This window comes from Streptomyces sp. NPDC006487 (genome assembly GCF_042870555.1).
Lineage (GTDB): Bacteria > Actinomycetota > Actinomycetes > Streptomycetales > Streptomycetaceae > Streptomyces.
Window position 1 is genome coordinate 1 of the sequence record NZ_JBIAHN010000003.1, and the last position, 57,671, is coordinate 57,671.

A 57,671-nucleotide genomic window follows, 5' to 3' on the forward strand; every position below is an offset into this window, starting at 1 on the left:
GACCGCACCCCACACACACGCACCAAATACCGAACAAGCACCCCACCCAACACACCCGTCGCACCCGTCACCAACACCGTCCCCCCACCAAAGGAGGGGCGTTCGCCGGCAGTCGGGGTCAAGGGCGCAAGTCGCGGTACCAGCAGTCGTTCCCCGCGCACGGCCACCTGCGGTTCCCCGGAAGCAGCCACCTGAGCCAGGAACTTGCCGGGTGCATCGGCGGAGCCTTCGACATCGATCAGGGTGAACCGGCCGGGGTTCTCCGTCTGCGCCGAGCGCACCAGACCCCACACCGCCGCCAGAGCCGGATCGGGAACCTCCCCCGCTCCCACCGCGACCGCACCCCGCGTCACCACCACCAACCGCGAACCGGCAAACCGCCCCTCCCCCAACCACCCCTGCACCAGACCCAACACCTCACCGAGAACGACATGCGCCCTCGCGGCCACATCGCGGTCCCCCTCCGGCGGAGCGGGCAGTCGGAGCAGCACCGTGCCGGGAACTCCGTCCGGCAGCTCCGCCAAGTCCGAAAGCGCTGCTCCGTCGCCCAGTTCCGTCCACGAGGGCGCCTCCGGGGCACCGGACTCCGGGAGTTCGGACCACTCGACCCGCAGCAGGCCGTCCCGCCCGCCCCGTGCTGCGGCGGCCGCATCGCGAACGGCGCTCTCCGACAGCGGGCGCAGGACGAGCTTGTCGACGGACGCGACCGGCGCGCCCGCCCCGTCCACAGCGGTGAGGGCCACCGTGTCACCGCCGGTCGCGGTGAGCCGGACCCGCAGGACCGCGGCGCCCACGGCGTGCACGCGGGCCCCCTCCCATGAGAACGGCACGCCCCCCGGTCCGTGCCCGCCCGCCACCGCGGGCAGCAGGGCCTGGAGCGCGGCGTCCAGCAGGGCGGGGTGCACGGCATAGCCGGCCGCGCCGGCGCGCTGCTCGTCGGCCAGCCCCACCTCCGCGTACAGGTCCCCGTCGGTCCGCCAGAGGCGGCGCAGCCCCTGGAACACCGGTCCGTAGCCGTAGCCCGCCGCATCGAGCCTCTCGTACACGCCGCTCAGGTCGATCTCCTGCGCGCCCGTGGGCGGCCACACCGCGAGGGGGCCGGAAGCGGGCGTGCGGGCGGTCTCCGGCGCGAGCAGACCGGTGGCGCAGGTGGTCCAGATGCGACCGGCCTCGTCCTTTCCGTCGTCCTGTCGTGCGTAGATCGCCAGGGGCCGGCGGCCGTCCGCATCCGGTTCGGCCACGACGATCTGCACCTGTACGCCGCCGCGCTCCGGTATCACCAGCGGCGCCGACAACGTCAGCTCCGCCACGTCGGGGCAGCCGGCCTCCTCGCCCGCCCGGACGGCCAGTTCCAGCAGACCGGTGCCGGGGAACACGGCCACGCCGTGCAGGGCGTGGTCCGCGAGCCACGGATGGGTGGCCAGGGACAGCCGGCCGGTCAGCAGGTACGTGTCGCGGTCGGCGACGGCGACGGTGGCGCCCACCAGCGGATGGCCGGCGTCACTCAGTCCGAGGCCGGAGGCGTCGGCCGGCTCGGCCGCCGCCGTCAGCCAGTAGCGGTCGCGGCGGAAGGCGTAGGTGGGCAGGTCCACTCGGCGCCCGCCGGGGAAGACGGTGGTCAGGTCGAGCCGCCCGCCGTCGAGGTGGATGCGGGCCAGTGCGGCGGTGACGGTGAGCTTCTCCGGCCGCGCCGAGCGCAGGACGGGGATCAGGCCGGCTCCGTCCTGGGTGAGGCACTCCTGCGCCATGGCGGTGAGCACTCCGTCGGGGCCGAGTTCCACGTACGTGGTGACGCCGGCCTCTTCCAGGAACCGCATGCCGTCGAGGAAGCGGACGGCCTCGCGGATGTGACGGGTCCAGTAGTCGGGCGAGCGCAGTTCGCCGGCCGTGGCGAGCACCCCCGTGACGTCGGAGACCACGGGGATGCTCGGTTCGTGGAAGGTGACCCCGGCGAGGGCCGCCCGGAATTCGTCCAGGACGTCGTCCATGTGCGGGGAATGGAAGGCGTGGCTGACCGGCAGGCGTTTGGCCTTCCTGTCGCGCGAGTGCCACAGTGCGACGACGGCTTCCACGCTCTCGGCGTCGCCCGAGACCACGGTCGAGCGGGGTCCGTTGACCGCGGCGACGGCGATCGTGTCGCCGTACGCGGTCAGCGTCTCGCGCACCTCGTCCTCGGCGGCCTCCAGGGCGGCCATCGTCCCGCCCTTGCGTGCGGCCTGCATGAGGCGGCCGCGTGCGGCGACTACGGCGCAGGCGTCGGCCAGGTCCCACACCCCGGCCAGGTGTGCCGCGACGACTTCGCCGATCGAGTGACCGAGGAAGTAGTCGGGGGCCACGCCGTGGTGTTCGAGGAGCCGGTACAGGGCCGTCTCGACGGCGAACAGTGCGGCCTGGGTGAAGACCGTCCGGTCCAGCAGCGCCGCGTCCGCGGAGCCCTCCGGGGCGAACAGGACGTCCTTCAGCGGTCGGGACAGGGCGGAGTCGAGGTGGTCGCACACGGCGTCCAGCGCGGCGGCGAACACCGGGGACGTCTCGTACAGCTCCCGGCCCATGCCGAGGCGCTGGCTGCCCTGCCCTGTCAGGAGGAACGCGGTGCGTCCTCGCCCCGGCACGGCGGTGTCCGCGCCGCCGCGCGGTCCGACCGCCCGCTGCACGGCCGGCGTCTCGGCGCCGTCGGCGAGGGCCTTCAGGCCGGTCAGCAGTTCGTCGCGGGTGGCGCCGACGACCGCGGCACGGTGGCCGAGTGCGGCTCGGGTGGTGGCCAGGGAGTATCCGACGTGCACCGGGTCGGCGTCGGGCCGTGTCTCCAGGTGGGCATGGAGCCGTCCCGCCTGCGCCCGCAGCGCCGTCTCGTCCCGGCCCGAGACGAACCAGGGAACGGGGTGCGTGACCGTGACCTCGTCAGCCGTGGGCTCCGGCCCGTTGTCTCCGTGCTCGTTGTCTCCGTGCTCGTTGCCTCCGTGCTCGTTGCCTCCGTGCTCGATGTCTCCCTGTTCGATGATCACGTGGGCGTTGGTCCCGCTGATGCCGAAGGACGACACGCCGGCCCGGCGCGGACGGTCCGACCGCGGCCACTCCCTGGCCTCCGCCAGCAACCGCACCGCACCCGCATCCCAGTCGACGTGCGACGACGGCTCCTCCGCATGCAACGTCCGCGGCATCACACCACGCCGCATCGCCTCCACCATCTTGATCACACCACCGACACCCGCAGCCGCCTGCGCATGCCCGATGTTCGACTTCAGCGAACCCAGCCACAACGGCCCACCCTCCGGCCGGTCCTGGCCGTAGGTCGCCAGCAGCGCCTGCGCCTCGATCGGGTCGCCCAGGGTCGTCCCGGTACCGTGCGCCTCCACCACATCCACGTCGGCCGGATTCAGCCCGCCGTTCACCAGCGCCTGCCGGATCACCCGCTCCTGCGCCGGACCATTGGGAGCCGTCAAACCGTTCGACGCCCCGTCCTGATTCACCGCCGAACCACGCAACACCGCCAACACCCGGTGCCCGTGCCGACGCGCATCCGACAACCGCTCCACCAACAACAGCCCCGCACCCTCCGACCAACCCGTACCGTCCGCCGAAGCCGAGAACGACTTGCAGCGACCGTCCGGGGAGAGGCCACGCTGCCGGGAGAACTCGATGAACACGTTCGGTCCGGACATGACCGTGACGCCGCCGGCGAGGGCCAGGTCGCACTCGCCCTGCCGCAGCGCGCTCGCCGCCAGGTGCAGGGCCACCAGCGAAGACGAGCAGGCCGTGTCCACCGTCACCGCCGGGCCTTCCAGCCCGTACGTGTAGGCCAGGCGTCCCGAGACGACGCTGGAGAGGTTGCCCGCGAGCAGGAAGCCCTCGAACTCGCCGGGTGTCCTGGGCAGCCGGGACGCGTAGTCGTCGTACATGGCACCGGTGAAGACACCGGTGCTGGAGCCACGCAGGACGGCGGGGTCGATGCCTGCGTTCTCGAAGGTCTCCCATGCGGTCTGCAACAGCAGGCGCTGTTGCGGGTCCGTCGCCACGGCCTCCCGCGGAGACATCCCGAAGAACTCCGGATCGAACTCATCCGCGTCGTACAGAAACCCCCCACGCCGCGTATACGACGTACCCACACGATCCGGATCCGGATCGTAAAGCGACTCCACATCCCAACCCCGGTTCCCCGGAAACTCACCCACCGCATCCACACCATCAGCCACCAGCCGCCACAACTCCTCCGGCGACCCCACACCCCCCGGATACCGACACGCCATCCCCACGATCGCGATCGGCTCATCCACCGCGACACCGGCCGGCGCCCGCACCTCGGCGGGGGCCGGACCCGCGAGCTGTCCGAGCAGGTGGCCGGCCAGGGCGAGCGGCGACGGGTGGTCGAACACGGTCGTGGCGGGCAGCCGCAGCCCGGTGCGGGCGCTCAGGCGGTTGCGCAGTTCGACTCCCCCGAGGGAATCGAGGCCGATGTCCTTGAACGCCCGGTCGGGGGCGACTTCGGTCCCGCCGGTGTACCCGAGCACCTCGGCGGCCGCGGTGCGGACCAGGTCGAGAACCGCGGCCTGCCTCTCATCGGCGGGAAGTTGGGCCATGCGCAGCGCCCACGAGGGGTCCGGGCCGGCCGAGCCGTCCCGCGCCGTGACGGTGCGGCGCGCGGGAGGCGCGGACGCGGGGCCGGCGAGGTCCCGCAGAACCGCGGGCACCGGATCCGGACCGGTGTCCGGCGCGACCGGGTTCAGCAGCGCCGGTACGAGCAGCGCGTCGCGCCCCTCGGCGAGCGCGCGGTCGAACAGCGCGAGGCCGTGGGCGGGCGTGAGCGGCGCGAAGCCGGCACGGGCCCAGCGGGCGAGGTCGGCCGGGCGGAGCGAGCCGCCCATTCCGTGGGTGGCGTCCCACAGGCCCCAGGCGAGGGAGACCGCCGGCAGGCCCCGGGCGCGGCGGTGGGCGGCCAGGGCGTCGAGTCCGGAGTTGGCCGCGGCGTAGTTGGCCTGGCCGGGAGTGCCGATGAGCCCGGAGACGGAGGAGAACAGGACGAGGACGGCTTTCGGATGAGCCTTGGTCAGCTCGTGGAGATGCCAGGCCGCGTCCGTCTTCGGCCGCATCACCGCGCGCAGCCGCTCCTCGGTGAGGGTTTCGGCGGGTGCGTCGTCGAGCACGCCCGCGGTGTGGACGACGGCGGTCAGCGGGTGCTCCGCGGGGACGTGCGCCAGCAGGGAGACGACGGCCTCGCGGTCGGCGGCGTCGGCGGCGACGACGGTCACCTCGGCGCCGAGCCCGGTCAGTTCCTCGACGAGGTCGCGGGCGCCCGGCGCGCTCGGGCCGCGCCGGCTGCTCAGCAGCAGCCGGCGTACCCCGTGACCGGTCACCAGATGCCGGGCCAGCAGGGCACCGAGTCCGCCGGTGCCGCCCGTGATGAGGACGGTCCCCTCGGGGTCGATGCGGGTCGGTGTCGCCGCGCGGGCGTCGGGACGGCTTCCGTCCGCAGTCGGCCCGGGCGGGCCGGCGTGGGCCAGGCGCGGCACGTGGAGCCGGCCGTCGCGGACGGCTGCCTGTGGTTCGCCGAGGGCCAGCGCTGCCATGAGGGACTTGTCGTCGGCCGGGTCGTCGAGGTCGACCAGGGTGACCCGTCCGGGGTGCTCGGACTGCACGGAGCGGATCAGTCCCCACACGGGTGCGGCCGACAGGCCGAGCACGTCCTCGCCGGGCAGGACCGCGACGGCGCGTGTGGTGACCACGGCGAGGCGGACGTCGGCGAGCGGATGATCGGCCAGCCAGCGCTGCACGAGCCCGAGGGTCCGTACGGTGGTGTCCGCCGTCGGGACGGTTCCGGTGTCCTGGCCGGGTGCGGCGAGGCGTACGACGACCACGTCGGCGCCGTCGTCCGCGGCAGCCGCCGGTGTGCTGCCGGACGCCTCGGACCAGGTGACGCCCGCCTGCGGGGCGGCGACGGTGGGCCAGAGCAGGGTGTACAGCGGCTCTCGGTCTCCGGCCGGCCCGGCGAACACGTCCCGGGCGACCGGGCGCAGGGCCAGCGACGCGACGTCGGCGACGGGTTCGCCGGCCGTGTCGGCGAGGGTCAGCGCGGCGGTGCCGGTCTGCGTGTCCACGGCGATGCGCACCCGCAGTTCGGTTGCCCCGACGGCGTGCACGGTCAGGCCGGTCCATGCGAAGGGCAGCCGGATCCCCGTCGGGTCGGTGCCGTCCGCCATGTCCAGCACGAGGGGGTGGAGGACGGCGTCGAAGAGGGCCGGATGGATCGCGAACGCGGCCGCGTCGGGGAGCTGGTCGTCGGGGAGCCGTACCTCCGCGTACAGGTCGCCGTCGGCGCCGCGCCACAGCGCGCGCAGGCACTGGAAGGCCGGTCCGTACGCGTACCCGGCGGCGGCGAGCCGGCCGTAGACGTCCGTGAGCGGCTCGGGGCGGGCTCCGGCGGGCGGCCAGGCGCGCAGGGCCCCCGGCGGATCGGCGGGCGGGGGTGTCGTCCCGAAGGAGCCCGAGGCGTGGCGGGTCCACTCGTGCGGCGCGTCGTCGCCGGTGTCGGGCCGGGCGTGGACGGTGAAGTGGCGGGTGCCGGAGGCGTCCGGCGCCCCGACCGTGATCTGCAGCTGGGCGGCCCGGCGGTCGGTCAGGGGAAGTGGTGCCTCCAGGGTGAGCTCCTCCACGTACGGAGCTCTCGTGCGGTCCGCGGCCGCGACGGCCAGCTCCAGGAAGACGGTGGCGGGGGCGACGACGGTGCCGCCGATCGCGTGGCCGCGCAGCCAGGGGCGGTCGTTCAGCGACAGCCTGCCGGTGAGCACGGACTCGTCGCGCCCGGCCATGTCGACCGCGGCGCCGAGCAGCGGATGCCCGACGGCGTCCAGGCCGAGGCGGCGGGGGTCGCCGGCCGGCTGCGGGGACAGCCAGTAGTGCGCGCGCTGGAAGGCGTACGTCGGCAGGTCGACGGCGGTGGCGCCGGGGAAGAAGGCGGCGGTGTCCAGTCGGCTGCCGGCCGCGTAGGCCGTGCCGAGCCCGCGGACGAGGGTGTCCTGCTCGGGCCGGCCCCGGCGCAGCAGCGGGACGACGGTGGCCTGACCGCCCGGGAGGCAACGGGCGGTCAGGGCGGTCAGGACGGCGTCGGGGCCGCACTCGACGAACACGGTGGCGCCCTCGTCGTGGAGGGTGTCCACGGCATCGGCGAAGCGCACCGCCTCGCGGATCTGTCGCGTCCAGTAGTCCGGCGAGCGCAGTTCGTCCTCACGGGCGAGCCTGCCGGTCAGCGTCGACACCAGGGGGATGCCGGGCGTGTGGTAGGTGAGGGCGGCGGCCGCCTCACGGAATTCCGCCAGTACCTCGTCCATGTGCGGCGAGTGGAAGGCGTGGCTCACGGAGAGCCTGCGGTGCCGGCGGCCGCGGGCCGCCCAGTGGGCCGCGACCGCTTCCACGGCGTCCGCGTCGCCGGAGATCACCACGGCGTCCGGGGCGTTGACCGCGGCGATGGTGACCTCTCCCGCGCGGCCCGCCAGCGCGGCCGTCATCTCCTCCTCGCCGGCCTGGACGGCCACCATGGCACCGCCCGCCCGGGCGGCCTGCATCAGCCGGCCGCGGGCGGCTACCAGCCGTGCCGCGTCCGCCATCGACCACAGGCCCGCGACATGTGCGGCGGCGAGCTCGCCGATCGAGTGGCCGGCGACCGCGTCCGCCGTCAGGCCGTGGTGTTCGAGCAGCCGGTACAGGGCGACCTCGAAGGCGAACAGGGCGGGCTGTGCGTAGCCGGTCCGGTGCAGCAGCGCGGCGTCCTGATCCGCCTCGGCGGCGAACATCACCGTGCGCAGCGGCCGTTCGAGGTACGGGTCCAGTTCGGCGCAGACGGCGTCGAGTGCCCGCGCGAAGACGGGGAACGCCGCATACAGCTCGCGTCCCATGCCGAGGCGCTGTGCGCCCTGCCCGGTGAACAGCACGGCCGTGGTCGCGGGTCCGGTTGCACTGCCGCGCACCAGGCCGGGGTGGTCCTCGCCGGCCGCGAGGGCGTCGAGCCCGGCCAGCAGGTCGTCGGTGCGGGCGCCGGTGATGACGGCCCGCTCCTCGAAGGCGGTGCGGGTCGTCGCGAGCGAGACGCCGATGTCGGCCGGGGCCGTCCCGGGGTGGTCGCGCAGGTGGTCGCGGAGCCTCTGCCCCTGGGCGCGCAGCGCGCCGGGGTCACGGCCGGACAGCACCCACGGTCCGTGCGGCCCCGTCGCGCCGGACGCCGGGGGAACCTGCCCGGAGTCGTGGACGGGGTGGTGGACGGGGTCCGCGCCGAGGTCGGGATCTCCCTGCTCGATGATGACGTGCGCGTTGGTGCCGCTGATTCCGAACGAGGACACGGCCGCACGGCGGGGGTGGCCGGTGGCCGGCCACGGGCGGGCCTCGGTGAGCAGTTCCGCGGCGCCGGACGTCCAGTCGACATGGGGGGTGGGCGCGTCCACGTGCAGGGTGCGCGGCAGGACTCCGTACCGCATCGCCTGCACCATCTTCATCAGCCCGGCCACGCCGGCGGCGGCCTGCGTGTGCCCGATGTTCGACTTCAGCGAGCCGAGGAACACCGGCTCGCCGCCTTCCCGGCCCTGCCCGTACGTGGCCAGGACGGCCTCGGCCTCGATCGGGTCGCCGAGGGTCGTGCCGGTCCCGTGGGCCTCGACGGCGTCGACGTCCCCGGCACCGAGGCGGGCGTCGGCGAGCGCCTGACGGATCACCCGCTCCTGCGCCGGGCCGTTCGGGGCGGTCAGACCGTTCGACGCGCCGTCCTGGTTGACGGCGGTACCGCGGACGATGCCGAGGACACGGTGCCCGTGGCGCCGGGCGTCCGACAGCCTCTCCACCACGAGCAGCCCGACGCCTTCGGCCCAGGACGTGCCGTCGGCGCCCGCCGCGAACGACTTGCTCCGGCCGTCGGCGGCCAGTCCGCGCTGGCGGGAGAACTCGACGAACATTCCCGGAGCGGACATCACCGCCACGCCGCCCGCGAGGGCCAGCGTGGACTCTCCCGTGCGCAGCGAGCGCACCGCCATGTGCAGCGCCACCAGGGAGGACGAGCAGGCGGTGTCCACGGTGACCGCAGGGCCGGTCAGCCCGAGCTGGTACGCGATGCGGCCGGACATCACGCTGGCGGTGCTGCCGGTCAGGACGTGGCCCTCCACGCCGTGGCCGGTGTCGTCCATGCGGGGGCCGTAGTCGAGCGCGGTGCCGCCGACGAACACGCCGGTGCGGCTGCCCCGCAGGGAGCGGGGTTCCAGGCCGGCGCGCTCGACGGCCTCCCACGCGGTCTCCAGCAGCAGCCGCTGCTGCGGGTCCATGCCCAGGGCCTCCCGCGGCGAGATGCCGAAGAACGCCGCGTCGAACTCGCCGGCGTCGTGCAGGAATCCGCCGTGGTCCACGTAGCTGCCGCCCGGGCGGTCGGGGTCGGGGTGGTACAGGTCCGGGTCCCAGCCGCGGTCGGTGGGGAAGGCCGAGATGGCGTCCACTCCGTCGGCGACCAGCTTCCAGAGGTCCTCCGGAGAGCCGACGCCCCCCGGGTAACGGCAGGCCATGCCGACGATCGCGATCGGTTCACCGTCGTCGCACGCGGCCGTGACGGCGGTCTCCGTGTCATCGTCGGCGGGCGCGCCCAGCAGCCGGTCGAGGAGGTGGTCGACGACGGCTCCGGGGGTGGGCCGGTCGAACAGCAGCCCGGTGGGCAGCCCCAGCCCGGTGGCGGCGGACAGGGCGTTGCGCAGCTCCACCGCCATCAGCGAGTCGAAGCCCAGGTCCTTGAAGGTGGCGTCGAAGTCGCGCCACTGATCCGGCTCGTGGCCCAGGACCGCGGCGACGTGCGCGCGCACGGTGTCGGTCAGCGTCCGCCGACGCTCGGTCCCGGACAGCGCGGCCAGGCGCTCTCCCAGCCCGCCCGCCGAGACCGTGCCGTGCGCGGCCGTGCCGGCGTGCCCGGCCGGGGCATCGCCGGGCAGTGGGGCCGGGCGCGGGGACGCGCCGTCGAGCCAGTGGCGGGTGCGCTGGAACGCGTAGGCGGGCAGGTCGACGCGGTGTGCTCCGGTGCCCTCGTAGGCCGTCGTGAAGTCGATCCGCCCGCCGCGGACGAACACGGTGGAGAGCGCGGCCGCCAGGGTCTTCGCCTCGGGGCGGTCCGCCCTGAGGACCGGCACGGCGACCGCCGCCTCCTGGTTGCGCACCGACGCGTCCACCATCGCCGCGCACACGCCGTCGGGACCGAGTTCGAGGTAGGTGGTGACGCCCTCGGCTTCCAGGGTGCGTACCGCGTCCAGGAACCGCACCGGACGGCGCACCTGCTCCACCCAGTAGTCAGGGGAAGCCAGTTCACCGATCGAGGTGACACGGCCGGTGACCGTGGAGACGAACGGCACCCCCGGCTCACGGAAGTCCAGCGCCCCGACCACCTCACGGAACCGCGCCAGCATCGGGTCCATCAGCGGGGAATGGAACGCGTGGGAGACCTGGAGCCGCTTGGTCCTGCGACCCCGCGACGCCAGCTCCGCCGCGACCTCCGCCACAGCCTCCTCGACACCTGAAACAACCACGGCAGAAGGCCCGTTGACAGCAGCGATACCCACCTCATGGCCACGGCCCGCCAGCAGCACGGCGACCTCGTCCTCCGTCGCCTCCACCGCCACCATCGCACCACCGGCCGGCAGCTCCTGCATCAACCGGCCCCGGGCCACGACCAACCGTGCGGCGTCGGCGGCCGAGAGCGCGCCCGTGACGTGGGCGGCGGCGATCTCGCCGATGGAGTGGCCCGCGACGAAGTCCGGGCGCATCCCCCACGACTCGGCGAGCCGGTACAGGGCCACCTCGACGGCGAACAGGGCGGGCTGCGTGAAACCCGTCTCGTCCAGCCCCTCACCCGAGACGATCACCTCGCGCAGCGGCCGGGGAAGCAGAGGATCCAGCTCGGCGCACACCTCATCGAACGCCGCCGCGAACCTCGGGTACGCCGCGTACAGCTCCTGACCCATGGCGACGCGCTGACTGCCCTGACCCGTGAACACGACGCCGAGGCGGCCCGGCGCCGCGCGGCCGGTCACGACGCGCGGCGACGGCTGCCCGTCGGCCAGGGCGCGCAGGCCCTGCAGCAGCCCGTCCCGGTCCTCGGCGAGGACCACCGCACGATCGGCGAACGCCGTCCGGGTCGCTGCCAGGGACCATCCGAGGGAGTGGGGTTCCGGTGCGTCCGGGCTGCTCGCGGCGTCGTGCAGGCGCGCGGCCTGGGCGCGCAGGGCTTCCTCGCCGCGCCCGGAGACCACCCATGCCAGGACGGGGGCGGATGCCGCCGGTGCCGCCGCCGGGGCGGCGGGGGCGCTTGGGTCGCTCTGGGGTGTTTCGGCGACCACGACGTGGCAGTTGGTGCCTCCCATGCCGAAGGAGCTGACTCCCGCGATCAGTTGTCGGTCGGGGTGCGGCCAGGGGGTGGGCTCGCACAGGACCGACAGGCCCAGCTCGGCGAGCGGGATCGCGGGGTTGGGGCGGGTGAAGTTGCGGCTGGGCGGCAACAGCCGCCGTTCCAGACCGAGGAGCACCTTCAGCAGTCCGACCATGCCGGCTGCTCCTTCCAGGTGCCCGACGTTGGTCTTGGCCGAGCCGATCAGCAGCGGATCCGCGCTGTCGCGCCCGGTGCCGAGCACCGCACCCAGAGCGGCGGCCTCGATGGGGTCGCCGACCGGGGTGCCGGTGCCGTGTGCCTCCACGTACTGCACGGTGCGCGGGTCCACCCCGGCGCGCTCGTACGCCTCGCGGATCACCTGCTCCTGCGCGGTGCCGCTGGGCACGGTCAGGCCCGGGGTGGCCCCGTCGTTGTTGACCGCGCTGGCGAGGATGACCCCGTGGATCCGGTCGCCATCGGCCAGCGCCCGCCGCAGCGGCTTGAGGACGACCACGCCGGCGCCCTCACCGGGCACGAAGCCATTGGCGCGGGCGTCGAAGGCGTAGCTCTCGCCGTCCGGGGACAGCGCCCCGAACCGTTCCTCGGTGAGGGCGGTCTCGGTGAGGATGTTCAGGTTCACGCCGGCGGCGATCGCGGTGTCCGTTTCGCCGGTGCGCAGGCTTTCGCAGGCCAGGTGTACGGCGACCAGCGACGAGGACTGGGCGGTGTCCACGGTCAAACTCGGCCCGCGCAGATCCAGGAAGTACGAGACCCGGTTGGCGATGATTCCGCGGTTCAGGCCGGTCATCGCGTGCGGGGTGATCGCCTCGGCACCTTGCTGGTAGAGCAGGTTGGCGTAGTCGTCGCGGAGCGCGCCCACGAACACTCCGGTACGGCTGCCGCGCAGGGTGTCCGGCACGATGCCCGCGTCTTCGAGTGCCTCCCAGGCGAGTTCCAGGACGAGGCGCTGCTGAGGGTCCATCACGGCCGCCTCGCGCGGCGATATACCGAAGAAGGCCGCATCGAATTCACCGACTCCGTCGAGGAATCCACCGCGTCGCCCGTGCATTCCCTCACTGAGGGCGCTCTCGCCGTTGCGGAGCAGCTTCCAGAAGTCCTCCGGGCCGGAAGCCATCGGAAGTCGGCACGACCATCCGACGACAGCGATTTCGTTCATTCCGACTCCCTGGAGAGGATGTGCAGACCGGCCCTGCGAAAAGGTGATCTCCAGTCTGCCGAAGATCGTTCCGCATCCGGTAACACGCCGGTAATCCTCGGATACGCATGGGAAAGGTGAGCAGGGCATTGCCCATGAATGAGAAGACGGTGATGGGCGGCCGTTATGTTCGATCGGCGCTCGCATACCGGCTTCGAGACCAGAGAAAGTGAGAGCGATCACCCTATGTCCAGCACCATCGAGGAACTCGCCCGCACAGCGGAGGAGCACGGCAACCTCTACGTCCAGAGGTTCAACGCCGGCGATGTGGAAGCCCTCAGGGGCATGTACACCGAGGATGCCGTCTCCGTCTGGGAGCCAGGCAACCCGCTCACCGGAAAGGCGCGCGAGGACGCGCTGGTCGAGTTCCTCACGCAGAAGCCGCGGATGACCGCGACGCTCCGGGAGAAGCACGTCACCGGAAACACGGCCCTGCTGGTGGTCGATTGGGCCATCGACATCCCGGCGCCCGAGGGCGACGAACACCTTGAGGGAACGGGCCTCGATGTTCTGCGGCTCGGCCCGGACGGCACGTGGCGCTTCGCCATCGACAATCCGCACGGCTCCGGAAACTGACCCTTCCACGACTGAATGGCCATGCCACGGACGTACTCCGCTGCATGGCCATTCAGCTGTACCCATCCGGTGGCGCGACCGCCGATACGGACAGGCCGGGGATGCCGGCCACGAGGAACGCCCCCGGCAGCCGCACCTGCCGGGGGCGTTTCCGCTGCGTGCGCGCGAGGGAACGCGCCTGCACGGCCGGGTGGTTCAGAAGGCGGTCTTCGACCGCGTGAACACGGGGAGCGATGCGTGCCCGTTGGATACGAACGACTCCAACGGCCGCAAGTGGTGCGCGGGTTCGGCGAGCGTCAGGTCCGGGAACCGTTCGAACAGGGCGGGGAGTGCGACCATGGCCTCCAGCCTGGCGAGCGGCGCGCCGACGCAGTGGTGCACGCCGTGCCCGAAGGACATGTGGTCGCCGCGCGTCGGCCGCGTGATGTCGAACGTCTCCGCGTTCTCCCCGTGGATCTTCGGATCGCGGCCGACGGCCGCGAAGTTGATGAGGATCGCGTCGCCCTTCGTGATGGTCGCCTCGTCGAGCGCAATGTCCTCGACGGCATACCGCAGGGGCAGACTGCCCAGCGGCGAATGGGCCCGCAGGGTCTCCTCCACGACGTCTTCCCAGCCGGCGCGGCCGGTGCGCACCAGCTCCAGCTGCCCGGGGTGGGTCAGCAGCGCGCCGACGGCCTGGTCCAGCAGGTTCACCGTGGTCTCGTGGCCCGCCGTGTACATGAGGAACAGGGTGTCGATCAGTTCCACCTCCGACAGGCCCGCACCGCCGTCCTGGTCGTCGCGCGCCGCGATCAGGTCACTGGCGAGGTCGTCGCCGGGGTGGGCTCGCTTGTCCGCGATGAACCCCTCCGCAAGCGCGTAGAGGGCGAGTTGGTTCGCCCGCGCCTCCTCCTCCGACGAGCCGGTCTGGAAGATGGCCGCCATCATGTCCGTCAGCTGTGCGCGGACGTCGTCCGGGATGCCGAGCAGCTCGGAGATCACCTGGGTGGGCAGTGGGTAGGCGAACGCCTCCCGCAGGTCGAGGGGTTCGTCACCCGGCGCGGCGGCGATGCGGTCGAGCAGGTCCTCGGTGATGGCCTCGATGCGCGGGCGCAGGGCGGCCGTGCGGCGGGCGGTGAAGGCCTTGGCGACCAGCTTGCGCAGCCGGGCGTGTTCGCTGCCGTAGGCGGTGATCATGTTGCGGTCCTGGACCCAGATGGACAGCGGCCAGGACCGGGCCAGCTCGCCCTCGCCGTTCTCCCAGGCGGGCCAGTGCCGGTAGGCGTCGCGCGAGACCCGCGGATCGGTGAGCAACTGCTTGACGAGGGCCTGGTCGGTCACGGACCAGGCGGGCACGCCGCCGGGCAGCTCCACCCGAGTGGCCGGTCCCCTGCTGCGCAGCACGGCGGCTTCCCCGTGGATGTCGCGCCCCGTGGGATCGATGGCGAACGGGCAGGTTTCATTGGTCACGGTCGTCTCCCATGGAACAGGCATGCCCCAACTCACTGGGGGTACGGGAAACAGCAGCTTAGAGAAGCCCCGTAATCCGCCGCTCACGGCGTGGTCTTCAGCGCGAACCACTTACCTTGAGGTAACCACTGACCTGAATGTTCGTACTTGTGACCACGCGCTTTATGGGTGACGCTGTGATGGCGACCGGAAAGCGCGCTTTGGGTGACGGCTTTCCGTGTGGACCAGTTGAGAGGAATTCATGAGTACGTACGCGGGCAAGAAAGCGGTTATCACCGGCGGCACCATCGGAATGGGCCTTGCCACAGCCAAGGCTCTGGTCGAGGCCGGGGGTGAAGCACTTGTCACGGGCCGGAACGAGAAGAACCTCGCTGCCGCCCAGGCCGAACTCGGGACCAAGGGACACGCCGTACGCTCCGACACGGGGCTCCTGAGCGACATCGACGCGCTGGGTGGCATCGTCGAGGAGAAGCTGGGTCAGATCGACCTGCTGTTCATCAACGCCGGCTTCGCGCAGCTCGGTCCTTTCGGCCATGTGACCGAGGAGCTGTTCGACTCGACGTTCAATGTGAACGCGAAGGGCGCGTTCTTCACCGCCCAGCGTCTCGCCCCGCTGGTCAAGGACGGTGGCTCGATCGTCTTCACCACCTCCATCGCCAACGACTCGGGCAACCCCGGCATGGGCCCCTACGCCGGTGCCAAGGCTGCCGTCCGGGCGTTCACCAAGGTCATCGCGGCCGAGCTGCTGCCCCGGAACATCCGGGTCAATGCCGTCAGCCCCGGTTTCATCCACACCCCGACCGCCGGCATCACCGGTGCCAGCCCGGAGATGCTCCAGGCGTTCGAGAAGGTCGGTGACGAGATCACCCCGATGCGCCGCCACGGTTCGTCCGAGGAGATCGCGCGCGCTGTGCTGTTCCTCGCCTTCGACGCCACCTTCACCACCGGTGAAGAGCTGAACGTGGACGGCGGCCTCGGCCAGCGCATCAACCGGGCGCCGGGCCAGTAGGGTCTGCCGCTCCGATCTCGTACCACGCGTGTGCCCGGACGAATTCACTGTCGTCCGGGCACACTCGTGTCCGTTCCCGCTGTTCGGCGCCGATGGTTCCACTTCGGCGGCCGATTCCTGCCGCCCACCGGCCGAGGACGACCGGTTACCGCACCATGACTGGGTGGCGCCGTCTCTCTGCCAGGCTGCCGCTGTTGCCCCTGACGGACAAGGAGACAGCGATGACGACGCATGAAATCGATGTGGCATCCCTGCGGGACGCCGTGCGCGCAGTAGTCCCCAAGCTCAAGGAAAACGGTCTGGAGGCGGAGGACCGGCGCTGGCTCCCGGACGAGAATCTGGAGCTCCTGGAAAAGGCCGGCGTATTTCGCATGGCCACTCCGAAGGCCTTCGGCGGACTGGAGTTCTCGCTCGCGGACCAGGCCGCGGTCCTGGCCGAGATCGCCCGTGGTGACGTGTCCACCAGCTGGATCGCCGGCGTATGGGTTTCCAGCGCCTGGATGATCACGCTGTTCCCGGAGGAGATCCAGAAGGAGGTCTTCGCCACCCCCGACGTACGGATATCCGGAGGGTTCACTCCGTCCGGCGTCCTCACCCCGGCCGAGGGCGGCTTCGTCCTCAACGGCTCCTGGAAGTTCAACTCCGGCTGCCGCGGCGCCCAGTGGAACGTCGCCACCTCAATCGTCCAGCACCCGGACGGGAGGGTCGAAGAAGCGATCGCGATGGTCCCGATGGAGGACTTCACCCTCGCGGACGACTGGCACACCTCGTCCGTCGCCGCGACCGGCAGCTGCACTTCGGCGGCCGCCGACGTGTTCGTGCCGGCCCACCGGGTCGTGCCGACCGACCCGGCCGCCTTCGAGGCCGCCCTGGCGGACCTCCCGGAGGACTGGCAGCCCACGGGCCGCGAGTACGGCCTCTACAGCTACATCATCTCCCAGGGAGTGGCCACCCTCATCGGTGGCGCCCGCGGGGCGCTGGATGCCTTCCTTGACCGGCTTCCCGGCCGGGGAATCACCTACACCTCCTGGACGGACCAGAGGCAGCACCCGCTCACCCAGATCCAGGTCGCCACGGCGGATGCGAAGGTCAGCGCGGCCGAGGCCCTCATGCACCGTACGTACGAGGTCCTCCAGCAGCGCGCCGACACCGGTGAGCAGCCCACGCTGGAGGAGAAGGCCGCGGTGCGCGGCCACAGCGCCTACGCGGTGCAGCTGGCCAAGGAGGCGGTGGACATCCTCTACAACGCCAGCGGCGCCACCGCCATCCAGCGCCAGGTCCCCATCCAGCGGTTCCACCGCGACATCCAGGGCCTGGCCCTGCACGGCATGATCCTGCTCTCCGCCAGCCTGGAGGTCCACGGCCGCGTCCTGCTCGGACTCGACCCCGACACCCCGCTGCTCTAGTCCGAAAAGCTCCTCGGGCGTTGTGCCCCAGAGGATGAATCATCGAAGGAAGCAACGTGATCCAAGACAGACGTCTGCCCTCCCCTGCGGTGCAACGGCCTTTGCCGCGACGGACGTTGATCAAGGCAGGCGGCCTCGCCGCCCTGGCAGCGGCAGCAGCGGCCGCACCGGCCTTAGCCTCGGACATACCCGCCGGACCCCAGGCAATCGAGGAGGCCCACGACGTCATCGTCATCGGCGCCGGCTACGCCGGTGCCACGGCCGCCCGCGAGCTGCGGGCGAAGGGGCTGCGCCCGCTGATCCTCGAAGCGCGCGACCGCGTCGGGGGCCGTACGTGGACCTCCACCTTCCAGGGACAGCAGGTCGAGCTGGGTGCCCAGTGGATCGGTCCGACCCAGCCCCTGGTCCACGACGAACTGAACCGCTACGGCATCAGCACGTACTCCGGTACTCCGCCGACCCGTTACATCATGCCGTCCGGCTCCGGCTCCGGCTTCCAGACGTTCCCTCCCGAGGAGGTGGACACGCGCTACACCGCCCTGATGAACCGGCTCTTCGAGGGGGCCCAGGAGCTCTTCCCGTACCCGACCGATCCGCTGTACCGGGCGGACCTGCTCGCGACCGCCGACCGGCTCTCCCTGCGCGACCGGCTGAACCAGCTGCGCTTGCCGCCCGAGGACGAGCGCTGGCTCAGCGGTACGACCGCGAGCTACTCGGGCGGATCGAGCGACATCGGGGCCTACACCGCCCTGGCTCAGTGGTGGTCCCTGGCGGGCAACAACGTGGCCGGGTACGAGGCCGTCATGTCCCGGCGCATCACGGGCGGCATGACCGCTCTGCTCCGGGCCATGCTGACCGAGTCGGCCGCGACCGTACGTCTGAACTCCCCCGTGGTCTCGGTCTGCGACGACGGCACCCGGGTCAGGGTCACGGTCAAGTCCGGCCAGGTGTTCACGGCGCAGGCGGCCGTGGTCGCCGTACCGGTGAACGTGTGGAAGAACATCTCCTTCAGGCCCGGTCTGCCGACCGTGCACACGCAGGCCACGACCGAGGGCGTCGGCGTTCCGTACAGCAACAAACTGTGGATGCGCGTCACGGGCCTCGCCGATCGGGTGGCCGCGCGCGGGGCCGAAGGCAGCCGGTTCACCACGCTGCTCTCCCAGAACCCGCTCACCGACGGCCAGCTCATGGTCGGCTTCAACAGCCAGCCGCCCCTGGACGGCACGGACGTCGCCGCGGTCCAGAACGCCGTCCGCCTGATGGTGCCCGAGGCGACCGTCGTGAGCGTCCTGGCGCACGACTGGGGCAAGGACCCGTACGCCCTGGGCGGCTGGGCGCTGCGGCGCCCCGGGCAGCTCACCAGGCAGCTGCCCGCCATCCAGCAGCCCCTGGGCCGGGTGTCGTTCGCGAGCGGTGACATCGCCACGGGCTGGGTCGGCTTCGTGGAGGGGGCCATCGAGTCGGGGCTGCGCGCCGCGCGGCAAGCGCTCAAGGTGACGAGAACCCCGGCGCGATCCGCCGCCTGACCGGTACGAAGAGAGCCGGCGCCTCCTCCGCGGGGGCGCCGGCTCTCTTCGTGTCTCGTCAGCGATGTCAGCGATGTCAGCGTTCGGCAGTCGCACCCGCGTGGAATCCGCCGTCGAAGAAGAGCAGCCCCTGCCGGGCGGGGCCCTCGGAGGAATGCAGAACCGAGCCGATGAATATCGAGTGGTCGCCGGAGTCGTAGGCGTCGGCGAGTTCGCACTCCAGCCAGGCGAGCGCTCCCGCGATGAGGGGAGCGCCGGTGTACGGGCCCGGCCGCCAGTCGACGCTCGCGAACTGGGACGGTCCCAGCGGCCGCGTCTTGTCCGCGAAGTAGCGGGCCAGCCCCTCCTGGTCCGCTCCCATGATGGAGACGGCGAACCGCCGCTCATTCATGATCGCCTTGTGCATGACCGCGCTGTGGGCCACGCAGCACAGGATCTGCGGGGGTGCCAGCGACACCGAGCTGAAGGCGTTGGCGGTCATGCCGTGGACGTGCTCGCCCCCCACGGTGAGGGTGACGACACCGGTGGTGAACCGGCCCATTGCCCCGCGCAGTGCCGCAGCGGCCACACTGTGCGTCGAGGCCTCGTGATCGGACATGGGATCTCCCGTCGTTCGCGAGTCCGCGGCCGGCGTCTTCGCCCGAGATACTGAACAGATTCCACGTCAACATATCCATGCGGCACGAGGCGCCCTCCATCAGCAGGTCATCCGCCGCTAACCTTCGCAGGGCCCTCCTGTATTTACCGCGGCGTGACCGCATATTGGCACCCTTCGAGCACTCCGCCCGTAGGGTCGGAGCGATATGCCGACGCCATCGGCGTACCGATATCACGGTGTCCGGAAACTCATGAGGGAAAAGGGGCCAAGATGGGCGCGCCTTCGTCCGAAAACGAACTCGCGGAACCGCAGATGCTGCAGTTCCTGTCATTCCTGGGGATCGACGTGGAGTATGTCCGCGGTGAGGGCAATACGCTCTATTTCCGCGACGGCAGCGGCCTGGAAACAGCGGTGCTCGACTATGCCGGGGGGTACGGCGCCCTGATACTGGGCCACAACCACCCCGAGATCGTGGCAGCCGCGAAGGAGTTCCTCGACTCCGGGGCGCCGGTGCTCGCGCAGGCCTCCCGGCAGACGCAGGGGAGCCGGGTCGCCGCGGCACTGAACCACATCGTCCAGCGGGAGTTCGGCGAGGGGGAGCCGTACTACGCACTGTTCTCCAACAGCGGCGCCGAGTCCGTGGAAGTCGCCCTGAAGCACGCGGTGTTCGAACGCGGCATGAAGATCGCCGAGCTGGAGGCGGAGATCTCCGCGCACCTGACCGCGGCCCGGGCCGCGGTGGCGGCCGGCGAGGCCAGGGTGGCGGACAGCGCCGCGCGTGCCGTTGCTCCCGGCGTCGGCGGGCGGAGGGCGGAGATGTTCGAGGAGCTGACGGCGCACGTGCGGCGGCACAATGCCGAGAAGGCCGCTCGCCCGCCGGTGTTCCTGACGCTGGAGGGCGGGTTCCACGGCAAGCTGGCGGGCAGCGTCCAGCTGACGCACAACGCCTCGTTCCGGCTGCCGTTCGCGTCCATGGCCGCGCAGGCCCGCTTCCTCCCCTTCGACCAGCCGCAGGCCGTCTCCAAGCTGGCCGAGGAGGAGCGGGAGAACGTGCTCGACGTGGTCGTCGAGGACGGCGAGGTCCGGATCGTCGAGCGTCCCTTCCCGGTCTTCGCGGCGTTCGTCCTGGAGGTGATCCAGGGCGAGGGCGGGATCCGGGTGGTCACCGAGGAGATGGCGCGGGCCGTCCGGGAGACGTGCGACTCCGTCGACTGCCCTGTCGTCGTGGACGAGATCCAGAGCGGGATGGGTCGCACCGGCGCCTTCTTCGCCAGCTCGCTCATCGGTCTGAAGGCCGACTACTACACACTCGCCAAGGGCCTGGGCGGAGGCATCGCCAAGGCCGCGGTGACGCTGGTACGCGGCAGCAGGTACCGCGCAGACTTCGAGCTGGTCCACAGTTCGACCTTCGCCAAGGACACCTTCTCGAACACGCTCGCCCTGAAGACGCTGGAGCTCGTCGAGTCGGGCGACGGCGAGGTGTACCGCCTGGCCAGGACCTGGGGCGACCGGCTGCTCACGCTGTTCGGCACGCTGCGGCAGGAGTACCCCGACGTGGTCCGGGACGTCCGCGGCAAGGGCCTGATGCTGGGGCTCGAATTCCACGACCAGGCCGGCTCGGCAGTCGCCGGTATCCGGGACGCGGCCGCCGGCGGCATCTTCGGATACGTCATCTCCGGCTATCTGTTCCGCACGCACCGCATTCGAACGTTTCCCACGGCGAGCGCCGTCAACACCCTCCGTTTCGAGCCGTCCGTCCTCATCACCGACACCGAAGTCGAAAGGCTGGAGACGGCCTTGCGCGCACTGTGCTCGGTCCTGCGGGACCAGGACGAGCAAGCCCTGTTCGCGCCGTGAACCGTGCCTCTGTTTTCGGCCAGTTGACGGCTTGCTATCCCTGGCCCACGCCTGCGTGACCAATTCTCTGCGTTAGTCTGGCGACTCCGATTACACGTGCACGGAGCGCTGGAGACGGAGGGTGTGAAGATGAGCGTGAGGTCACGACCGGTCTTCTGCGGCCTTGACGCCGCGATGGAAGTCATCAGCGGCAAGTGGAAGGTTCTCATTCTCTGGGCCCTTCACCAGCAGTCGCACCGGTTCGGCGCATTGAAACGGCTCGTGCCGGGAGTGAGCGAGAAGGTCCTGATCCAGCAGTTGCGCGAGCTGGAGGCCGACGGCATCGTCCTGCGGACCATGCACGACGAGCCCCGATTGCGGGTCGTGTATTCGCTGACGCCCCAGGGTGAGGCGCTTCACGTGGCGCTCCTGCCGCTCGGCTCGTGGGGCCGGGAATATCTCCCCCGGGGGGAAGACCTCCCGGCCGAGGCTGCCGGGGCCTGACGGTCCGCGCACTGCCCGGAGGCCCGGTCCGCTGACCGGGCCTCCGGTTTCGGTCAGCCGGCCGCCCGGCACGGCTGGCCGACGCGGGCCAGTCGGGTCCCGCGGATGGAGAGCACCGAGCGCAGGTACCTGCGTCGCTCGTCCTGCCGGTCCCCGAGGCCGATCCGCAGCGCCCTGCGGAACCACTTCGCCCCGTCCTTCGCCTCTGCCTTCGGATCGTCGGGCAGCAGACAGTCGAGGAGCTCGTCCACGGCGGCGTCCGACAGCGGGTCCAGGGTGAGCGTGGTGACATGGCGCTTGCCTCCTCCCCACTCCGGGCGCAGCTGGAGCAGTTCCGGCCTGGCCATGGCCACGACGAGGAGCGGCACGTCGGAAATGTCCGCCAGCCCCGCCACGAAGTCCAGCACCGTCTCGTCGGCAAGGTGCAGATCGTCGATGAGCAGGACGAGCGGCCGGTCGAGCGCGGTGGTCTCGAGGAACCTGCGCCAGGGCTCCAAATCCTCCCCCACGCCCGGGGAGTCGGGGTCGGTGTACTGGCCGAGGCACTCCAGCAGCCGGGCCGCCCGGTCCGGGTCGTCGATCAGCCGGTGGACGGCGCGGGTGATCTTTTGCCGGCGTACCGAAGGCGGGTCGGCGGGCTCGACCTGACACAGTGCCCACACCAGTTGCCGCTGAATTTCGAAGACGCCTCCGGCGGCGGGGTCCTGGCAACGGCCCAGGCTCAGCTGGGCGACGTTCGCGCGGGCGCCGACGATGCGCCCGAACTCGGCGAGGAAGCGCGTCTTCCCGATGCCGGGGTCACCGAGGGCCGTGACCACGTGCGGTGTCACTCGGTGCCAGGCCCGCTCCAGCAGTCCGGTCAGCACCGACAGTTCGGATTCCCGCTCCACCGTGGGCAGCCTGAGGCCGCCCACGTACTCGGGTCGTATGCCCTGAACCGTCCAGTCCACAGCACCGTCCCCGTCCGGCGCCTTGCGGAAGTCGATCATGGCCTCGGTCGCCGTACGCGTGGTGTCGCAGGCGCGGATCTCACGAGCCCGCGCGCGCGAGAGCAGCGAGTCACAGGTGTTGAGCAGTTTGCCGTTGATGGACGAAGGCTGTCCGCGGTCGTCGGGCTGGTAGCGCAGTACGGCCTCGCCGGTGGTGACCGCGGCCCGCAAGGACAGGGCTTCCCGAAGGCCGGGCGGCGCCGTGGAGAGGAAGGCCGACCGCAACCCGTCCTGGGTCGCGAGTGCGGCGAGCACCGCCCGCTCCGCGTGCTCTGCCCCCTCCTCACCTGTGTCGAACACTGCCATCAGGATCGATCCGATGGCCGCGGTGACCCGGCCGCCGAAGTACTCGATGGTCTGGTGGATCCACCGCGAGGCGCGTTCCAGCAGATCGTCGACGGCCTCGACGTCGCCCTCCGCACCACTCGTGCCGAGCTCGGTACGCATCAGCAGCACGCTGACCTTCCGGCGGGTGGCCGCCGCGGCTTCCGGCCCGGGCCGGAGCTGCGGGGACCGCGCGCCGTCCCGCGCCGGGAGCGGCTCCGCCACGGCCACCGGCTCGCGGTCCGGCACGGGCACCCTGGGCGGGAACACGACGGCCGGCTCGGGCACGCCCCGCGCGGGGGCGTGGGGCCAGGAGGCGTCGCCGCCCGCCGCTGCGGCCGGTGGCGGTGAGGCGGGAAGCGGCAGGGCGGGGAGCAGCGGGGAGGGGAGCAGCGGGGAGGGGAGCGGCGGGGCCGGCGTCCGGTCGCCGTTCGAGGCCGTGACGCGTTCTCCGCGCGCCTCCCATTCCCCGGTCCCCACGGGCGCGTTCAGCCGCTGGTCATGGTTCAGGATGCCCCACTGGAGTGCCTGGAGTTCGCGGCCGGGTTCCAGTCCGAGGTCCTCCGCCAACACCGACCGCACCCGGCTGTAGACGTTCAGCGCGTCCGCCTGGCGGCCGCTGCGGTACAGGGCGAGCATCAACTGGCCGCTCGACCGCTCCCGCAGGGCGGTGTCCTCGACCACGGACTCCAACTCGCCCAGCACCGCGTGGTGGCGGCCGAGGGCGAGCTCGGCGTCGAAGCAGTCCTCCATGGCGTTCAGCCGAGCGTTCTGCACCGCGGACAACTCGGGCCAGGCGATGCCCGATTCGACCAGGTCCGCCAGGACTGGGCCCCGCCACAGGTCCAGTGCTTCCCGTAACAGGACGGCAGCACTCTCCGGCCGGCCCGCGATGAGCGCTTCGCGCCCCCGCTCGGCCATGGCCTGGAAGCGGTACAGGTCGACGTCGTCGGGGGCGACGGTGAGTTTGTAGCCGGGAGGCTGGGTCACCAGGGGTGGCGGCCCTCCTTCGGGGCCGGACGGGGCGAGGGCTCTGCGCAGGCCCCAGACGGCGTTCTGCAAGATCTTGCGCGCCGACATCGGCGCATCGTCGACGGCCCACAGGGCCTCGAGCAGTTGGCTGGTGGACACGACCCGGTTGGCCTGCAGGAGCAGGTAGCCGAGCGTCGCCCGCTGCTTGGTGCCTCCCAGACCGAGAGGATTCCCGTCGTCCAAAGCCTCGAGAGGCCCCAGGATACGAAATTGCACAGCTCCCCCTATTCGCTGACCCAACACACCGGCCGAGCGGACCCTCCCACGCCGGCGCGTCATGGCAGCGTGAGCGTCCTCTGTCGCCGGAAACGTTCCTCGGAGTAAAGGAGGGAACGCCTCACCGTTTCGACCGCGCTTCTTCATTGAATGAGCGGAAAACGGTCCGGACACTGTGCCCGGCGGACTCTTTCGGCCACCTGTGGTAATTTTCAGCCGATTCCGGCCGCGCTAGAAAACGGCGCCTGCTCGGGGTGTCTACGGGGCCCAAAGAGCCGGAATGGCAGATTCCGTCTGGATGGCCCGGGGATGCGCGGTCTGCCGTCGACGTTCACCACTCGGATGGTGCACCCATCTCGCACGTTCGACACTCCCTCCCCGCTAGTCACACAAGCAACCATATGCCACTTGCCGACCTGGAGGTAAGTGCTGACTTGAAGGTAACTACTTACCACGAGGTAAGCGATACGAGGCCTCCGGCGGGCCGGCCGCGCACGCCCATCGCCGGGTAATCGGTAACTCACCAGCGCGCCTGGAATGCGAGGTTACCCTACCGTGACCATCCCGGGATCGCATTCTGCGACGCTTCCCGAAGCCGCAGTTTCTGCCAACCGGCACATCGCGGAGAGATGGGGAGCAGATTTTCCATGAGCAATCTCATCAATTTCGATATCTCCGAGGATCCGGACAAGCTTAACGAGCTGTTCGTCCGCATCTTCAACTCCGGTGACGGAGCGCTTTACGACTCCATGTACACCGAAGACGCGATCTCCAACATCTCCGGTGCTCCTTTGTCGGGAACGGCGCGCACCGCGTTCTTCAAGGAGTTCCTGGCCTCCGGCCCGAAGATCGACTCCAAGGTGCTGCAGACGTACACGACCGGTGACACTTCGCTGCTGATCGTGGACTACTCGCTCGACATCCCCACCCCCGACGGGCAGTCCGTGCACATGCACGGCACGTGCACCGACGTGCTGATCCGCAACGAAGCCGGCGAGTGGCGCCTGGCCGTCGACCGCCCGGTCCCCGAGGAGCAGCACGCCGCTTAGGGCCTGCCGCCGACCGACCGCCTCTGCGCTCGGGTCGGTCTACCCGCGCGCAGAGGCGCTTTCTTCTCCCGGGACCTGCGGTGATGCCCAAGGCCGCCCCGCGGAGGGTGAACCACCGGCCGACAAGGAGATCTGACCGTGAGCAGCACCACTGGACCACGTCTCGACGGGGACGTCCGCACCCTTCCCGATGCCCTGCGGCTACGGAGCCGGAAGCAGCCCGACGAAACCGCGTACGTCTTCCTGCGCGACGGCGAGGAACCGCACGAGACGCTCACCTATCGCGAACTGCACGAGGACGCCGGCCTGCGGGCGGCGGCCTTCGCGGCCCTGGGGCTCTGCGGCCGCAGCGCCGTACTGCTGTACCCCTCGGGCCTGGAGTTCGTACGCACGCTCCTCGGGTGCATGTACGGGCGCGTGGCGGGTGCCCCCGTGCAGGTGCCACGGCGCGGCGAAGAGGTCCAGCGGCTGCGGCGCATCGCGGACGACGCGGGCACCTCGACCGTGCTGACCACCACCGAGGTCATCCGCGACCTCCAGGAGCGTTTCGGCGGGTCGCCCGCCCTGGCCGGGCTCACACTGCTGGCCACCGACACCCTCGCGTGCGATCCGGCCGCGGCCACACCGGTGCCCCCGGGCCCCGAGGACATGGCGCTGCTGCAGTACACGTCCGGCTCCACCGGGGACCCGAAGGGAGTCGTGGTCAGCCACGCCAACTTCCTGGCGAACGTGGTCGAGACGGACGAGCTGTGGCCGTGCGAGCCCGACGGCACGGTCGTGAACTGGCTGCCGCTCTTCCACGACATGGGCATGCTCTTCGGGGTCGTCCTTCCCCTGTGGGCGGGCATCCCCTCCTACCTGATGAGCCCGGACGCGTTCATCCGCCGCCCGGCCCGCTGGCTGGAGGCCATCGCCCGGTTCGGCGGAACGCACGCCGCCGCACCCAGCTTCGCCTACGAGCTGTGCGCGCGGGCCGCCGCGGCGGGAAGGACGGATGCCGTGGGCGACCTGTCCCGCTGGCGGGTGGCCGCCAACGGCGCCGAGCCCGTGCGCTGGGACACGGTCAGGGCCTTCACCGCCGCGTTCGCGCCGTACGGATTCGACCCGCGCGCCATGTGCCCCGGATACGGCCTGGCGGAGAACACCCTCAAGGCCACCGGCAGCCGTCAGGACCGGGAGCCTTCCGTCCTGTGGCTGTCCGCCGAAACCCTGCGCGACGGCGCCGCGGAACCGGTCGACGAGCAGGCCGACGGAGCCGTGCCCCTGGTCGGCAGCGGGGGCACGGTCGGACGTACCCGGGTCCGGATCGTGGACCCGGTGACCCTGCGGGGCCTTCCCGAGGGCCGGGTCGGCGAGATCTGGATCTCCGGACCCTGCGTCGCGGGCGGCTACCTGGGACGCCCCGAGGCGAGCGCGGAGACCTTCCGGGCACGTGCCACGGACGACGGAGAGCCGGGCGGCGCCCATCTGCGCACCGGCGACCTCGGCTTCCTGCACCAGGGCGAGCTCTACGTCACCGGACGGCTGAAGGACGTCATCATCCGCAAGGGCCGCAACCACTACCCGCAGGACATAGAGCTGGCCGCCGAACGCGCCGTGCCGGGGCTGCACCCGAACTGCGCGGCCGCCTTCTCCTGGGACGACGGCCGGCGCGAGCGGCTCGTCGTGGTCGTCGAGACCGACGGCCGGCTCCTCAAATCCCCCGGCGCCGAGACGCTCTCCCGCCGCGTTCTCGACGCCGTGCGGGAGGCACATCGGATCACCCCGGACGACGTCCTCGTCGTCCGGCGCGGGACGCTGCCGAAGACCTCCAGCGGCAAGGTGCAGCGCCGGGCGTGCAAGAAGCGCTACGAGAACGGCGAACTGAGCACCGTGGCCGCGGCGACGGCCTCCCCGTCGGGGGAGGCGTGATGGCCCGGCTCCGCACGCCCGAGCGCAGCCCGGGGTCCCGCATCCTCGGCGTCGGCGTGTACCGGCCGACACGGGTCGTGGACAACGACGAGATCTGTGCCGGCATCGATTCCAGCGACGCATGGATCCGCCGCCGGTCCGGCATCGTCACCCGACGCTTCGCCGGCCCCGACGAGACGGTCATCACCATGGCGGCCGAGGCCGCCCGCAAAGCGATGGCCCAGTCGGGCACCCACCCGGACGACGTCGGCATGGTGCTGCTGGCCACCATGTCGTTCCTGGAGCAGGCCCCGGCCGCGGCGCCCCGCGTCGCCCACCTGCTGGGCGCCCGCGCCGCCGGCAGCCTTGACATCGGCGCCGCCTGTTCGGGCTTCTGCTACGCCCTGGGCCTGGCCGACTCGCTGGTCCGCTCCGGCGACGCCCGCGCCGTCGTCGTGGTCGGCTCGGAGAAGATGAGCGACATCGTCGATCCGCGAGACCGCGGCACCGCCTTCCTGTTCGGCGACGGCGCGGGGGCGGTCGTGGTGGGCCCCTCCGACACACCCGGCATCGGCCCGGTGGTGTGGGGCGCCGACGGCGAACGCCATCACATGATCGCCCATGACCGCACGTGGCTGGACGCCCGGAACCCGCACGCCACCCCCTGGCCGACGCTGCGGATGACAGGTCCGGAGGTGTTCCGCTGGGCGACCCGCGTCGTGCCGGAGATCTCCCGGCAGGCACTGGCGAAGGCGGGCGTGGAGGTCGCCGATCTCGCCGCTTTCGTTCCCCACCAGGCCAACGCCCGGATCGTCGACGCCGCCGCGAGAACACTTGGCCTCGCCCCGCACACCGCCGTGGCGAAGGACGTCGTCACGGCCGGCAACACCTCCGCCGCTTCGATTCCCCTGGCCATCGACGAGCTGCTGTCCCAGGGCAGGGTGTCCAGTGGTGGGCTGGCCCTGCTCGTCGGCTTCGGCGCGGGACTGGCGCACGCCGCCCAGGTGGTGACGCTGCCGTGAAGCGGCCCGGATGCTGAGTCGGCTGCTGCCCGGAGGGGTCGCCGTCGTCGAATGCCGCTCCGACCCTCCGCAGGCGGAGCTGTACCCGCAGGAGGCAGCTCTCGTCCGCAACGCGGTGGAGAAGAGACGCAAGGAGTTCACGACGGTGCGGCACTGCGCCCGGAGGGCGCTGAGCCGGCTGGGCCTGCCGCACGCACCCGTCCTGCCCGACCGGCACGGTGCACCGTGCTGGCCCCCGATGCTGGTCGGCAGCCTCACCCACTGCGACGGCTATCGCGCCGCCGCACTCGCCCACGCGACGGAGCTGAGGATGCTCGGAATCGACGCCGAGCCGCACGTGCCGCTCCCCGACGGCGTGCTGGACGCCATCGCCCGGCCGGCGGAGCGCAGTTGGATACGCTCCGCCCCGCCGGGGACGCACTGGGACCGACTCCTGTTCAGCGCGAAGGAGTCCGTGTACAAGGCGTGGTACCCGTACACCGGGCAGCGACTGGAATTCACGGAAGCGGAAGTCCGGTTCCATCCTTCCGGCGTCTTCACGGCCCGGCTGATGCCGCGCCGCTCGGCCCCGGCCCCCGACCGGGGGCAGGCGCCGGATCTGTCGGGCCGCTGGCTGGTCGGGGACGGGCTGGCCTTCACCGCGATCGCGGTGGCGGGCTCAGTCGACGCCCAGCAGGCGCCGTAGGTCTTCGGGACGGGACGCGAAATCCGCGCCGGCGGCCTGGTGGACGATGACTCCCTTCTGCATGACCGCCACGCTCCCGGCGACGGAGAGGGCGAGTCCCAGGTTCTGCTCGACGAGGACGACCGACATGCCCTGCGCGCCCACCTCACGGATCACCTCGCCCACTTGGGCGACGATCACCGGAGCGAGGCCGTCGGACGGCTCGTCGAGGAGCAGCAGGCGCGGATTGCCCAGCAGGGCCCTGGCGATCGCGAGCATCTGCTGCTCTCCGCCGGAGAGCTGGTCACCGCGGTGGCCGAGCCGCTCCCCCAGCCGCGGCAGCAGGTCCAGGACGCGGGTCCTGGTCCAGGGGCCGCGCGCCGGGCGCCGGGTGGCGATCGTCAGGTGCTCGTCCACGGTCAGCGGGGCGAAGACCCTGCGCCCCTGGGGAACGACGCCGACCCCCGCCCGCGCGATCACGTCGACACGGGCGCCGGCGAGCTCGCGGCCGTCGAGGGCGACGCTGCCTTCGTAGGGGCGGACGAGTCCCATGACCGTCGATATGAGGGTGGTCTTCCCGACTCCGTTCCGCCCGAGGAGGGCAACGGTCCCGCCCGCCTCGAGGTCCAGGTCCACACCGCCGAGGACGACGCCCCCGGCATAGCCGGAGTGCAGCCCGCGAATGCTCAGGAACGGGTTCACGAGGTGACCTCCATGGTGCCCAGGTAGGCGGTCTGGACTTCGGTGGAGGCGCGCACCTCGTCCGGGGAGCCCGTCTTGAGGTGTCTGCCGAGGTGCATGACCGTCACCGTGTCGGCGAGTTCGAAGACCATGTCGAGGTCGTGCTCGATGAGGAGTACGGTCACCTCCCCCGGCAGGGCGGCGATCAATTCGGTGAGCCGCGCCGTCTCCGCCGGCGACATGCCGGCGGCCGGTTCGTCCAGGAGGAGGAGCCGGGGTTCGGTCCCCAGCGCCACCGCGACCTCCAGCTGTCGCCGCTCGCCGTGCGAGAGTTCGGCGGCCGGGAGGTCGTGCCGGGTGGGCAGGCCCACCCGGTCGAGGAGTTCGTGCGCCCGCGCGATCGCCGCGGCCCTCGAACCGGTGCGGCGCACCACGGCGAGCAGCACGTTCTCCAGAACGGTTTCGCGCAGGAAGAGGCTGGAGTGCTGGAAGGTCGCCGCGACGCCGAGCCCGACCCGGCGGTGTACGGGCAGCCGGGTCACGTCCTGTCCGTCGACGAGGATGGTCCCGGCGGTGGTCGGCAAGGTGCCCGAGATCAGGCCGAACAGGGTGGACTTGCCCGCGCCGTTCGGTCCGATGACGGCGTGCCGGGCGCCGGGCCGGACCGTCAGGTCCACCTCGTCCAGCGCTCGGAAGGATCCGAAGTGCCGCGATACCCCGCGCAGTTCCAGTAGACCGTGGGCCTGCTCCTGGTCCTGGTCCTGGTCTTGGTCTTGGTCTGTCACGCCGTCCTCTTTCGGATGAGCCTGTGCGGGATCCGTACGCCGGCCAGTCCTCGGGGCAGCGCGTAGACGGCGGTGACGAAGAGCAGTCCGAGCAGCAGCGGCCCGCGTCCGGCGACGGCTTCGAGGTTTCCGAGGTAGTCGCGGGTGAGCCAGACGAGCGCGGCTCCGGCGCAGGCTCCCGGCATCGAGCCGGAGCCTCCGATGACGACGGCCAGCAGGGCCAGTGCGGCGATCTCGAAGCCGGCGTCGCCGGGCGAGACGAACCGCTGTACCGACACCCACAGGGCCCCGGCGGCGCCGGCCAGCGCCGCGGCGCCGCAGTAGACGGTCAGGGCGTAGCGCTGGGTGGGGTAGCCGATCGCCCGCATGCGGGGCTCGTTGTCGCGGATGCCGCGCAGGGCGAGCGCGAACGCGGTCGAGCCGAAGCGGGAGACCGCCGCGAAGAGAAGCAGGAACACGGCCAGGACGTAGAAGTAGACCAGCCCGTCGAGCTCCAGGGCGGGCATGCCGGGCAGGGGTACGACGGGCGGGATGCCCGACATCCCGTCGGTGCCGTTCGTCAGCGACTTCCAGTTGACGGCGGCGCTGTAGACGATTTCACCGATGGCCAGGGTGAGCATCAGGAAGACCACGCCCCGGGCCCTCACGGCCAGCCATCCCGTGGGCACCGCCACCAGCGCGGAGACACTCGCGGCGACGAGGAGTTGGAGCGCTCCGACGTCGGTGATCCGGGTCGCCGTGACGGCCGCCGCATAGGCGCCGACACCGAAGTAGGCGGACTGGCCGAGGGTCGGCAGCCCGGTCAGACCGGTGAGCAGGTTCACGCTGAGCACGAGGAGGGCGAACACCAGGATCCGCGACAGCGTGCCGATCGCGTACGGACCGAGCACGAAGGGGGCCAGGGCGAGGGCGCCGGCCACGGCGGCTGCCGACAGCCGGCGCCGGGTCGTGGTGCCCGCGGTGGCCGCGGTTGCGGACGGGCTCATGCGCGCACCGCCGACGCGACCAGGCCGTGCGGGCGGACCACGAGGACGAGCAGCATGGTGCCGAAGAGGAGGAAGGGTGCGTACTCCGGGAGCAGCGCCACCCCGAGGGTCTGCACCTGGCCGATCAGGAGTGCTCCGGCGAGTGCGCCGCGCACCGATCCGAGTCCCCCCACGACCACGACGACGAGCGAGAGGACGAGGACGGTCTCGTCGACGCCCGGCCCGGGGCCGAGGATCGGCGCTCCGAGGACTCCGCCGACGGCCGCCAGGGCGGCGCCGGACGCGAAGACCCCGTAGAGCACCTTGCGGATGTCGACACCGAGCGCGCGGACCATGTCCCGGTCGGCGACGGTGGCCCGTACGAGGGCTCCCAGCGAGCTGCGCTCGAAGACGAGGTACACGAGGAGCGCGAGGCCGGCCGCGACGGCGATGAACACCAGCCGGTAGACGGGATAGGCGTGGCCGAGGAGGCCGACCGTCCCGCGCAGGGCCTCGGGCGGGTCCGTGGGCAGTACGTCCGAGCCGAAGGCCGCGGAGAGGAGGTCGGCCACGATGAAGGTGATGCCGAGCGTCAGCACGGCTTGGTCCAGGTGCCCGCGGCGGGCCAGGGGCTGGGTGAGGAAGGTCAGCGCGGCCCCGCCCACGGTGCCCACCAGGGCGCCGGCCAGAAGTGCGAGGAGGAGACCCGTCAGGGTCCCGTCGGACAGGGAGTAGGCGACGTAGGCCCCGGCCAGGTAGAGCGTGCCGTGCGCGAGGTTGAGCACGTCCATCATGCCGAAGACCAGGGAGAGTCCGACCGCGATCGTGAACAGCAGCAGACCGAAGGCGACCCCGTCGATGACGCTGACGAAGTTGCCGTCCAACCATCCGGACATGTCAGCCGCCCAGTCTTCCGAGCTCGGAACTGACGGTGTTGGCCCCCTGCTTGACCTCGCGCAGGTACCAGGGCTGGACGGGCGTCCCGCCGCTGTTGAACCGCCAGGTTCCGCGCGGGCTGTCGATGTCCCCCACCTGGGCAATGGCCGCGTTGACCGATTCGGAGGTCACCGTGGAACCGTTGGAACCGGCCGCCTTGATCGCCTTGTCGAGGACCTGCGCCGCGTCCCAGGACGCCATCGCGTACGTGGTCGGGGACGTGCCGTGGGCGGCCGTGTACGCCGGCGCGAACTGCTTGTTGGCGGCATTGTCCAGGTCGGCGCTGTAGTTGAGCGCCGTGAGGATGCCGTTGGCCGCGTCTCCCTGCCCCTTGAGGACGCCGCCTTCGGTGAGGAAGCCGGGTGCGTAGAGCGGGATCTTGCCGGCCAGTCCGAAGTCCCGGTACTGCTTGACGAAGTCGACGGCGGCACCGCCGGCGTAGAAACAGAAGACGGCCTTCGCGCCGGACTTCTCGATCTGCGCGAGGTACGGCTGGAAGTTCTTGGTCCCCGGGAACGGCGTGTAGACCTCCTCCCCCGCCGGCTTGCCGCCCGCCGGGAGGAAGGTGGACTTGAAGCCCTCCACCTCGTCCTTGCCCGCCTGGTATCCCGCGGCGATCAGGAAGACGGGACCGCCGGCCCGCTCGGCCACGTGCTTGCCGAGCGCCTTGCCCGGTTCGTCGTTGACGTACGAGGTGCGCCAGATGTACTTGGTCCCGGTCAGTGTCGTGGGTGAGGCGTTCGAGCCGACGAGCGGGACCTTGCCGGTCTCGAACAGGTCCTTGACCCCGTTGATGGTGGCCGAGCTCACCACCCCGCTCACGGCGAGCACCCGGTCCTGCTTGACCAGCTTCTCCGCCGCCGCCTTGCCCGAGTCCGCCGTCTCCCCCTCGTCCGCGACGACGATCTCCACCTCACGGCCGCCGAGCCTGCCGCCGTGCTGCGCGACGTAGAGCTCGAAGCCCTGCTTCATGTCGTCGCCCAGCGACTTGTAGGTCCCCGACTGCGGGACGAGGAGCCCGATCTTCAGGGGGCCGCTCCGCTCGTCCTCACCGGTCCCGAGGCTCGCACCACCACATGCCGTGGCCAGCAAGAGCGCCGTCGATGCGGCGACCAGACCAACGGGACGAAACCGACCTGCCATGGGAACTCCGTACGTAGTCAACCGGCCCTGGAGGGCGGGATGTTGCTGATGTGGGCCGCCTTGGGGAGTCCCAGGCGCGAAGGGTCCGGCTCTCAGGGGTGACCTGACCGCCGACCGAAGTGACACGTGTCTATCGCGCTTTTGCGACGGCCGTCAATACTTCGCAAGATATGCGCCCGCACCCGCCCCGCACCCCTTGACCCGCACCCCGGACATGGAGCAATACTGACCCCCGTCAAATTCTCGCTATACATCTTTCCGGCGACGGGCCCACGATCAGTCAGGGAGTGAAGCACCATGACCGACGATCCATCACGGCGCAAAGTCCTCAAGAACAGCGGAGTGTTGGCAGGCGGCGCACTGCTCTTCGGGGTGTCGGGCGGGGGCACGGCGCAGGCCGCCCCGCACACGGCCGAATCCTCACCCGTCGTGGAACTGCCCTCGGGCCGACTGCGCGGAAGCACGGAAGGGGGTCTCGCCGTGTTCAAGGGCGTGCCCTACGCGGCGCCGCCGGTCGGCGCCCTCCGATGGCGGCCGGCCCAGCCCCACCCCGGCTGGCAGGGCACGCGCGACGCGACCGCCTTCGGACCGAGCGCCCCGCAGCCCTACCGGGAGGGAGGCGACCAGGTGCTCGGCACCCACGGCTCGCCCCCCTTCGACGAGGACTGCCTCACCCTCAACGTCTGGACCCCCGGAACCGACGACGCCAAGCGGCCGGTCATGGTGTGGATCCACGGCGGCGGCTTCATCTCCGGATCCGGCTCGATGCCGGGTTACTCCGGCGAGACCTTCTCGCGCGACGGCGACCTCGTCGTCGTGACCATCAACTACCGACTCGGGCCCCTGGGTTACCTCTACTTCGGTGAGGACGGCGCCGGGGGGAACTTCTGGCTCACCGACCAACTCGCCGCACTGCGCTGGGTGCGGGACAACATCGCCGCGTTCGGCGGCGATCCCGACGACATCACCCTCGCCGGCCAGTCCGGCGGCGCGCTGTCGGTCGCGGCGCTGGCCGGTGCCCGCGCCGGCCAGCGACCGGGGCGCCCGCTGTTCCGGCGGGCCATCCTGCAGAGCCCGCCGCTCGGGCTGAAGATCCCCACACGCGCCGAATCCCTCGATCGCACCGCCGCCTTCCTGGACATCCTGGGGGCAAAGAACGTGACGGAACTGCGGGCCGTGCCCTGGCCGCGGCTGATCGCCGCCACCTTCGAGATGTTCGGGCGCACCGGACGGTGGGGTTACTGGTCGACCCCGTTCCTGCCGGTGCTCGACGGGGTCACGCTGGACCGCGACCCCTCCGACCTGCTGCTCGGCGGCGCCGGGGCGGACATCGACGTCCTGATCGGCTGGACCAGGGAGGAGGCCAACTTCGCCTTCGCGCTGAGCGAGCCGTACGCCGCCGCGACCAGGGAGCAGGTGGTCGCCAGGGCGCGGGACACCTTCGGGAACCGGGCGGAGCAGGCGTACACCGCGTACGCGCAGGCCCGGCCGGGCGCCCGCCCCGTGGACGTACTGATGGACCTGATCACCGACGAGCTGTTCCGCATGCCCGCCGTGGCTTTGGCCGAACGGCGGGCGGCCCGTGGGCGCCCGGTCTGGGCGTACCAGTTCAACCTGCCGACGCCCGCGCACGGCGGTCGACTCGCGGCCGCGCACTGCCTGGAGCTGCCGTTCGTGTTCGACAACTTCGACAAGTGGGCGCAGGCGCCGTTCCTGGCGGGGCTGAACCCCCGGGTCCGTGACGGTCTCGCCTCGACGATGCACACGGCCTGGATCTCCTTCATCCGCACCGGCGACCCCCATCACGACCCCGCGCCGCAGTGGGGTCGTTACCACCAGGACACCCGGACGACGATGGCCTTCGACTCGGTCACCACCGCAGTCGATGACCTCGCGGGCTACTGGCGGCGCTTGCACCATCCGGCAGGGCGCTGACCGCCGGTCCCCGGGGGTCAGCGGCGTGCGGCCGGTGACCCCCCGCACGCGGCGCGGGACCGGGGCGGCGAGCATCCCGTCGAGCCTCCGGCCGGGGACCAGGCTCGTAGCCCCGGGCAACGGTGGTGTCCACCAGGTGAGTTACCCGTCGGAATCCTTAGGTCCGCACACATGATTCCGGTAGCTTTCCGTCACGTCGCCGCCACACCCGGGGCACAGGGCCCCACGGGACTTGCGGCGCGAAGGACCCGACTCCTGTTGACGACATTGACCGAAGTCTTCACAGTCCGGCCGTACACCCCGCACTGCCAGGTGATTCACACCGAAGGCGATCACGCCGTGATCGGCATCTCGCCCGGAAACAGCTACTTCTCCGCCCAGCGCGTCATCGACCTCGCCCAGTGGGGCATGCGCAACTTCGCGCAGGTCGACCTGATCTACACCGACCTGCACGTGGCCGAGATGTACGAGGCCCTCGGCTACGACGCCGACGAAGCCCGGCGCAAGGCGGTGAAGAACCTGCGGGGCGTCCGCGCCAAAGTCAACAACGCCGCGGCCGAGGCCGACCCCACCGGCGTCCGTCTACGCGCACGCCCCATGTCGGCCCTCACCGACATCCCCGCCTACCGCAGGCTCCACAGCCACCTGTACAAGCTGCTCGACACCGACCCGGAATTCCGCAGCACCTGCAATTCCCTGGTCGACGCGTTCCTCTCCTCCAAGGTGCTGGGCGGCAAGACCGCCACCACCCGGCAGCGCGAGGTCTGCCTGGAGTACGTCTGTGCCGAGGCGCCGCTCTTCCTGGACACCCCCGCCATCCTCGGGGTGCCGTCCTCCCTCAACTGCTACCACCAGCTCCTGCCGATGGCGGAACTGCTCTACTCACGCGGCTCCGGCCTGCGCGCCTCGCGCAACCAGGGACACGCCGTCATCACCCCCGCCGAAGGAGCACCCGATGTCCACTGAGACCCTTCTCGACTTCCCGTTCTCCGCGCGCGGCGACCAGCTCCCCCACGAGGTGGAGGAGCTGCGTGACCAGCCGGTCAAGCGGGTCCGCACGATCGCCGGTGACGAAGCCTGGCTCGTCTCCTCCTACGAGCTGTGCAAGCAGGTCCTCGAAGATCCAAGGTTCAGCCTGAAGGACACCTCCGCTCCCGGAGTGCCCCGCCAGTACGCGCTGACGATCCCGCCCGAGGTCGTCAACAACATGGGCAACATCACCGGGGCCGGCCTGCGCAAGGCCGTCCTCAAGGCGATCAACCCCAAGACCGACGGCCTCACGGACTGGATGCGCGCCGAGGCCTCCACCCTCGTCGACGGCCTCCTCACCCACGGGGCTCCGGTCGACCTGCGCGGCCAGTTCACCAACCCGTACGCCGAGAACCTGCACTGCCGCATCCTCGGCATCCCGCAGGCCGACGCCCCGCGCCTGGCGTCCAGTCTCGACATCGCGTTCATGAACTCGGCCTGTCCCGTCACCGGTGCCAAGCTCAACTGGGACCGCGACATCGCGTATATGGTCGAGCGCCTCGACGACCCGGCCACCACCGGGCTCGTCTCCGAGCTGGCGGCCCTGCGCCCGGACCCCCAGTACGCCCACCTCACCGACGAGATGCTCGCCACGGTGGGGGTCACCCTGTTCGGCGCCGGCGTCATCTCCACCATGGGCTTCCTGACGATGGCGGTCTTCTCCCTCCTCCAGAACCCCGACGTGTGGGAGCAGTTGCGGAAGTCGCCGGAGAAGATCCCCGGCGCGGTGGACGAACTCCTGCGGGTCAACCTCTCGATCGGCGACGGCCTGCCCAGGCTCGCCCTCGAGGACCTCACCCTCGGGGACGTCGAGGTGAAGAAGGGGGAGCTCCTCCTCGTCCTGGTCGAGGCCGCCAACACCGACCCGGCCGTGTTCAGCGACCCCCATGTCGTGGACATCGACCGGGAGAACGCGGCCACCCACCTCTCCTTCGGCGGCGGACAGCACTACTGCCCCGCCACCGCGCTGGGCAAGCGGCACACCGAGATCGCCATCGAGGTGCTCCTGGAGAAGATGCCCCGTCTCCAGCTCGCCGTGCCGGTCGACCAGCTCGTCTGGCGCACCCGGTTCATGAAGCGCCTGCCGGAGCGGCTCCCCGTCCTCTGGTAGCCGGGCAGGGGGCCGGGGGCCCGCCCGGACCTCGCGGGCGGGCCCCCGGCCCGGCACACGTCGGGGCGGCCGGCGCGTCAGTCCTCGGTTCCACCCAGGTCGGGACGGTCGCGCAGCTCCACCGTGCGGGTGGCCGAGGCGTGCAGTTCGAGGACGGTGAACTCGTTGCGCCCCGCCCGCAGCACCGGAGCGGGGACGTACAAGGTGGCCTGGGGGCCACGGGACCAGTACCGGCCCAGGGCGAAGCCGTTGATCCAGACGCTGCCCTTGGTCCAGCCGGGCAGGGCGAGGAAGCCGTCGGCCGGCTCCTCCACGTGCGCGTACCCACGGTGGAAGGCGGGGCCCACCGGCGGCGCCGCCGGGTCGAAGGCCCGGAAGGGCACGTCGGCGAGGCCGGGGGGATCGTCCAGGGGCAGGGCCCGGCTCGTCCACCGCTCCGGGGCCCGGCCGTTGACGAGGACCCGGCCGAGGAGTCCCTTGCGGTCGTGGATGCCCGGCCCGTAGTTGACCCGCCCCTGGTTCTCCACGAGCAGGGACAGCCTGGCTCCGGGGCGGGGGACGGTGAAGGCGAGGGCGCGCTCGTGACTCTCGCGTGCGAGCACCCCGACGGGCTGCCCGTCCACGAAGACCTGCGCGCGGTCGCGCACGTCCTCGACGTACAGGACGGCCGGACCGCCGGCCGCCAGCAGGGTCTCGTACAGGACGAAGCCGAAGCCCTCGCCGAGTTGTTCCATCGTGAGCGGCCGGTCCCCCTTCACGGGCCGGCCGAGCAGGTCGGCGTGATCCAACAGCGCAGCGGAGTGGGTGAGTTCGACCCGTCCGCAGGCGACCTTCGGGCCGGGGGCGGGCACCGGACCGTCGGGGACGGGGCCGTACTTCGCGAGGACCTCGCGGAAGGCGGTGTACTTGGCCGTGGGATCGCCGGCCTCGTCCAGGAGGGCGTCGTAGTCGTACGAGGTGATCGTGGGGCGGTACGTCCCCTTGTCGTTCGCGCCGTTGGTGAAGCCGAAGTTCGTTCCGCCGTGGAACATGTAGATGTTCACGGAAGCACCGGCGGCGAGCAGCCGGTCGAGGTCGCTCGCGGCGTCCTCGGCGTCGCGCACCGCATGGGGTCCGCCCCAGCGATCGAACCAGCCCACCCAGAACTCCGAGCACATCAGCGGCCCTTCGGGCTGATGCCGCCGAAGCTGCGCGAGCCCGGACTCGACCTTGCTGCCGAAGTTGACGGTGCTCAGCACTCCTTGCGTGCTACCGCGCGCCAGGTCCGCGGGCTGGTCGCAGGTGAACAGGGGGACGTCCACGCCGTGCCGGTGCAGCAGCCCGGCCAGATCGGCGAGGTAACCGGGGTCCTGCCCGTAGGCCCCGTACTCGTTCTCGAGCTGGACCGCGATCACCGGGCCGCCCCCACTGCCCAGACGGGACAGCAGGGGCGGCAGCAGCGCGCCGAGGTACTCGTCCACGGCCCGCAGGAAGCGCGGGTCGCTGCTGCGCAGTGCGATGCCCTCCTCGGCGAGAAGCCACGAGGGCAGGCCGCCCCCCTCCCATTCCGCGCAGATGTACGGGCCCGGGCGGAGCAGGACGTACAGGCCTTCCGCGGCTGCGAGGTCCAGGAACCGGGGCAGGTCGAGGCCCCCGTCGAGCCGGAACTCCCCGCGCCTCGGGGCGTGGAGGTTCCACGGGACGTAGGTCTCGACCGTATTGAGGCCCAGTCGACGTGCCTTGTGGAGCCGGTCCGCCCATTGCTCCGGATGGACGCGGAAGTAGTGCAGGGCACCGGAGACGATGCGAAACGGCCGGTCGTCGAGACGGAAGCCGTCTGCGGCGATCTCCAGTCGGGGCATGCCGTGAGCTCCTAGGGACGGGAAGGGGAAGAGGGAAGGGGAAGCGGGCGCCGGTCAGTTCGGTGGGCCGGTCACTTCAGCGGGCGGCAGAGCAGCGCGTCGGGGACACCTCCGTGGTTCCACTTCCAGGTGTAGGCGACGCCCGCGAGGTACTCGGTGTCGGAGCACTGGCCCTTGTAGTGGCCGGGCGCCCAGTCGCTGGCGTTCGAGCCCCCGGTGGCGGGGCGGTTGTCCCCGCGGTCGAACCAGAGCGTGCGCCCGGAGGTGGGCAGGGAGGCCGCGGCGGGGGCACACAGCAGCGCGGACATCGCGTTGCCGCGGACGCTGTAGCCGACGGCGAAGGTCTGCGCGGGGCACTGGAGCTTGTTGTATCCGCCGGCCCAGTCGGTCCCGGTGACGTACCGCTCGTCCGTGACCGCGGTCCAGGATCCGGCGCCCTTCGGCGGACCGCCCGCGTCGGTGCACAGTCCCCGGCCGCTGCTGCGGGCGAGGCCGGTCAGCCGCTCGGAGTCGGGGCAGTTGCCCTTGCGGTTGCCCGGGGACCAGTCGGCCTTGGCGAGCATGGTGGCGGAGACGACGTAGTCGGCGTGGTCGAGGTCGAGCATGTTCCAGTGACTGACCGGGGCCACCTGACCGGTGCGGCCGGGGGTGGAGACCAGCCGGTTCCAGTCGTCGGCGCGCCAGTCCCCGCCGTCTTGGACGCTCTGGCGGACACCGGTGGTCCCGTACGACAGCAGCGCCCAGGTGTCCATCGGAGCGCCCGCGGCATTGGTCCAGCCGACGAGCGGCCAGATCGCGAAATCGGTGTCGTTGGCCACCAGGATGTCGGTGAAGCGGTGGAGCCAGGCCCGCTCCTTGGCGTTCTCGGGGCCGCGGCCCCCGGCACCGAATTCGCTGATCCACACCGGGGCGGTGAAGTGCTGCCCCTCACGGGTGACGAACAGCGCCTGGTCGTTCACCACTTGGGCGAGCTGCTCCGGGGTGAAGTCCTCGTAGCGCGGATCGTTCGTGGAGCCGGGGCCGCTGCCGGCACCGGTGTTGGCCGGGCCGGTGTAGGCGTAGAAGTGGGCGGCGTAGACGAGCTTGCCGGATTCGATCAGCGTGTGGGAGAGGTTGGCCACCGGCGTCAGCATGGGCCGCCCGTGCGGAAGTCCGGCGAGCGGGATCCCGTACCAGTTGATGCCCTCCATGACGACCAGCATGTCGGGGGCGGCCCGCAGAATCCGGTTTCCGGCCTCCTCGAAGGCGGCGTAGGCGTCGTGGCCGTCGTACCAGCCCCAGTTGGGGTCGTCCCAGGTGTCGCGGCGCACCTCGTTGCGCAGGTCGGCGCCCACCACCCGCTTGTCCGTCTTGTAGCGGTTCACCATGAACACCCAGTCGTCCAACCACTGCTGGGTGCTCTGGCTGCTGTTCCAGCGCTCGTTTCCGTCCAGGCCGCAGCAGAAGCGGGCGGTGGTGGTGTGGTTGTTGAGGATGACCGCGAACCCGTCGGCGGTGAGGGCCGCGATGACGGTGTCGAGTACCTGCAGCGGGGTCTTGCCCTTCAGCTGCGGGTTGGCGGCGACCGCGGCGTCCGGGACCGGTGTGGTGTCGTGGACGAGGGCGTTGGAGAACGGCAGCCGGATGCTGTTGAGGCCCAGTTCGTGGAAGTCGGCCAGGATGGCGGTCATGGGCGTCCGGTCCAGGCCGAGCGGCATGTTGTTTGCCGCTATGCCGTGCATGTGGCTGGCGGGATCGTTGATGTCCCCGCTGCCGGTCCATGTCCCCTGCGCGCCGGCCCAGTTGCCCGCCTTGAGCTTGAATCGGTTCCCCGCGGCGTCGACGATCCAGCGGCCCCGTGTGCTGAGCGGTGCGGTCCAGGAGGAGGCCAGTTGGGGCCCGGTCAGGACGGTGGGCGCGGCCGGGGCACCGGCCGCGTCGGGGGCGGCGGCCGTCGCGCCGGCCGCCGTGGTGGTGCCGAGGAGCAGCGCGGACAGCACGGCGAGTGCCGAGACCGCGCGTCGGAGCATTGGTGTGCCTGTCACGTTGGATCCTTCGGAGAGGGAGGATGTGCCGTGCCGTGCCGTGCCGTGTCGTGCCGTGCCGTGGTGGTCGGTGACGTGCTGTTGCGTGCTCTGCGCGTTCAGCCCTTGAGGCCGCTGGTGGCGATGCCCGCGACGATGTAGCGCTGGGCGACCAGGAACATGACGACCAGGGGGACGATCGTCACGACGGCTCCGGCGAACAGGCCGGGCAGGTTGATGGTCTGCGAGGTGAGGAACGTCGACAGGGCGATCTGGGCCGTCCAGGCCGACGGGTCCTGCCCGATGACCAGGGGCCACAGGAATGAGTTCCAGCTGTCGATGAACGCCAGCGCGCCGAGCGAGGCGAGCATCGCGCCCGAGTTGGGCAGGGCGATCCGGCGGTAGAGGCCGAACCAGCCGAGCCCGTCCAGCCGTCCGGCTTCTTCGATCTCGGCCGGGAACTGGAGGTAGAAGTTGCGGAACAGCAGGACGGCGAAGGGGTTGAACAGGCCGGGCGCGATGATGCCCCACAGCGTGTTCACTCCGCCCAGGGAACCGACCACGACGAAGGTCGGCACGAAGGTCACCGAGCCGGGAATCATCAGTGTGGCGACCACCAGGGCCAGGAGGACGCCGCGCCCCGGGACCGGGATCCGGGCGAAGGCGTAGCCTGCGGCGGAGGCCAGGAGCGTGGAGACGGGGGCCGTGATGAGGGCGATCACGGTGGAGTTCCCCAGCGCCCGGCCCATGGACAGGGTCGGGTCGTCGAAGAGTGCGGTGAAGTTCTCGAAGTGCATCGTCGACGGCCACCAGGTCCAGTGCGGCGACGTGATGCCCCGGGCGTCCATCAGGGAGCCCCGCAGCATCAGGTAGAAGGGCGTCAGAAAGGCCGTCGTCAGGAGGCCCACCAGGAGTCCGCGCGCGCAGAGGCGCAGCGCTCCGGACAGTCTCGCGGCGATCGTCACGGGTGGCTCACTCCTCGCTCCTGCCGAATCCGGTGAAGCGCCCCTGGATCAGGGTCACCCCGACGATGAGCGCGGTGAGCACGAAGGCCCCGGCCGATCCGAGTCCGTAGTCCTGGCTGCCCATCGCGGTGTTGTACAGGTAGCCCAGCGGCGTCTGAACGGGGGCGGAACCGGTGCCGGAGAGCCCGCTGTTGAAGAGGTTGTAGAACTCGTCGAAGGCCTGGAAGGCGGCGATGAAGAGCAGCATCAGCACGGCGACGGACGTGTTGCGCAGCATCGGCAGCGTGATCCCGCGCAGGAGCCGCAGGCCGGTCGCACCGTCGAGGGCGGCGGCCTCGTAGAGCTCCTTGGGGATGCCCTGGAGTCCGGCCAGGAAGAGCACCATGTAGAAGCCGACCTGGAGCCAGAGCCGGAGGGTGACCAGCACGATCCAGTACAGCGGTGGTGAGGTGGTCTGCAGCCAGGGGACGGGGTCCATGCCGAACCAGCCGCCGAGGGTGTTGGCGATGCCGGCCGGAAGCCCGTTGAACAGGCACATCTTCCACAGGAGCGAGGCGGCGACGTAGGACACGGCCGCCGGGATGAGGAAGACGGTGCGCAGCACCGCCCGCCCGCGCCGGATCCGGTGCACGAGCAGGGCGAGCCCGAGGGAGGCGGCGAAGGTGACCGGCACGATGAAGGCGGTGAACAGCAGGATCTGCGTCAGGGAGTCGCGGAACGCCGCGTCGGAGAGCAGGGCCCGGTAGTTGCCCAGCCCCACCCACCGGCTGGGAGCGATGGTGCCGCGCGCGTCGCTGAGGCTGAGCAGGAAGCTCCAGCCGATGGCGACGTACTTGAACACGCCGAGGCCGATCAGCATCGGAGCCGTGAGCAGCGCGAAGGCGAGCAGGCCGGAGCGGCCCGCACGGGGGCGGCCGGCTCGGGGGCGGCCGGCGCGGGCCGCCCCCGCCGCAAGCCGACCGGGCGGTCCCGGCCGCCCGGACCGCCGGGTGGTTCCCGGTGCGGAGAGCATCAGCCGCGCTGCTTGTCGATGGCGCCCTGGGCCTGCCCCACCGCGTCCGCCAGAACCTCCGCGGGGTTGCCCTGCCCGGCGGCTATCTTGGCGGCGGCCGCGCTGAAGGCGCTGCTCACCGCGGTGTCCCAGGTGCCCGGGTTGGACTTGCCGTATTTGGCGGCCAGTTCCACGGCCTCCTTGGCGGCTCCGCCGGTGAGCTTCGCGGCGCCCGCCGCCACGGACTTGCGGGGCGGCACGTGGAACCCGTAGCTCTCGGCCCAGTCCTTCTGCAGGTCCGCCTGCCGGATCCAGAGCCACTGGACGAACTTCTTCGCGGCGTCCACGTTCCGGCCCTTGGCGTTGACGCAGCTGGTCCAGCCCCCGACGCGCACGACGGGGGTGCCCCCTGCCTTAAAGGCGGGCCACGGCAGGACGCCGAAGTCCTCGCCGAGCGCGGTCTTGACGGCGGGCATCGCCCACAGGCCGCACCACTGCATCGGGACGAGGTTCTGGGTGAAGGCGGACGGGTCCCACCAGTCGGTGGTGAATCCGAGGAGCAGGGACTTGTCCTCGTGCAGGCGCTTCAGGCCGGTCAGGGCCTCCAGTGCCTGCGGGGAGCCGAAGGCGACCTTGCCGTCGGTCACCAGGTCGCCACCGTTCGAGCGGACGGCGAGGATCGGGCTGTCGCCCAGACCGTCGTTGCCGAGGAACAGGCCCTTGCCCGACTTGGTGGTGAGGGCCTTGGCCGCCGCGGCCAGCTCGTCGAAGGTGGTGGGCGGGGTGATTCCGGCCTGGGACAGCACGCTCTTGCGGAAGTACAGCATCATGACGTCGTCGATCATCTTGACGCCGTAGAGCTTGCCGTCGACGCCCACACCGCCGATGGCGTTGTCGTTGAAGTCCGCCTTTTCGCTGCCGTAGATCTCGTCGAGGGCGGCGATCTGGCCCCGGCGGGCCAGGCTCTCGCTGAAGTCGCCGATCTCGAAGACGTCCGGGGCCGCGTCGGTGAGCAGGGTCGCGTTGAGCTTGCCGGAGTAGTCGCCCGGGACCCAGGTGACCTTGACCGCGATGTCCGGGTGGGCCTTGGTGAAGGCGGTCGCGTAGCGCAGTGCGGCCTGCTGCGTGCCGGCCTCGCCGTAGGCGTGGAACCAGACGTTCAGGGTGGTCTTGGCCTGCGAGGAGGCATCCGCGTTCGGGTCGGTGGAGCAGGCGGTGCTCACCACCGCTCCGGCGACGATCATCAGTGATCCGCCGAGAAAACGTCGTCGGCTAAGCTCGGTTCTGTGCGCGCTCATGTCGCATCCTTCTGTGAGGGTAGGCGGGATGTGGGTGTGTCCGGCCCGGGTCGGTGCCCTCCATCAGTGCTTGCCGGCAGTGAGGGGCACCGGCCGGGTGAGCCGGGTGCGGTACGAGCGGAGCGCCGCTACGGGAGTGCCGCGGCGGCCGTGCTCGACGGGAACAGTGCCTGGACCGCCACCGCGGCGGCTCCACGGGCCCACTCCTCCCAGGGGAGCGGGCGCAGGGACAGGGGGCATTTGACCGCGGCCCCGAAGGCGTGTGCCGCGTAGGCGTTCTTGATGTGCTGTCCGAACAGGTCGTACGTGCCCGCTCCCTCGCCGCTGACCACGACGCGTTCCGGGCCCACGAGGTTGACCAGGGTGGCGATGCCGACGCCGATGGCGCGGCCCGCCCGGGCGAAGGCCTCGCGTGCCACGGGGTCGCCGTCGCGGGCCAGTTCAACGGCGCGGTCGAAGGCGAGGTCGGCCACGCCGGTCCCGCGGCGGACCGCTTCGAGGATCGCACCGCTCGAGGCGATGGCCTCGACGCAGCCGACCGCGCCGCAGCGGCAGCGCGGGCCCGCCGGGTCCACGCATACGTGCCCCAGTTCCCCGGCCACACCGTAGGCGCCGGTCACCAGCTGCCCGTTGACGACGAGCGCGGAGCCGATCCCCGCGCCGATCGTGACCAGCGCGAAATAGCCGGTGCCGACTCCCTCCCCGAACCAGTGCTCGGCGATGGTCAGTGCTTTGACGTCGTTCTCGACGGTGACCGTCAGACCGGTGGTACCGGCCACGGTCTCGGCGAGCGGTACGTCGCGCCAGCCGAGGCGGCCGGAGAAGCGGACCCGGCCGCTGCCACGGTCCACGTCCCCCGAGACCGCGATGCCGAGATGCCGGGTGCGATCGCGGAACGCGGGCTCGGTGTCGAGCAGTTCGTCGACCAGATCGGTCAACAAGCCTGCAACAGAGGCAGGTTCATGGCTGCCGAGGCTTCGTTCGGCCGTGGCCCGGACCCGGGCCCGCAGATCGCAGACCACGCCGAACAGCCGGTCGTCACTGATCTTCACCCCGACGAAGAACTCCCGGTCCGGGGCGACCGCCAGCGGGTTGACCGGCCGGCCGGCCCCGGGAGCCGTGCGCTCCGGCGGGAGTTCGTACAGGTACCCGTCGTCGATGAGCGGCCTCGCGGCCTTGGTGATGGCCGTCGAGGAGAGACCGGTCCGGCGCGCGAGCTCCACCCGGCTGAGCGGACCCTCGGCCAGGAGCAGGGCGAGGACCGCCGTTTCGGCCGGGGCGGTGACCAGTGGCAGCTCTTGGTTTCGAAACACGGGTGCAACGTAGAGCAAATAAATAACTTCGTCCAGTATTGATTTCGACCCCGCGTCCGCCCTAGCCTCTGGCCAACTCTCTGCCCGTACGCGGGCCTTCGACCTCAGGGGACCCCTTCGTGCCTGCCGCGCTCCCGCTCGCCACCTTCGACCCCGGCTCCGGCCTCGCCGTGCTCCGCACGCCGAACAGCGTGTACGCCCTGCGCACCGGCCCCGACGGCAGCCCGCGGCACTTGTACTGGGGCGCGCCGCTCGACGCCGCTGCGCTGTCCCTCCTGCCGGAGGCCGCCTCCCCCGCCGCGAGCAGCTTCGAAGCCGGGGCCGCAGCGGACGAGCTGGCTCCGCAGACCGGAGCGCGGTTCGGTCCGGCCGGCCTCCAGGTCCGCTTCGCCGACGGAACCAGTGGCGCCCAGTGGGAGTTCGCCGGACACCGCGTCGACGGCGGCGAGCTGCGGCTCTTCCTCACCGACCGCCGGTACCCCCTGCGCGCGGAGCTCTGCTACCGCGTCCGGCCGGGCAGTGACGTCGTCGAACGCTGGGTGGAGCTCACGCACACCGGAGCCGGGAACCGAGCCGAAGCGGGTCCGGTCACCGTCGACCGGCTGGACTCCGCCTCCTGGACTGCCCCGGCACTCGCCGACTACCGGCTCAGCCACCTCACGGGCGGCTGGAACAGCGAGTTCCAGCTGCACCGCGACCGGCTCCCCGTCGCCGAGACCGTCCTCACCAGCCGCCGCGGGCTCACCGGCCACCACGCCAGCCCATGGCTCGCCCTCGACGACGGCACCGCGACCGAGGAAGCGGGTGACGTGTGGAGCACCGCCCTCGCATGGAGCGGCAGTTGGCGCATCACCCTGCACCGCGACGCGGTGGGCCGCACCACCTGGACGGGAGGGTTCGGCCACGAAGGACTGCGCTGGACCCTGGAACCGGGGAAAAGCCTGCACACCCCCGTGTTCGCCGGGCTCTACACCCCGCACGGGTTCGGTGCGGCCAGCCGCGCCTGGCACGGCTACGTCGCGGACCACGTACTGCCGGAGCCCGGGCGGGAGCGGCCCGTCCTCTACAACTCCTGGGAGGCCACCGGATTCGACGTCGACCAGGCCGGCCAGATCAAGCTGGCCCACCTGGCCGCCGGGATCGGTGCCGAACTGTTCGTCCTGGACGACGGCTGGTTCGGCGCACGGCGCGACGACCGGGCCGGGCTGGGTGACTGGACCCCGCGCCCCGAAGCCTTTCCCGAGGGGCTGCGCCCCCTCGCCGACGAGGTCCACCGCCTCGGGATGGCCTTCGGCCTGTGGGTGGAACCGGAAATGGTGAACCGGGACAGCGAGTTGTACCGCACCCATCCGGACTGGGTCCTCCACTCCCCCACCCGGGAGGCGACCGAACTGCGCCATCAGCTGGTCCTGAACTTCGCCCGGCCCGAGGTCGAGGCCTGGGCCCACCGCGCCCTGGACGGCCTCGTACGCGACCACCGGGTGGACTGGCTCAAATGGGACGCCAACCGCGCCTTCACCGAGGCCGGCTGGGAGGGGAACCCCGATCCCGACCGGCTCTGGATCGACCACACCCGGGCCGTCTACCGCATCATGGACCGGCTGCGCGCCGATCATCCGGGCCTGCGCATCGAAGCGTGTGCGGGCGGTGGCGGACGCGCCGACCTCGGCATCCTGGCCCGCACCGACCAGGCGTGGACCTCCGACAACACCGACCCCGTCGACCGGATCGCGATCCAGCACGGCTTCAGCCAGCTCTTCCCGGCCCGGACCATGGCCGCGTGGGTCACCGACAGTCCCAACGCGGCCACCGGGCGGCGCACTCCGCTGCGCTTCCGCTTCCACGTCGCCATGTCCGGCGCGCTCGGCCTCGGCGGGGACCTGACGGGCTGGTCCGCCGAGGAGCTCGACGAAGCCGCCGAGCTCGTGGCCCGGTACAAGCAGATCCGCCCGCTGGTCCAGTACGGGATCCAGCACCGCGTCACGGGCGGGGACGGGGTGACGGCCGTCCACTACGCCGCCGGGGACGGCGGCGAGCACGCCGTGCTCGCCTGGCGGCCCGCGACCCGGTTCGGGCACCGGCCCGCCCCCCTCAAACTGCCCGCACTCGACACCGGCGCCCACTACCTGGACCCGGACCGGGACCAGGTGCACAGCGGCGCCGTCCTGGTCCACCGCGGAATCGAGCTCTCACTGCCCTCCGGGGACTACGCGAGCCGCCTGATCCGGCTGCGTCGCACCAGCCCCTGCCCCGCTGGCCCCCTGACCCCATGACCCGCCACCCCCCTGACCCCCTGGCCAACCGACCCGCTGACCCCTGCCCCACTGCCCCCCTCTCACAGACACCTGGGACCGCACCATGCACACTCAACACGTTCTGGTCGTCGGCATCGACGGCGTACGGTTCGACCTGCTGCCGCAGCTGGACACCCCCCACCTCGACGAGACGGCCGACGCGGGTTTCCTCGCTCCCGTCGAGATAGACGAGACCACCCCCACGATGTCCGGGCCGTGCTGGGCCACCATCGCCACCGGTGTCACCGTCGCCAAGCACGGGGTGTGGGGCAACCGGCTCGACGGCAACCGGCTCGACGTCTTTCCCGACTTCACCACCCGCCTGGCACTCGAATGCGGGCGGCGGACCTTCGCGGCAGGCGGCTGGGCCCCCTTGTTCCTCGCCCAGGAGGGCCGCCCGCTCTTCACCGCCCCCAGCCGGCTGAGCTTCATCGCACCCCGCGCGGACACGCCGGAGGCCTGGGAGGCGGCCGATGAGGCCGTGACCGCCGAAGCGGCGCACGTACTGGGCTCCGGGGAGGAACTCCACGCCTCCTTCGTCTACCTCGGCGCCGTCGACGAGACCGCCCACTTCCTCGGCTGCGGCGAGGAGTACCGGCGGTCGATCGAGCGGGCCGACCAGCGCCTGGGCCGCCTCGTCAAGGCCGTGCGCGACCGCCCGGGCCACCCCGGGGAGCAGTGGACGGTCATCGTGGTGACCGATCACGGCCACCGTGACGAGGGGGGCCACGGGGGCCGCAGCGAGCTGGAGCGCACCGCCTGGGTGGCCGCGTGCGGCCCCGGACTGGCCGCCGGAGTCACTCCGCCGACGGTCCGGCACACCGATGTCGCCGCCCACGTCTACGCCGCGCTGGGCATCGGCCTGGACCCGCACTGGACCCTGGACGGCGCACCCTTCACCTCCTGAACGGGCCGACTGCCAAAGCACCATGGCCCGGGCAACGGACTGCGTCCGGGGCCCGGGCCATGGACATGGCTACTGCTACGGCTACGGCTACGGCTCGGCTCCAGTCGCCGGCTACGGCTCCACCCGACGGGCGCCCGCCGCCGGGGTGGCGGTGAGGAGCCGCGGGAGCCGGTGGCCCGCCGCGCCGAAGGCCGCCGTGACGTGGTCGCCCACCGCGTCTTCGCGCCCCGCCTCCACCAGTGCGATGACGGAGCCGCCGAAGCCGCCTCCCGTCATCCGCGCGCCGAGGGCCCCGGCGCCCAGGGCGGCCGTCACGGCGAGGTCGGTCTCCGGGCAGGAGACCCGGTAGTCGTCGCGGAGCGACGCGTGACCGGCCGTCAGGATCGGACCGAGGGCGGCCGCGTCGTCCGCCCGGAGCCGGGCGACGGCCTCGGCGACCCGGCCGTTCTCCGTCACCACGTGGCGGACCAGCGGTACGAGTTCCGGCGGGAGGTCCCCCAGCACCCCCGCGAGGTCCCCGGCGGGCAGATCCCGCAGGGCGCGCAGGCCGAGCAGCCCGGCCGCCCGTTCACAGCCCGCGCGCAGGGCCGCGTACGCCCCGTCGCCCAGGTCGTGGGAGACCCGGGTGTCGATCACGAGCAGTCCGAGTCCCTGCCCCGGGAGGTCGAGGGGCACCTGCCGGTGGAGCTCCGGGGTGCGGGCATCGAGGTGGAGGGCGGCCCCGGCGGTGCAGCACACGGAGGCCATCTGGTCCATGATCCCGCAGGGCACGCCGGCGAAGGCGTTCTCCGCCCGCTGGGCGATCCGGGCCAGTTCGGGCCCGGGCAGCCCCAGTCCGTACAGCCCGTCGTAGGCGACGGCGACCACGCACTCCAGCGCGGCGGAGGAGGAGAGGCCGGCGCCGGTGGGGACCGTGCTGTCGAAGTGCAGGTCCGCGCCCCCGACGGGGTGGCCCGCCTCGGCGAGGGCCCAGACCACTCCGGCCGGGTACGCGGCCCAGCCCGGTACGGCCCCGGGTGCCAGGGCGGCCAGGGCGAGTTCGGTGATCCGGCCGTCTCCCTGCGCGCTGTGCAGGAGCAGCCGGCCGTCCGTACGGGCGCGGGCGGCGAGCAGGGTGGTCTGCGGGAGGGCGATGGGGAGGGCGAACCCGTCGTTGTAATCGGTGTGTTCACCGATCAGATTGACCCGGCCGGGCGCCGCCCAGATCCCGTCGGGGGCGCCGCCGAAGAGCTTCGCGAAGGTGGCCGCGGCCTGCTCGGGCCGGTTCATGCCAGGGCCTCCCGCAGTCGTCGCGCGGCCGTCTCGGGGGCGATGTCGTTGATGAAGGCTTCCGTCCCGGACTCCGTCCCGGCGAGGAACTTGAGCTTGTCCGGAGTCCTGCGGATGGTGAACAGCTCGAGGTGCAGCGCCAGTTCCTCCCCATGGGTACGGGGCGCCTGATGCCAAGCGGAGATGTACGGGGTGGGCGCCATTTCCTGCGGCCGCTCCGGCTCCGGACCCGGCCCCGGTACGGGGAACAGCCGGTCGAAGCCGCGCAGCAAGTCGAGGTAGATGCCGGGGAACTCGGCCCGCTCGGCTTCGGTGAGGCAGGTCAGGTCGGGGACCCGGCGGTGCGGGTAGAGGTGGACCTCGTACGGCCAGCGGGCGGCGTAGGGCACGAAGGCGGTCCAGTGCTGCCCGGCCGTCACCACCCGCTCGGTGGCGGCGCGGGCTCCGGTGAGCAGGTCCTCGAAGAGGTTGCGGCCGGTGGCGGCGCGGTGCGCTTGCGCGGCGGCCGTCATCTTGGCGGTGCGGGGCGTGACGAAGGGGAAGGCGTAGATCTGGCCGTGCGGGTGGGCGAGGGTCACCCCGATCTCCGCTCCCCGGTTCTCGAAGCAGTACACCTGCTCGACGCCGGGAAGGGCTGACAGTTCGGCGGTGCGGTCGGTCCACGCGTCCAGCACCAGCCGGGCGGCGGCCGGGGTGAGGTCGGCGAAACCGGCTTCGTGGTCGGGGGTGAAGCAGACGACTTCGCAGCGTCCGGCCTCGCCCGCGAGGGAGGGGAAGCGGTTCTCGAAGACGGCCACCTCGTAGTCGGCGGCGGGGATCTCGCTGAGCCGGCCGTCCCGGGAGGGGCAGAGCGGGCACTCGCCGGCGGGCGGGTGGTAGATCCGGTTCTGGCGGTGGGAGGCGATGGTGATCCAGTCACCGGTGGCCTCGTCCCGCCGCAGTTCCGGCCGGCTGTCCACCGGATCGAGCGGGCGCAGGTCGGGCGCGTCGCGCACGGCACCTTCGTCGGTGTCGAAGTAGATCAGTTCGCGGCCGTCCGCGAGTTTCGCGAGGGTCTTCTTCACATAGCGAGAATAAACAGTCTCCAACATTTTCCACCACCCCCACACCGAGATTCCCTCAGACTCCAACAACACTGCCGTGTTATCTTGCTGCTTTCTGACCCGATTCGCCGATTCCCGGGAGCGACCCGTGGCCGAGCAGGCTGCCCAACTGGCCCACCAGCGACGCGCTCTCATCCTGGACGCGGTCCGCCGCGAGGGCGCGGTGCGGGTGGCGGACCTCGTCGGGCAGCTCGGCGTCTCGGACATGACCGTCCGCCGGGACCTGGACGTTCTCGCCCGGCAGGGCCTCGTGGAGAAGGTCCACGGCGGAGCCGTGGCCCCGGCCGGGGCCAGCGGGCACGAGCCCGGCTTCGAGGCCAAGTCGGACCTGGAGGGCGAAGCCAAGGCGGCCATCGCTGAGACGGCCGCGACCCTGGTGGAACCGGGCAGCGTGGTCGCGGTCTCGGGCGGCACCACCGCGCACGCCGTCGCCGCCCGGCTCCTCGGGGTCCCGCGGCTCACGATCGTCACCAACTCGCTTCCGGTGGCGGAACTGGTGTGGGCCGACGGCCGCAGCCGCGGGGACGCCCCCACGCTGCTGCTCACCGGCGGCTCCCCCACTCCCTCGGCCGCCCTGGTCGGACCGCTCGCCGACCTGGCGATCGGCTCGCTCCACGTGGACCTGCTCTTCCTCGGCGCACACGGGGTGGCGCAGGGCGCCGGGCTGACCACCCCGAACCTCATGGAGGCCCAGACCAACCGGGCCCTGGTCGCCTCGGCGCGCCGGGTCGCGGTCGTGGCCGACCACAGCAAGTGGGGGGTGGTGGGGCTCAGCGGCTTCGCGGCGCTGCACCAGGCGGACTGGTTCGTCACCGACGCCGGCCTGCCCACCGCGGCCCGCGCCGCCCTTGCGGAGGAGGTGGGCGAACTCCTCGTCGCGGGCGGGGAGCGGCGCTGAGTCCCGGTGAGGCCCGAGGGGCGGATCGGGGTACGGCTCGGGCCCGGTACGGATCGGGCCCCTTACGGATCGGGCCCGGTACGCGTCAAGCCCGGGGTACGCGTCGGGCCCGGGCACGCATCGGACCCGTGGCCCCGCTGCCCGGCCCGGCCCGGATCAGGCTCCGGGCTCCGCGGGCGCCGGTCCGGTGGTCGCCCGGATGACCAGCTCGGGGTCGAAGAGCAGCTCCCCCGTGGGCACGTCCCGGTTGCTGACCAGCGCCAGCACGCTGCGCCCGACCTCCAGGGCCAGCCGGTCGGCGGGCTGGCGCACCGTGGTCAGGGGAGGGTCGGTGAACTCGGTGATGGACGAGCCGTCGTACCCCACAACGGATACGTCCCCGGGCACCACCCGTCCCTGCCGGCGGATGCCCCGGATCGCCCCGAGGGCCATGTAGTCGCTGGCCGCCACGATCGCGGTGGCGCCCAGGGCGAGGAGCGGGCCGACGGCGGCCTGACCGCCCTCCACCGTGTAGGACTGGCGGATCACCCAGCGCTCCGGCTCCTCGATGCCCCGCTTGGCCATGGCCTCCAGGAAACCCCGCACCCTGCGGTCCGCGGGCTGGTTGCCGGCCGGGCCGGAGGCCATCCCGATCCTGCGGTGCCCCAGTCGGTGGAGGTGGTCGACGGCCAGCTCCGCGGCGAGCGCGTCGTCGGTGGAGAAGACCGGGGTCGCCACCCCGTCCGCGAACTCCCCGTTGATGCCGACGTACGGGACCCGGCGCTGGCGCAGCAGTTCGTACGTCTCGGTGTCGGCGCCCTCGACGGTGTTGGAGGCGGAGAGGAAGACGACGGCCGCGACGCCCTTGTCGACGAGCGCGGAGATGAAGTCCCGCTCCTGGACCCCGCCCGGGAAGGCCGGGCACAGAATGGTCTTGAGTCCGTGCGGGGCGAGCGCCGACTCGATGCGCTCGGCGACATCGGCGAAGAACGGGTTGGACACGAACTCGGTGATCACTGCGACCAGTTGGCCCTGGGTCTGTCGTTCGTAGCCGACGTCCGCCATGGCCTGTTCGACCGCGTCCCGGGTCTTCTTGGACACGCCCTGGCGTCGGTTGATCACCCGGCTGACGGTCGCCTCGCTGACCTGGGCGCGAGCGGCGACCTCGGTGATCCCGACCTTCATCGCGGTCCTTCCGTGATCGTGAGCGATACCAGACCGCCGCGCGGCACCACCAGCGAGCGTGCCCCCTCCGGCAGGTACGACGGTGGACCGTCCATGATACGGCCGTCGGGCCCGTGGACCACTCCCCGGATCCGGCCGCCACCGCCCAGCACCTCGACCATCAGCCGGTCCCGGTCCGAGCCGTTGACCAGGTCGAAGCGGCTGTACGCGGAGAAGTCCAGCGGGACGACCCGGTCCCCGTGCACGCTCATCAGGCAGTGGTCCCCGGCGCCGGCCCGCACCAGCGGGTACAGCTCGTCGGGCCGGCCTGGCTCCACCTCCCCGTCCAGCAGCAGCTCGCGGTGGAGCCGCCACCGCCCCAGCCAGAACCGGACCGCCTCCCGGTGTGCCGCCGGCAGCCTGTCCAGCCGTACGGAGATCTGCGGCACCGAGTGCAGGGCCCCGATCAGCTGCCGGGCCACCACCTCCACGGGCGCCTCGGGCGACCACAGGAGCATGTCGGAGTGGACGGCGCCGCCGACGGCGAGCAGTGCGGTGTCCAGGGTGCGGACCCGGTTCGCGGTGGCGTCCGCCGGGCAGTCGAAGGAGCGCAGCATGTTGCCGAAGGGGGCCATGCCGGGGCCGGTGTAGGGCTGGCGCAGTTCCAGCAGCACGCCGGGGTGTACGGATTCCAGGGCCGCGCGCAGTTCCGTCAGCAGGGTCACCATGGCAACTCCGACGTCTCCCGCGCCGTCGCCCGCGTACGCCATGGCCTGCTCGAGGAAGTCGAGCTTGAGTCCGTCGAGCCCGTAAGCGCGGACGAGCCGGACGCAGAGCCCGACGACGTGCGCGCGCACCTCCGGGCGGCGGGGGTCGAGCACGTGCGCGCCGGGCACGCCGGCGGGGGCGGGAGCGCAGGAGGCCCAGCGGTCGTGGCAGGCGGCTCCGGAGCCGAGCAACAGGGGCGCTACCCAGACGAGGTAGCTCAGCCCGTGGGCCCGGACCCGGGCCACGTGCCCGGCGAAGTCGGGGAACTTGGCCCGGTCTGGCTCCCAGTCCCCGCAGCCGGCGTAACCGCGTCCGTGACCGCCCTCCTGCCAGCCGTCGTCGAGGATCAGTGCTCCGCAGCCGAGTCCGGCGGCCAGTTCGGCCTGGGTTTCGACGGCGGGGGCGCTGACGTCCTGGTTGAAGGCGTACCAGGTGGAGTAGACGGGGGTGCGGGCCCCGTCGGGCACCGGCGCCGGGGCGAGCTCGGCGTCGAACCAGGACCGCAGGGCCCGCATGGCCCGTGCCACGGAGGGCGCGCGGGGGACGAGCAGGATCCGGTGGGCCTGCCGTGCGGCGGGCAGCCGGAGGTGGACGACGTGGGTGTCGTTCTCCTCGGAGACCCCGAAGCGGAGCGCGGCCTCGGGTACCGGGTCGGTGGCGGCGAAGGTGAGGAGGGTGGCGCCGCCGTGGTCGTAGAGGCAGCCGGCGGCGTGTCCGTCGACCAGCGAGACCCGGGATCGGCCCTCCCAGTCGGCGAGGAGGGTGCGCCGCCAGCCGCCCTGCGGGTGCCAGTATCCGGCGGCGTCGCCCAGGGGCACGGAGAAGCGGATCTCGACGGGGGCGCCGTCGGCCCGCACCTCCAGCATCCGCAGCCCGTCGGGGAGTTCGGTCAGGCTCCAGGCCGGGTGGACGCCGGGGGCGTGGGCGAGGACGGCAAGCGAGACCCCGTCGAGCAGCGGTTCCTCGGGGGCGGGCGCGAGCCCCGCGGTGGTGACGGGTTCGACGCTGGTCACGGGATCGACGGCGGTCACGGGGGTGGTCACGGCGCTGGTCACGGTCACTCCTTCACGGCGCCGGCGAGCAGGCCGGACACGAACTGGCGCTGGAGCGCGAGGAATACGAGGGCCATCGGAATCGCGGCGGCCGCGGTTCCGGCGAGGATCGCTCCGTAGTCGGTCTCGTCGAGGCCCTGGAGGGAGGCGAGGGCCACGGGGACGGTGAACGTGGCGCTGTCGCGCAGGACGATCAGCGGCCAGACGAAGTCGTTCCACTGGTACAGGAAGAGGAAGATCGCCAGGGCGGCCAGCGCCGGTTTCATGGGCGGGAGCACCACCTTCCAGAACAGCCGCAGCTCGCCGCAGCCGTCCATGCGCCCCGAGTCGAGGAGTTCGTCGGGGAGCGCGGCCATCGACTGCCGCATCAGGAAGATGCCGAAGGGCAGGGCCAGGTTGGGCGTGATCACGGCCTGGTACGTGCCCAGCCAGCGCAGTTCGGCCATCAGCTGGAAGAGCGGTACGAGGGTGACCTGGGCGGGGACCACGAGTCCGAGCATGAGCAGCCCGAACAGCGGTTCGCGGCCGCGGAAGCGGTACTTGGCGAAGCCGTAGCCGGCCAGCGTGCAGACGGCTCCCGCACACAGGGTGTAGATCACCGCGATGAGCAGGGAGTTGAGGACCACCCGGCCGAACTGCGCGGTGTCCTGGAGGGTGTGGAGGTTCTCCGCGAGGTGGCCGCCGGGCAGCAGCGGCGGCGGGCTGTCGAAGATCTCCCCGGAGCTGTGCGTGGCGGCGACCACGAGCCAGTAGAAGGGGATCAGGACGGCGGCCAGCGCGATGGCGAGCCCGGAGGTGAGCAGGATGCTCCTGCCGCGGTGGCGGGCGGCGGTCATGACTTCTCCCCCAGGAAGCGGAACTGGATCACGCCGAGGATGCCGATGAGGACGGCGAGGGCGTAGGCGATGGCGGAGGCGTAGCCGAAGTCGAAGTACTTGAAGGCGTTCTGGTAGAGGTACACGCCGATGGTCAGGGTGGCGTTGTCCGGGCCGCCGCCGGTGAGCACGTACGGCTCGTCGAAGATCTGCAGGGTGCCGATGGTGGACAGCACCGTGGTGAGCAGGAGCGCGGGGCGCAGGCCCGGCAGGGTGACGTGGCGGAAGGAGCCCCAGGCGCCGGCCCCGTCCACGGCCGCGGCGTCGTAGAGCTCGGCGGGCACGGCCTGCAGGCGGGCGAGCAGGATCACCGCGTTGAAGCCCGTGTAGTGCCAGGTCAGCGCCAGGCCGAGGGAGACCTTCGCCCACAGGGGGTCGGTCAGCCACGGTGTCGGGTCCAGGCCGACGAGGCCGGTCAGCCAGTTGACCAGACCGTAGTCCTTGTTCAGCAGGACGGAGAAGACGATCCCGTAGGCGACCAGGCCGGTGACCATCGGCAGGAAGAAGCCGAGCCTGAAGACGGCGCGGGCGCGCAGCGCGGTGGAGTCGAGGGCCACGGCGAGTCCGGTGGCGAGGGCCAGCATGACCGGTACTTGGACCGCGAGGATCACCGCGGTGTTCTTCAGGGCGGTCCAGAACAGCGGATCGTGCAGCAGCCGCGCGTAGTTGTCCGCGCCGACGAACCGCTCGGTCCCGCCGACGGTCTGGTGGAGGCTGATCACGAAGGACCGGCCGATGGGGTAGAGCTTGAAGGCGGCGAAGAGGAGCAGCGCGGGCAGGACGAAGAGGTACGGGGCCACGCGCCGGCGCGCCCGGGGGCGCCGGGCCGCCCCGTGTGCGGGGACGGCCCGGGCCTCGCGGCCGGTGAGCGTGGCGGTCACCGGGAGACCTTGCGTCCGGTCTGCCGCCCGAGCTGGTCGGCGGCCTCCTTGAGGACCTTCGCCGGGTCGGCGCCGCTCAGCAGCACCTTGGACTGGGCGTCGGTGACCAGCTTGAGGGCCCGTGCGTAGTCGGCGGTGTAATTGAAGGCGGACGAGGGGGCCTTGAGTGCCTCCAGGAAGACCTCGCCCTTCTTCTGGCCGCCGAAGAAGGCGGACGGCTCGTGGAAGACCGCGTCCTCGTAGGCCTTCAGCAGGGCGGGGGCGATGCCCTTGCCCCGGTAGATCTTCACCTGGGAGGCGGGTCGGGTGAGGACGAACTCCACGAACGACCAGGCGGCGGCCTGGTGCTTGCTGCCGCCCGCCACCGCGAGGTGGGTGGAGTTGACCGTGGCGGCGGTGGATCCGCCGCGGCGCACGGCCGGGGGCAGCCTGACCTTCCACTTGCCCGCTTCCTGGGGCACCTGCTCCTCGATGATGCCGCCGAACCAGGTGGGCATGGGCAGGACGGCCGCGGTCCCCTGCTTCAGGGAGCTCATCAGGGCGTTCCAGCCGCCGGCGAGGTCGCTGACCAGGCCGGCGTCGTTCATCGTCTTGATGAGCGTCATGGCCTTCACGGCCTCCGGGGAGTCGAGCGTGATGTTCCCGGCGAGGTCGAAGTAGAAGGCGCCCTGGAGCTGGAGCAGCATCTGGAAGAAGTTGGCGGCGTCGGCCTGGGAGGCGGGCTTGTCGATGCCCAGCAGGTGGGCGCCCGTCTTCCCCTTGATCTCCTTGCCCGCCTCGATGGTCTCCTCCCAGGTCTGGAGGG

General features: G+C 71.6%; 38 protein-coding genes (1 of these 38 running past the window's edge). 16 read left to right on the forward strand and 22 right to left on the reverse strand.

Translation table 11 applies throughout. The features are described from left to right. The coding region (locus ACFYM0_RS05270) for a type I polyketide synthase (RefSeq protein WP_388496761.1) at positions 1–12,551 on the reverse strand (12,551 nt) is incomplete at its 3' end. A 225-nt stretch (positions 12,552–12,776) separates the two neighbouring features. Between ACFYM0_RS05270 and ACFYM0_RS05275 the strand changes: the two genes are divergently transcribed. Further along, a complete protein-coding gene (locus tag ACFYM0_RS05275) occupies positions 12,777–13,166 on the forward strand; it encodes a YybH family protein (protein WP_388496764.1) in 390 nt (129 codons plus the stop codon). 195 nt (positions 13,167–13,361) lie between these two features. Here ACFYM0_RS05275 and ACFYM0_RS05280 read toward each other — a convergent pair whose 3' ends face one another. Then, positions 13,362–14,615: a cytochrome P450 gene (locus ACFYM0_RS05280; protein ID WP_388496765.1), complete on the reverse strand. Its 1,254-nt coding sequence runs from the start codon at positions 14,613–14,615 to the stop codon at positions 13,362–13,364. A gap of 241 nt (positions 14,616–14,856) precedes the next feature. Here ACFYM0_RS05280 and ACFYM0_RS05285 point away from each other — a divergent pair, with 241 nt between their 5' ends. The 3 genes from ACFYM0_RS05285 (at position 14,857) to ACFYM0_RS05295 (ending at position 18,556) form a co-directional block, all read left to right on the forward strand. Continuing rightward, positions 14,857–15,624, forward strand: coding sequence for an SDR family oxidoreductase (locus tag ACFYM0_RS05285; RefSeq protein ID WP_388496767.1), 768 nt, complete (start codon positions 14,857–14,859; stop codon positions 15,622–15,624). 221 nt (positions 15,625–15,845) lie between these two features. After that, complete coding sequence (locus ACFYM0_RS05290) at positions 15,846–17,030, forward strand: acyl-CoA dehydrogenase family protein (RefSeq protein ID WP_388496769.1); 1,185 nt, start codon at positions 15,846–15,848, stop codon at positions 17,028–17,030. 116 nt (positions 17,031–17,146) lie between these two features. After that, the gene (locus ACFYM0_RS05295) at positions 17,147–18,556 is read left to right on the forward strand and encodes a flavin monoamine oxidase family protein (RefSeq protein WP_388496772.1); all 1,410 of its coding nucleotides are present in this window, start codon (positions 17,147–17,149) and stop codon (positions 18,554–18,556) included. Positions 18,557–18,632: 76 nt separating this feature from the next. Here ACFYM0_RS05295 and ACFYM0_RS05300 read toward each other — a convergent pair whose 3' ends face one another. Then, positions 18,633–19,154 carry a flavin reductase family protein gene (locus ACFYM0_RS05300; protein WP_388496774.1) on the reverse strand — a complete coding sequence of 174 codons (522 nt, stop codon included), beginning with the start codon at positions 19,152–19,154 and terminating at the stop codon, positions 18,633–18,635. Between the two features lie 270 nt (positions 19,155–19,424). On the opposite strand from ACFYM0_RS05300, the gene ACFYM0_RS05305 reads away from it, so the two are divergent. Together ACFYM0_RS05305 and ACFYM0_RS05310 are read left to right on the forward strand one after the other, a co-directional pair. Further along, positions 19,425–21,011, forward strand: a complete 1,587-nt coding sequence (locus ACFYM0_RS05305; protein WP_388496776.1) for an aspartate aminotransferase family protein — start codon at positions 19,425–19,427, stop codon at positions 21,009–21,011. Positions 21,012–21,140: 129 nt separating this feature from the next. After that, positions 21,141–21,494: a winged helix-turn-helix transcriptional regulator gene (locus ACFYM0_RS05310; protein WP_388497685.1), complete on the forward strand. Its 354-nt coding sequence runs from the start codon at positions 21,141–21,143 to the stop codon at positions 21,492–21,494. Positions 21,495–21,547: 53 nt separating this feature from the next. Here the strand turns inward: ACFYM0_RS05310 and ACFYM0_RS05315 are convergent, their stop codons facing one another. Then, complete coding sequence (locus ACFYM0_RS05315) at positions 21,548–24,022, reverse strand: BTAD domain-containing putative transcriptional regulator (protein ID WP_388496779.1); 2,475 nt, start codon at positions 24,020–24,022, stop codon at positions 21,548–21,550. Between the two features lie 680 nt (positions 24,023–24,702). On the opposite strand from ACFYM0_RS05315, the gene ACFYM0_RS05320 reads away from it, so the two are divergent. From ACFYM0_RS05320 to ACFYM0_RS05335, 4 genes are all read left to right on the forward strand, one after another. Continuing rightward, the gene (locus ACFYM0_RS05320; protein ID WP_388496781.1) at positions 24,703–25,104 is read left to right on the forward strand and encodes a YybH family protein; all 402 of its coding nucleotides are present in this window, start codon (positions 24,703–24,705) and stop codon (positions 25,102–25,104) included. 138 nt (positions 25,105–25,242) lie between these two features. Next, positions 25,243–27,015, forward strand: a complete 1,773-nt coding sequence (locus tag ACFYM0_RS05325) for a fatty acyl-AMP ligase (RefSeq protein ID WP_388496784.1) — start codon at positions 25,243–25,245, stop codon at positions 27,013–27,015. Beyond that, positions 27,015–28,016, forward strand: a complete 1,002-nt coding sequence (locus ACFYM0_RS05330; RefSeq protein ID WP_388496786.1) for a beta-ketoacyl-ACP synthase III — start codon at positions 27,015–27,017, stop codon at positions 28,014–28,016. The genes ACFYM0_RS05325 and ACFYM0_RS05330 overlap by 1 nt, the downstream gene beginning before the upstream one ends. 10 nt (positions 28,017–28,026) lie before the next feature. Next, complete coding sequence (locus ACFYM0_RS05335; protein ID WP_388496789.1) at positions 28,027–28,701, forward strand: 4'-phosphopantetheinyl transferase; 675 nt, start codon at positions 28,027–28,029, stop codon at positions 28,699–28,701. On the opposite strand, the gene ACFYM0_RS05340 is transcribed toward ACFYM0_RS05335, so the two are convergent. From ACFYM0_RS05340 to ACFYM0_RS05360, 5 genes are read right to left on the reverse strand one after another with little or no spacing between them, the layout of a single operon-like run. After that, complete coding sequence (locus tag ACFYM0_RS05340) at positions 28,675–29,382, reverse strand: ABC transporter ATP-binding protein (protein WP_388496791.1); 708 nt, start codon at positions 29,380–29,382, stop codon at positions 28,675–28,677. The genes ACFYM0_RS05335 and ACFYM0_RS05340 overlap by 27 nt on opposite strands. Next, entirely contained in the window at positions 29,379–30,146 is a 768-nt protein-coding gene (locus tag ACFYM0_RS05345) for an ABC transporter ATP-binding protein (protein ID WP_388496794.1), read from the reverse strand. Before ACFYM0_RS05345 ends, ACFYM0_RS05340 begins: the two co-directional genes overlap by 4 nt. Then, a complete protein-coding gene (locus ACFYM0_RS05350) occupies positions 30,143–31,132 on the reverse strand; it encodes a branched-chain amino acid ABC transporter permease (protein ID WP_388496796.1) in 990 nt (329 codons plus the stop codon). Before ACFYM0_RS05350 ends, ACFYM0_RS05345 begins: the two co-directional genes overlap by 4 nt. Then, entirely contained in the window at positions 31,129–32,007 is an 879-nt protein-coding gene (locus tag ACFYM0_RS05355) for a branched-chain amino acid ABC transporter permease (protein WP_388496798.1), read from the reverse strand. The genes ACFYM0_RS05350 and ACFYM0_RS05355 overlap by 4 nt, the downstream gene beginning before the upstream one ends. A gap of 1 nt (position 32,008) precedes the next feature. Continuing rightward, positions 32,009–33,190, reverse strand: a complete 1,182-nt coding sequence (locus ACFYM0_RS05360; RefSeq protein ID WP_388496801.1) for an ABC transporter substrate-binding protein — start codon at positions 33,188–33,190, stop codon at positions 32,009–32,011. Positions 33,191–33,487: 297 nt separating this feature from the next. Between ACFYM0_RS05360 and ACFYM0_RS05365 the strand changes: the two genes are divergently transcribed. From ACFYM0_RS05365 to ACFYM0_RS05375, 3 genes are all read left to right on the forward strand, one after another. Beyond that, complete coding sequence (locus ACFYM0_RS05365; RefSeq protein WP_388496804.1) at positions 33,488–35,125, forward strand: carboxylesterase/lipase family protein; 1,638 nt, start codon at positions 33,488–33,490, stop codon at positions 35,123–35,125. Positions 35,126–35,383: 258 nt separating this feature from the next. Further along, the gene (locus tag ACFYM0_RS05370; RefSeq protein WP_388496806.1) at positions 35,384–36,091 is read left to right on the forward strand and encodes a tRNA-dependent cyclodipeptide synthase; all 708 of its coding nucleotides are present in this window, start codon (positions 35,384–35,386) and stop codon (positions 36,089–36,091) included. Then, a complete protein-coding gene (locus tag ACFYM0_RS05375; protein ID WP_388496809.1) occupies positions 36,081–37,265 on the forward strand; it encodes a cytochrome P450 in 1,185 nt (394 codons plus the stop codon). The genes ACFYM0_RS05370 and ACFYM0_RS05375 overlap by 11 nt, the downstream gene beginning before the upstream one ends. A 77-nt stretch (positions 37,266–37,342) precedes the next feature. Here ACFYM0_RS05375 and ACFYM0_RS05380 read toward each other — a convergent pair whose 3' ends face one another. The 6 genes from ACFYM0_RS05380 to ACFYM0_RS05405 form a co-directional block, all read right to left on the reverse strand. Then, complete coding sequence (locus ACFYM0_RS05380; RefSeq protein ID WP_388496811.1) at positions 37,343–39,106, reverse strand: beta-galactosidase family protein; 1,764 nt, start codon at positions 39,104–39,106, stop codon at positions 37,343–37,345. A 71-nt stretch (positions 39,107–39,177) separates the two neighbouring features. Next, entirely contained in the window at positions 39,178–41,115 is a 1,938-nt protein-coding gene (locus ACFYM0_RS05385; protein WP_388497688.1) for a glycoside hydrolase family 5 protein, read from the reverse strand. 113 nt (positions 41,116–41,228) lie between these two features. Further along, a complete protein-coding gene (locus ACFYM0_RS05390) occupies positions 41,229–42,074 on the reverse strand; it encodes a carbohydrate ABC transporter permease (RefSeq protein ID WP_388496814.1) in 846 nt (281 codons plus the stop codon). Between the two features lie 7 nt (positions 42,075–42,081). Beyond that, positions 42,082–43,086 (reverse strand): carbohydrate ABC transporter permease, encoded by a 1,005-nt coding sequence (locus tag ACFYM0_RS05395; protein ID WP_388496817.1) that lies wholly within the window; start codon positions 43,084–43,086, stop codon positions 42,082–42,084. Continuing rightward, positions 43,086–44,309, reverse strand: a complete 1,224-nt coding sequence (locus ACFYM0_RS05400) for an ABC transporter substrate-binding protein (RefSeq protein ID WP_388496819.1) — start codon at positions 44,307–44,309, stop codon at positions 43,086–43,088. Before ACFYM0_RS05400 ends, ACFYM0_RS05395 begins: the two co-directional genes overlap by 1 nt. A 182-nt stretch (positions 44,310–44,491) precedes the next feature. Next, the gene (locus tag ACFYM0_RS05405; RefSeq protein WP_388496822.1) at positions 44,492–45,676 is read right to left on the reverse strand and encodes an ROK family protein; all 1,185 of its coding nucleotides are present in this window, start codon (positions 45,674–45,676) and stop codon (positions 44,492–44,494) included. A 119-nt stretch (positions 45,677–45,795) separates the two neighbouring features. Here ACFYM0_RS05405 and ACFYM0_RS05410 point away from each other — a divergent pair, with 119 nt between their 5' ends. Together ACFYM0_RS05410 and ACFYM0_RS05415 are read left to right on the forward strand one after the other, a co-directional pair. Then, positions 45,796–47,949 carry an alpha-galactosidase gene (locus tag ACFYM0_RS05410; protein ID WP_388496825.1) on the forward strand — a complete coding sequence of 718 codons (2,154 nt, stop codon included), beginning with the start codon at positions 45,796–45,798 and terminating at the stop codon, positions 47,947–47,949. 85 nt (positions 47,950–48,034) lie between these two features. Continuing rightward, entirely contained in the window at positions 48,035–48,877 is an 843-nt protein-coding gene (locus ACFYM0_RS05415) for an alkaline phosphatase family protein (protein WP_388496828.1), read from the forward strand. Positions 48,878–48,988: 111 nt separating this feature from the next. On the opposite strand, the gene galK is transcribed toward ACFYM0_RS05415, so the two are convergent. Both galK and galT read right to left on the reverse strand, forming a co-directional pair. Continuing rightward, a complete protein-coding gene (gene galK, locus ACFYM0_RS05420; RefSeq protein WP_388496831.1) occupies positions 48,989–50,146 on the reverse strand; it encodes a galactokinase in 1,158 nt (385 codons plus the stop codon). Next, on the reverse strand, positions 50,143–51,210 hold the full coding sequence (gene galT, locus ACFYM0_RS05425; RefSeq protein ID WP_388496833.1) for a galactose-1-phosphate uridylyltransferase: 1,068 nt from the start codon (positions 51,208–51,210) through the stop codon (positions 50,143–50,145). Before galT ends, galK begins: the two co-directional genes overlap by 4 nt. A gap of 127 nt (positions 51,211–51,337) precedes the next feature. Between galT and ACFYM0_RS05430 the strand changes: the two genes are divergently transcribed. Then, on the forward strand, positions 51,338–52,147 hold the full coding sequence (locus ACFYM0_RS05430) for a DeoR/GlpR family DNA-binding transcription regulator (RefSeq protein ID WP_388496835.1): 810 nt from the start codon (positions 51,338–51,340) through the stop codon (positions 52,145–52,147). A 156-nt stretch (positions 52,148–52,303) separates the two neighbouring features. Here the strand turns inward: ACFYM0_RS05430 and ACFYM0_RS05435 are convergent, their stop codons facing one another. The 5 genes in view from ACFYM0_RS05435 to ACFYM0_RS05455 are tightly spaced (at most 2 nt apart) and all read right to left on the reverse strand, a layout consistent with a single transcriptional unit that may run on beyond the window. Beyond that, the gene (locus ACFYM0_RS05435; protein WP_388496837.1) at positions 52,304–53,311 is read right to left on the reverse strand and encodes a LacI family DNA-binding transcriptional regulator; all 1,008 of its coding nucleotides are present in this window, start codon (positions 53,309–53,311) and stop codon (positions 52,304–52,306) included. Further along, complete coding sequence (locus ACFYM0_RS05440; RefSeq protein ID WP_388496839.1) at positions 53,308–55,113, reverse strand: glycoside hydrolase family 36 protein; 1,806 nt, start codon at positions 55,111–55,113, stop codon at positions 53,308–53,310. The genes ACFYM0_RS05435 and ACFYM0_RS05440 overlap by 4 nt, the downstream gene beginning before the upstream one ends. Positions 55,114–55,115: 2 nt before the next feature. Continuing rightward, positions 55,116–55,946 (reverse strand): carbohydrate ABC transporter permease, encoded by an 831-nt coding sequence (locus ACFYM0_RS05445; protein WP_388496841.1) that lies wholly within the window; start codon positions 55,944–55,946, stop codon positions 55,116–55,118. Beyond that, the gene (locus ACFYM0_RS05450; protein ID WP_388496843.1) at positions 55,943–56,866 is read right to left on the reverse strand and encodes a carbohydrate ABC transporter permease; all 924 of its coding nucleotides are present in this window, start codon (positions 56,864–56,866) and stop codon (positions 55,943–55,945) included. Before ACFYM0_RS05450 ends, ACFYM0_RS05445 begins: the two co-directional genes overlap by 4 nt. Then, a protein-coding gene (locus tag ACFYM0_RS05455; protein ID WP_388496845.1) for an ABC transporter substrate-binding protein crosses the window boundary here: on the reverse strand, positions 56,863–57,671 show its 3' portion. The gene runs 529 nt beyond the window's last position; 809 of the gene's 1,338 nt are visible here — the last part of the coding sequence; the start codon falls outside the window, past its right edge; it ends in the stop codon at positions 56,863–56,865. The genes ACFYM0_RS05450 and ACFYM0_RS05455 overlap by 4 nt, the downstream gene beginning before the upstream one ends.

Excerpts from the sequence above, each read along its gene's own strand:
- ACFYM0_RS05300 (WP_388496774.1), bottom strand. The coding sequence starts at position 19,154 with ATGTCCGATCACGAGGCCTCGACGCACAGTGTGGCCGCTGCGGCACTG.
- ACFYM0_RS05350 (WP_388496796.1), bottom strand. The coding sequence starts at position 31,132 with ATGAGCCCGTCCGCAACCGCGGCCACCGCGGGCACCACGACCCGGCGC.
- ACFYM0_RS05290 (WP_388496769.1), top strand. The coding sequence starts at position 15,846 with ATGACGACGCATGAAATCGATGTGGCATCCCTGCGGGACGCCGTGCGC.
- ACFYM0_RS05385 (WP_388497688.1), bottom strand. The coding sequence starts at position 41,115 with ATGCTCCGACGCGCGGTCTCGGCACTCGCCGTGCTGTCCGCGCTGCTC.
- ACFYM0_RS05415 (WP_388496828.1), top strand. The coding sequence starts at position 48,035 with ATGCACACTCAACACGTTCTGGTCGTCGGCATCGACGGCGTACGGTTC.
- ACFYM0_RS05395 (WP_388496817.1), bottom strand. The coding sequence starts at position 43,086 with ATGCTCTCCGCACCGGGAACCACCCGGCGGTCCGGGCGGCCGGGACCG.
- ACFYM0_RS05445 (WP_388496841.1), bottom strand. The coding sequence starts at position 55,946 with ATGACCGCCGCCCGCCACCGCGGCAGGAGCATCCTGCTCACCTCCGGG.
- ACFYM0_RS05320 (WP_388496781.1), top strand. The coding sequence starts at position 24,703 with ATGAGCAATCTCATCAATTTCGATATCTCCGAGGATCCGGACAAGCTT.
- ACFYM0_RS05360 (WP_388496801.1), bottom strand. The coding sequence starts at position 33,190 with ATGGCAGGTCGGTTTCGTCCCGTTGGTCTGGTCGCCGCATCGACGGCG.
- ACFYM0_RS05335 (WP_388496789.1), top strand. The coding sequence starts at position 28,027 with ATGCTGAGTCGGCTGCTGCCCGGAGGGGTCGCCGTCGTCGAATGCCGC.
- ACFYM0_RS05330 (WP_388496786.1), top strand. The coding sequence starts at position 27,015 with ATGGCCCGGCTCCGCACGCCCGAGCGCAGCCCGGGGTCCCGCATCCTC.
- ACFYM0_RS05435 (WP_388496837.1), bottom strand. The coding sequence starts at position 53,311 with ATGAAGGTCGGGATCACCGAGGTCGCCGCTCGCGCCCAGGTCAGCGAG.
- galK (WP_388496831.1), bottom strand. The coding sequence starts at position 50,146 with ATGAACCGGCCCGAGCAGGCCGCGGCCACCTTCGCGAAGCTCTTCGGC.
- ACFYM0_RS05285 (WP_388496767.1), top strand. The coding sequence starts at position 14,857 with ATGAGTACGTACGCGGGCAAGAAAGCGGTTATCACCGGCGGCACCATC.
- ACFYM0_RS05365 (WP_388496804.1), top strand. The coding sequence starts at position 33,488 with ATGACCGACGATCCATCACGGCGCAAAGTCCTCAAGAACAGCGGAGTG.
- ACFYM0_RS05355 (WP_388496798.1), bottom strand. The coding sequence starts at position 32,007 with ATGTCCGGATGGTTGGACGGCAACTTCGTCAGCGTCATCGACGGGGTC.
- ACFYM0_RS05400 (WP_388496819.1), bottom strand. The coding sequence starts at position 44,309 with ATGATCGTCGCCGGAGCGGTGGTGAGCACCGCCTGCTCCACCGACCCG.
- ACFYM0_RS05305 (WP_388496776.1), top strand. The coding sequence starts at position 19,425 with ATGGGCGCGCCTTCGTCCGAAAACGAACTCGCGGAACCGCAGATGCTG.
- ACFYM0_RS05380 (WP_388496811.1), bottom strand. The coding sequence starts at position 39,106 with ATGCCCCGACTGGAGATCGCCGCAGACGGCTTCCGTCTCGACGACCGG.
- ACFYM0_RS05375 (WP_388496809.1), top strand. The coding sequence starts at position 36,081 with ATGTCCACTGAGACCCTTCTCGACTTCCCGTTCTCCGCGCGCGGCGAC.
- ACFYM0_RS05275 (WP_388496764.1), top strand. The coding sequence starts at position 12,777 with ATGTCCAGCACCATCGAGGAACTCGCCCGCACAGCGGAGGAGCACGGC.
- ACFYM0_RS05310 (WP_388497685.1), top strand. The coding sequence starts at position 21,141 with ATGAGCGTGAGGTCACGACCGGTCTTCTGCGGCCTTGACGCCGCGATG.